Raw genomic sequence first — 56,429 nt, forward strand, 5'->3', positions numbered from 1 at the left:
CGGCCGGTGGGGACTCCTCGCGCCGTTCCCCGCGCCCCTGGAGGGGTTCTTCGTCCGCCGGCCGGTGGGGACTCCTCGCGCCGTTCCCCGCGCCCTGGAGGGGTTCTTCGTCCGCCGGCCGGTGGGGACTCCTCGCGCCGTTCCCCGCGCCCCTGGAGGGGCTTGCGGCTTCGCCGCTGCCCCCCAGGGGCGCGGGATGCGCGGCCGTGAGATGGCGCACGCAGTGCGCATTTCAGGGGCGCGGGGAACTGCGCGACCAGCCACGACGAGAGCCGCACCCGCGCACAACGGCAACCCCCGCGGCGCGGCATCGCACCCGCGCACAACGGCAACCCCCGCGGCGCGGCATCGCACCCGCGCACAACGGCAACCCCCGCGGCACGGCATCGCACCCGCGCACAACAGCCACCCCCGCGGCGCGGCATCGCACCCTCACACCGCCCCCGCCGGTCCGCTGAGCCCACCGTTCCCCCCGGGAAACGATCGGGACGCCCCCGAGAAACACCCACCCCGCACGCTGCACAGCATGAATCGCGTCGTCGTCATCGGCACCGGCCTGGCCGGCACCCGCCTCGCCCGCCGTCTGGGCGAGCGCGCGGTGCTGATCGGGGAGGAGCCGCACGCCCCGTACAACCGGGTGCTGCTCGCCGAGGTCCTGGCGGGCAGTTACGGCCCCGACGTCATCGAACTGCCCGGCACCCCCGGCCCCCGGTTGCACACCCGCGCCGTCCGTATCGACCGCGCCCGGCGCCTGGTGCAGTGCGAGAGCGGCGCCGATGTGGCGTACGACACGCTGGTCCTGGCCACTGGATCGAACCCGGTACTGCCGCCGCTGCGCGGGCTGTTCGAGCCCGGTGCCACCGAACTGCCGGGCGGCGTGCACGCGTTCCGCACCATGGACGACTGCATGGCACTGTCGGACGCGGTGGCGGAGGGCACACGCGCCGTCGTCATCGGTGGCGGCCTGCTCGGCGTCTCGGCGGCCCGCGCCCTGGCCAGGCGTGGCGCCCAGGTGGTGCTCGTCCAGCAGTCCGAGCGGCTCATGGAACGCCAACTCGATCCGGCGTCATCGGAGTTGGTACACCGGCACCTGACCGCACTCGGCGTCGAGATCCACACGGAGTGCCGGGTGCGGGCCGTCGGCGTCCTCGGCGGACGCGTGACCCGTGTCGAACTCCACGACGGATATGTGCTCGGCACCGACGTCACCGTCCTCGCCTGCGGCGCCCGGCCCAGGACCGGGCTCGCGAGCGCGGCGGGTCTCGACGTGCGCCAAGGCATCGTCGTGGACGACGAGTTGCGCACCAGCGACCCGCACATCCACGCCGTCGGCGACTGCGCCCAGCACGGCGGCACGGTGTACGGGCTCGCCGCACCGGCCATGGAACAGGCCGATGCCCTCGCCGACCTGCTGACCGGGGCCACCGGGACGTACACCGGCACCCGCGCCCTGACCCGGCTCACGCTGCCGCACGAGGCGGGCCCTCTGGACCTCGCCGCGTTCGGCGAGACGGAGCCGCTGCCCGGTGACGACGTCGTCCAGCTCGCGGACGCGACGCGCGGCACGTACCGCAGGGTCGTGGTGCGCGGCGACCGGCTCGTCGGCGGGGTCCTGGTCGGCGCGCTCGGCGGCGTCGGCGCGCTCGCGCACGCCTGGGAATCGAACGAACCGCTGCCCGCCGACGACGGCGCGCCGCTGCTGCACCTGCTCACCAACGACGGAGGCCTCTGACATGGCGACCTCAACACCCACCCTCGTCCTCGTCGGCCACGGCATGGTCGGCCAGCGCTTCCTCGAAGCGGCGGCCGAGCGCGGTCTCACCGGGACGCACCGCGTGGTCGTCCTGTGCGAGGAGCCGCGGCCCGCCTACGACCGCGTCCACCTCACCTCGTACTTCTCGGGCACGACGCCCGAGGAACTCTCCATGACCGACCCGGAGTTCATCGAGAAGCACGGCATCGAGCTGCACCTCGGCGACCCCGCGGTGGAGATCGACCGGGCCACCCGCACCGTGCGCGCCCGGTCCGGACTCACCGTCACCTACGACGCGCTGGTGCTGGCCACGGGCTCGTACCCGTTCGTGCCGCCGGTCCCCGGCAAGGACACGACGGGCTGCTTCGTGTACCGCACGATCGACGACCTGTACGCGATCGAGGAGTACGCGAAGAAGAACGCGACGGTCGGCGCGGTGGTGGGCGGCGGGCTGCTCGGCCTGGAGGCCGCGGGCGCGCTCCAGGGCCTCGGACTGACCACGCACATCGTGGAGTTCGCGCCCCGGCTGATGCCCGTCCAGGTCGACGAGGGCGGCGGCGCGGCACTGCTGCGGACCATCACCGGCATGGGCCTCTCCGTCCACACCGGCGTCGGCACGCAGGAGATCCTGGCCGATCCGGAGCGCGGCGACGCCGTGCGCGGCATGAGACTGTCGGACGGCTCGGAGCTCGCGACCGACCTCGTCGTCTTCTCGGCGGGTGTCCGGCCGCGGGACCAACTCGCCCGCGACATGGGCCTGTCGGTGGGTGAGCGCGGCGGCATCGCCGTCGACGAGCAGTGCCGCACCAGCGACCCGGCGGTGTTCGCGATCGGCGAGTGCGCGCTCGCCGCCGACGGCCGGGTGTACGGGCTCGTGGCGCCCGGGTACGAGATGGCGGTGACGGCCGCCGCGGCCATCGAAGGGGATGAGACCGACGGTTTCACCGGCGCCGACCTGTCCACCAAGCTGAAGCTGCTCGGCGTGGACGTGGCGTCCTTCGGTGACGCGCACGGCGCGGCCGACGGCTGCCTCGACGTCGTCTACTCCGACTCGCGTTCGGGCACGTACAAGAAGCTGGTCATCGGCGGTGAGGGCGAGCTGCTCGGCGGCATTCTCGTCGGCGACGCGGAGGCGTACGGGACGCTGCGCGCGCTGACCGGTACCGTGCCGCCGCTCGCTCCCGAACAACTGGTGCTGCCTGCGGGTGCGGGCGCCCCGGCGCAGCTCGGCCCGGAGGCGCTGCCCGACTCGGCCGTCATCTGCTCCTGCCACAACGTCACCAAGGGCGAGATCTGCACGCACTCCTCGCTGCCGGAGGTGAAGAAGTGCACCAAGGCCGGTACTGGTTGCGGGAGTTGCGTCAAGCTCATCGGGCAGCTGCTGCCGAAGTCCGGTGACGACGGGCTGTGCGGCTGCTTCCAGCACACGCGCCAGGAGCTGTACGAGATCGTGCGCGTCAAGCGGATCACCACGTACGCGCGACTCCTTGACGAGCACGGCCGCCAGGAGGCGCGCGGCGGTGAGGGCTGCGAGGTCTGCAAGCCGACGGTCGGGTCGATCATCGCCTCGCTCGCCCCGTCGATCGGCGCGGACGGCTACGTCCTCCAGGGCGAGCAGTCGGCGCTGCAGGACACCAACGACCACTTCCTCGCCAACCTGCAGAAGAACGGCTCGTACTCGGTCGTGCCCAGGATCCCCGGCGGTGAGATCACTCCGGAGAAGCTGATCGTGATCGGCGAGGTCGCCCGGGACTTCGATCTGTACACCAAGATCACTGGTGGCCAGCGGATCGACCTGTTCGGCGCGCGGGTCGATCAACTCCCGATGATCTGGGCCCGGTTGGTCGACGCGGGCTTCGAGTCCGGGCACGCGTACGGCAAGTCGCTGCGCACCGTGAAGTCGTGCGTCGGGCAGACCTGGTGCCGGTACGGCGTGCAGGACTCGGTCCGCATGGCGATCGATCTGGAGCTGCGCTACCGCGGCCTGCGGGCGCCCCACAAGCTGAAGTCGGCGGTCTCCGGGTGCGCCCGCGAGTGCGCGGAGGCCCAGTCGAAGGACTTCGGCATCATCGCCACGGCCAACGGCTGGAACCTGTACGTGGGCGGCAACGGTGGCATGACGCCCCGTCACGCCGACCTGCTGGCACAGGATTTGAGCGATGCCGAGCTGATCCGGCTGATCGACCGGTTCCTGATGTTCTACATCCGCACCGGCGACCGCCTCGAACGCACCGCGGCCTGGCTGGACCGCATCGACGGCGGCCTTGAGCACGTACGGGACGTCGTCGTGCACGACTCGCTCGGCATCTGCGACGAGCTGGAGGCCCTGATGGCCGCCCACGTGGCGCACTACCGCGACGAGTGGTCCGAGACCCTCGACGACCCGGAGCGCCTGGCCCGCTTCGTCTCCTTCGTGAACGCCCCCGACACCCCGGACCCGACGGTCCGCTTCGTCGCGGAGCGCGACCAGATCAAGCCCGAACTGCCCCTGATCCCCCTGGAAGGACTGGCCATCCGATGACGATGACGGCGACCATGACCGCGACCGTGACCGAGACGACGCTCACTCCCGAGGAGACGACGCTCCTGGTCGAACTCGACCTGGACGGTGCCTGGTTCACCGTCTGCGACCTCGCCCTCCTCACTCCGGGGCGCGGGGTCGCGGCCCTCCTGCCGGACGGCCGGCAGGCGGCGGTCTTCCTCGACCGCTCGGGCAGCGTGTACGCGGTGGACAACACGGACCCGTTCACCGGAGCGGCAGTGCTCTCGCGCGGGTTGCTGGGTTCGGCGCTCGGGCGCCCGTTCGTGGCGTCTCCCCTGCTGAAGCAGCGCTTCGACCTGGAGACGGGGCGCTGCCTGGACGACGAGACGGCCACCGTCCGGGCGTACCCGGTGCGGACCGTCCAGGCCGCCTAGAGGTCCGGGCCACGTAATACTTGACCGCTCGTTCTGGATTGACGTAGATTCCCCGATGTGGCCAGGACCAAGGAATTCGATCCGGACGCCGCGCTGCAGGCAGCCCTCGAGCTGTTCCATCGGCGCGGCTACGAGGCGACCTCGATGGCGGACCTCGTCGAGCACCTCGGCATCGGGCGCGCCAGCATCTACGCGACGTTCGGCAACAAGCACGCGCTGTACCTGAAGGCGCTGGACCGCTACACCGACTCCACCGACCTGCACGTGCTCGCCGAACTGTCCGGCGGCGGACCTGCGCTGCCTGCGGTACGCGCCCTGGTACGCCGGTTCGCCGCCGAGGCGACCACCGACGACGAGCGCCTGCTCGGCTGCCTCGTCACGAACACCGCGGCAGAGCTCGGCCCGCACGACCCGCAGGCCGCCCGCCGGGTGGAGCGCAGTTGGGAGCAGATCGAGACCGTGCTGCACGGCGCACTCCTGCGCGCCCGCGCCCAGGGCGAACTGCCGGCCGACCGCGACCCGCGCGCGCTCGCCCGCCTCCTGCTGGTCCTCATGCAGGGCATCCGCGTCGTGGGCAAGGCCTCGCCGGACACCCGGCGCATCCAGGACGCGGCGGAGCAGGCGCTGGCCCTCCTGGACTGACCCGCGCATCCGCCGCCGCCCGGCGGATCTTTCGCGTATCTCGATATTGAACCGATCGGTCAAGAACACTCACACCAGGAGCCGTCATGTCTTCCGTTCCGTCCACGCCCCGCACGCGCTTCTCCGGCACGACCGCCCTTGTCACCGGCGCGGGTTCGGGTCTGGGGCGGGCCGTCGCGCTCGCCCTCGCCGCGGAGGGCGCGCGGGTGGTCGTCACGGGCCGCTCCCCCGCGCCGCTCGCCGAGACCGTCGCGCTCATCGAAGCGGCGGGCGGCACGGCCCTCGCCCACGTGGCGGACGTGTCCCGCGCCGATGAGGCAACAGCCGCCGTCCGTACGGCTGTTGACCGGTTCGGCTCGCTCGACGTCGCCGTGAACGCGGCCGGGGTACTGCGCGGCGCGGGCACCCCCGGCGGCGACCTGGCCCACGGCGACTGGCGGGCCCTGCTCGACACGAACGTCACCGGCGTCCTGTACTCGCTGCAGGCCGAGATCGCCCAGATGCGCGGCCAGGCCGGCGGCGGCGCCATCGTCAACGTCTCCTCGAACCTGGGGCCCCACAAGTCCGCCCGTGGCATGACCGGTTACGCCGTGTCGAAGGCGGCCGTCTCTGCGCTGACCCGCGGCGCCGCCCTGGACCACATCGCGGAGGGCGTCCGCATCAACGCGGTCAGCCCCGGCCCCATGGCCACCACCATGTCGCTGCGCTCGGGCGAGACCCCGGCCGAGCAGGCCGTACGCATGAAGGCCGAGTCCCCGCTCGGCCGCGTATCGACGACCGAGGAGGCCGCCGCCGCCGTGCTGTACCTGGCCTCCGCCGACGCGGCCTCGGTGGTCGGCGCGGATCTGGTGATCGACGGCGGGGCGGCTGTCTGAGCCGCCCACCACCCCGATGCAGCCGCCGCCCACACATCAGCGGATCGTCAAGGTGCGGGCCACCCAAGTCAGTGGCGCGTCAAAGGGGGCTGACGCGGCGGGGAGTCCGGCCTACGGTGCGCTGCATGGCACTCAATGTGACGGGGTCGGCCGAGGCCGCGCGGCCGGGGACGACCGACCGGAACTGGCCGCGGGAGCTACGGGCCGCGCTGCTCTGCGCCGGGCTGCTGTTCGCGCTCGTGGTCACCATCGACACGGCCCACTCCACCCTGACGCCTGCCCGCACCGCTTTGTGGACGGGCGTGTCCCTCCTCCTCTACGCCGTGCTGCACCCGCCGCGCGTGACGGCGGGCCCCGGCTGGCTCGCGGTGCGCGGCCTGGGCGGGCGGCGGCACGTCTGCACCGACCTGCTGGTGTCGGTACGGCGCGGGGAGGGCATCACGCCCCGGCTCGTCCTGCGGGACGCGCTCGGCACCCGCGTGGAAGTCGACCCCAGGATCCTCGTGGCGAACCCGCTGCTGTGGCACGGCCTGGAGACGGGCGCGGCGCGGGCGCGAGCCGGCGGGCTGCTGGTGACCGGCTCGGACGTGCTGCGGGAAGTGGGGGAACGGGTGGACAGGGCCGGCGCGCGGGGGATCTTCGAGGCATCGGGCCTCGGCACGACACCCCGTCCCGGCCGCCCACCCCGGCGTTGACCCCTCGCCCGCCTAGCCCCTCGCCCCCCTAGCCCCTCGCCCGCCTCAGCCCTTCAGGCCGCTGTACCCGACGCCGGTCAACTGTTCCGACGCGGCCCAAAGCCGCTCCCCCGCCACGTCGTTGAGCGTCCACGACGCCCGCCACGACCTGGCGGGCGCCCCGCGCCACATCAGCACGCGCGGCCCGTAGAAGTCGTCGGGGCGTACGTCGGGCGCGGTCGCCGCGTACAGCGTGGGCAGCGCCCCGTCCTCGGCAGGCTGCGCGAAGACCCGGTTGCCCACTTCCACGATGCGCTCGGCGCCCTTGCGTCCCTCCATCCGGACACCGCGCGTCTGCAACGACGTGGCGGCGTACCCGGGGTGGGCGGCGGCGACCACGAGATCCGCGCCGGCGGCGCCGATGCGCCGCGCCAGCTCGTGCACGAACAGCAGGTTCGCGGTCTTGGACCGGCCGTATGCCACCCAACGCCGGTATTTACGCTCGCTGTTGAGGTCGACGATGTCGATGTTGGAGAGGGCGTGCAGCCCACTGGAGACGGAGACGATACGGGCGCCGGGCGTACCGAGCAGGTTCGGCAGCAGCAGCCCGGTCAGCGCGAAGTGGCCGAGGTGGTTGACCCCGAACTGGGTCTCGAACCCGTCGGCGGTGCGCGCGTACGGCAGCGCCATGACCCCGGCGTTGTTGACGAGCAGATCGAGCGGCCGGTCGCCCCAGCCGACGGTGAATTTCCGTACGGAGTCGAGGTCCCCGAGGTCCAGGGCGCCGAACTCGACTTCGGCGTCCGGCACTTCGGTGTGCAGCCGGTCCAGCGCGGCGGTGCCCCGCTCCACGCTGCGGCAGGCGAGTACGACGTGGGCGCCCGCGCGGGCCAGCTCGCGCGCGGTGACGTAGCCGATGCCACTGTTGGCGCCGGTGACCACGGCCGTACGGCCGTTCAGGTCGGGGATGTCGCTGGCGTTCCAGCCGCTCATGGTGGGGCTCCCTGGTCGCGCGGTCGGTCTTCCCTGGTGTGCGGACGGTTACCCGACAGTAAAGTGGTAGCCCCCGTTCCGCTCAACCCCGCCTTGCGCCCCGCCTTGTGCGCCACCTCACGCCCCGCCTCATGCCGAGAGGGCGGCACCCCCCGCACAGGGGTGCCGCCCTCTCGTCCCGCGGACCGGAGCCGCCGCCGATCGGTGAGGGTCGGGGACCGACACCGGCTCCGGAGTCCATGGCCCTACCGGTGGTCGCTGCCCATCGAGGACGAGGCGGCGCGGCCCGCTTCCAGGCGGGCGACCGGGATGCGGAACGGCGAGCAGGAGACGTAGTCGAGGCCCACCTCGTGGAAGAAGTGCACCGACTCCGGGTCGCCGCCGTGCTCACCGCAGACGCCGAGCTTGAGGTCGGGGCGGGTGGCCCGGCCGGCCTCTGCGGCGCTGCGCACCAGGGAGCCCACGCCGTCCCGGTCGATCGTCTCGAACGGCGATACCCCGAAGATGCCCTTCTCCAGGTACGCCGTGAAGAACGAGGCCTCGACGTCGTCGCGGCTGAAGCCCCAGACGGTCTGCGTCAGGTCGTTCGTGCCGAAGGAGAAGAACTGGGCGGCCTCGGCGATCTGCCCGGCCGTGAGGGCGGCGCGGGGCAGCTCGATCATGGTGCCGATGGCAAGCTTCAGCTGGACGCCGGTCTGCTCCTGGACCTCGGCGATGACCCGGTCGGCCTCCTCGCGGACGATCTCCAGTTCCTGGACGGTGCCGACGAGCGGGATCATGATCTCACCGCGCGGGTCGCCCTTGGCGTTCTTGCGGGCGGCGGCGGCCTCGGCGATGGCGCGTACCTGCATCGCGAACAGGCCGGGGATGACGAGCCCGAGGCGCACACCGCGCAGGCCGAGCATCGGGTTCTGCTCGTGCAGCCGGTGCACGGCCTGGAGCAGCCGCAGATCGTTCTCGTTGTTGTCCTGACGGGACTCGGCGAGCGCGACGCGCACCGACAGCTCGGTGATGTCGGGCAGGAACTCGTGCAGCGGCGGGTCGAGCAGCCGGATGGTGACCGGCAGTCCGTCCATCGCCTCGAACAGCTCGACGAAGTCCTGCTTCTGGAGCGGCAGGAGCTGCTTGAGCGAGTCCTCGCGCTCGGTGTCCGTGTCGGCGAGGATCAGCTTCTCGACCATTTCGCGGCGCTCGCCGAGGAACATGTGCTCGGTGCGGCACAGGCCGATGCCCTGGGCGCCGAACCGCCGGGCACGCAGGGCGTCCTCGGCGTTGTCGGCGTTGGCCCGTACGCGCAGGCGGCGTACTCGGTCCGCGTAGGCCATGATCCGGTGCACGGCGCCGACCAGCTCGTCGGCGTCGTCGGCGCCGGCGTGCATGCGGCCCTCGAAGTACTCGACGACCGGGGACGGTACGACGGGCACCTCACCGAGGTACACCTTGCCGGTGGAGCCGTCGATGGAGATGACGTCGCCCTCCTCGACCACCACGTCGCCGACGGTGAGCCGCCGCCGCTTGGTGTCGACCCCGAGCTCCTCCGCGCCGCAGACACAGGTCTTGCCCATGCCGCGCGCCACGACGGCCGCGTGCGAGGTCTTGCCGCCGCGCGAGGTCAGGATGCCCTCGGCCGCGATCATGCCGTCGAGGTCGTCGGGGTTGGTCTCCCGGCGGACCAGGATGACCTTCTCGCCGGAGCGCGACCACTTGATCGCGGTGTACGTGTCGAAGACCGCCTTGCCGACGGCGGCACCCGGCGACGCGGCGATGCCGCGCCCCAGCTGCTCTACCTTCGCCTCTTCGTCGAATTTGGGAAACATCAACTGCGCGAGCTGTGCGCCGCTGACGCGCTGCAGGGCCTCGGCCTCGTCGATCAGGCCCTGGTCGACGAGCTGGGTCGCGATGCGAAAGGCGGCGCCCGCGGTCCGCTTGCCGACGCGGGTCTGCAGCATCCACAACTGGCCGCGCTCGATGGTGAATTCGATGTCGCAGAGATCCTTGTAGTGGTTCTCCAGGGTCTCCATGATCTGCATGAGCTGGTCGTACGACTTCTTGTCGATCTGCTCCAGCTCGGCGAGCGCCACCGTGTTGCGGATACCGGCGACGACGTCCTCGCCCTGCGCGTTCTGCAGGTAGTCGCCGTAGACGCCCTGGTGGCCCGAGGCCGGGTCGCGAGTGAAGGCGACGCCCGTGCCCGAGTCGGGGCCGAGGTTGCCGAAGACCATCGAGCACACGTTGACCGCGGTGCCGAGGTCGCCCGGGATGCGCTCCTGGCGGCGGTACAGCTTGGCACGGTCGGTGTTCCACGAGTCGAAGACCGCGTGGATGGCGAGATCCATCTGTTCGCGCGGGTCCTGCGGGAAGTCGCGCCCGGCCTCGGTCTTGACGATCTTCTTGAAGCGCGTGACGAGCTTCTTCAGGTCGGCCGCGTCCAGGTCGGTGTCGACCGTGACCTTCTTGGCGTGCTTGGCCTTCTCCAGCGCGTCCTCGAAGAGTTCGCCGTCGACGTCGAGAACGGTCTTGCCGAACATCTGGATGAGGCGGCGGTACGAGTCCCAGGCGAAGCGCTCGTCGCCCGCTTGCTTCGCGAGGCCCTGCACCGACTTGTCGGAGAGACCGATGTTGAGGACCGTGTCCATCATGCCGGGCATGGAGAACTTGGCGCCCGAACGGACCGACACCAGAAGGGGGTTGTCGGCCTGGCCGAGCTTCTTCCCCATCTTCTTCTCGAGGGCGTCGAGGTGGGCGCCGACCTCGTCACGCAGTGCCACCGGCTCCTCGCCGCTGTCGAGGTAGACCTTGCAGGCCTCGGTGGTGATGGTGAAGCCCGGAGGAACGGGAAGCCCCAGGTTGGTCATCTCGGCGAGGTTGGCACCCTTGCCGCCGAGAAGGTCCTTGAGGTCCTTGTTCCCCTCGGTGAAGTCATAGACGAACTTCGCGCCCTGAACACCTTGATCGCCTTGATCGGCTACCTGAGGATCTTTGTTTTCCGACACGGGTCTCGACTCCTCGAGGCTCGGTGGCTGCCCTGACGGCGAGGAACATACCCAGATCCAAGGCCCCTGGGTACGTCCACTTTGCCGTCATGCGGCCGTAACCACCCGTCCGCCAGGAGATCGAAAGTGACCGCCGGGTACCGGCAGGCTCCGCACCGCGTTCACTTCCCGAAGGGTCAACCCTCGTAGACCCCGGATATCGCTCACATGAGCAGCGCACGCTCTCATGTGCGTTCAAGTCATAAATGATCGCGCAGTGGCACTCAGTGCCACGGCTTGGAGAAGTGCAGTCAGCGAATTTCCGCTCATCTGAGCGTGACGGTGATCAGAGGTGGCGAGAATCACGCCGTTTGAACCGGGGTTCGGACGGCGGGATGTCACTATGCGGACGCCCTGCGGGGCTTGGCGGGGTGTCGTGGGGGCGCGGAGTCCTGAGCGGAAGGCCTTTCCGGCCAGATCTTTGACGATCTTCGGGGCGAAGCGTTTGCCGACCGCGGGCCGGTGGGGGCATATCGCGCAGTTCCTCGCGCCCCTGGGGGGGTTGTTCTGTGCCTGCGGGCCGGTGGGGGCTGGTCGCGCCGTTCCCCGCGCCCCTGAGGGGGTTGTTCTGTGCCTGCGGGCCGGTGGGGGCTGGTCGCGCCGTTCCCCGCGCCCCTGAGGGGGTTGTTCTGTGTCTGCGGGCCGGTGGGGGCTGGTCGCGCCGTTCCCCGCGCCCCTGAAATGCGCACTGCGTGCGCTATTTCATCGGGCGCGCTTGACGCGCTCATGGGGCTGCGGCGAAGCCGCATGCTCCAGGGGCGCGGGGAACTGCGCGAGAAGCCCCCACCGGCCCGCGGACGAAACACTCCCAGGGGCGCGGGGAACGGCGCGATCAGCTACGCCGGACCCGCGGGCACACGACGACCCAGGGGGCGCGGGGAACTGCGCGAGGAGTCCCCGCCGGGCCGCAGGCGAAGAACAACCCAGGGGCGCGGGGAACGGCGCGACCAGCCCCCACCGGCCCGCGGGCGAAGAGCGGGCGCAGCCGGGGCAGACCGACGATCAACCGCCGGAGGTGTCCAGCTCCGCGTCCTCGGAGAGCCCCGCGCAGTCGTACGGGTCGCGGAGCCAGCCGTCCGGCAGCACGACCCTGTTGTTGCCGGACGTGCGGCCCCGAGGGCCGTCCGCGCCGACGGGCCAGTCCTGGTCGAGGTCCAACTCGTCCAGCCCGCCGCGGAGTTCGGCCAGGGACGAGGTGATCGCAAGACGCTTGCGCATCTCGGAGCCGACCGCGAAACCCTTCAGATACCAGGCCACGTGCTTGCGGAAGTCGATGACGCCGCGGGCCTCGTCGCCGATCCACTCACCGAGGAGCGTGGCGTGCCGCACCATCGCGTCAGCCACGACCCGCAGCGTGGGACGGACCCGCTCGGGCCGCCCCTCGAACGCCGCGACCAGGTCGGCGAAGAGCCACGGACGGCCGAGGCAGCCCCGGCCCACGACGACACCGTCCACACCGGTCTCGCGGACCATGCGCAGCGCGTCGTCGGCCGACCAGATGTCGCCGTTGCCGAGCACGGGGATCTCCGGGACGTGCTCCTTGAGGCGGGCGATCGCGTCCCAGTCGGCCGTGCCGCCGTAGTGCTGGGCCGCCGTGCGCCCGTGCAGCGCGATCGCCGTCACGCCCTCCTCGACCGCGATCCGGCCGGCGTCGAGGAACGTGATGTGGTCGTCGTCGATGCCCTTGCGCATCTTCATCGTGACCGGGAGGTCACCCGCCCCGGTCACGGCCTCGCGCAGGATCGCGCGGAGCAGAGGCCGCTTGTACGGGAGCGCTGAGCCGCCGCCCTTGCGCGTGACCTTCGGGACGGGGCAGCCGAAGTTCAGGTCGATGTGGTCGGCGAGGCCCTCCTCCGCGATCATGCGGACGGCCTTGCCGACGGTCGCCGGGTCGACCCCGTACAACTGGATGGACCGCGGCTTCTCACTCTCGTCGAAGTGGATGAGCTGCATGGTCTTCTCGTTGCGCTCGACCAGCGCCCGCGTCGTGATCATCTCGCTGACGAAGAGCCCCTTGCCGCCGGAGAATTCGCGGCACAGGGTGCGGAACGGCGCGTTCGTGATGCCCGCCATGGGTGCGAGGACCACGGGCGGGACGACGGTGTGCGGTCCGACGGTGAGGGGCGGGGTCGTAGCGGTCATGCCCCCATTGTCCCGTACGCCGAACGGGGGGTGCGCACGGACCGCGGCTCCGCGGAACACACAGGTCAGCGCGGTGCGGCCGCGAGCCGCTCCAGGCGCTCCTCGGTCTCGTCGTCCGCGGGGACGTACGTGACGACGCGGTACGCGCCGCTCTCCGGCGCCAGCCACATGTGGCGGTGCTCCAGACGCAGCAGGCCGATCTCCGGGTCCACGTGCTCGTACCGCTTGACGTGGGAGACCATCGGCGCGACCTCGCGCCGCTCCCACAGTTCGCGGAACTCCGACGACGCCGTGAGGAGTTCGTCGACGGTCGCCTTCCAGGCGGGCTCGGCGAGATGCTCGGCCATCGCCTTGCGGTACTTGGCGATCAGCTCGGGCAGCATCACGTCGCGGTCCAGGAGCCGCACGCGCCAGCGGTCGCTCATGAACATCATCCACAGGGCGTTGCGGTGCGCCGGTTCGAGTTCGGCGGGGTCGCCGAAGACATCGGCGTAGGCCTGGTTGTGCGCGAGAATGTCGTACCGGGCGTTCTTCACCTCGGCCGGGTAGGGCTCCAGGCGCCGCAGCATGCGCAGGACGGTGGGAGTGACGGCCGGGCACACGGTCTCGGCGCGCGGGTCGGTCGCCCCGGCGAGGGCGAAGGCGTGGGCGCGCTCGGTGGGGTCCATGAGCAGCGCGCGGGCGATGGCGTCCAGGACGCCGGCCGAGACGTTCATGGCGCGGCCCTGCTCCAGCCACGTGTACCAGGTGATACCGACCGAGGCGAGGTGCGCGACCTCCTCGCGACGCAGGCCCGGGGTGCGGCGGCGGGCGGTGCCGGGCAGGCCGACCTGGTCCGGGGTGATGCGCTCGCGGCGGCTGCGCAGGAACGCGGCCAGCTCGGCGCGGCGCAACTCGGCGCCGGAGGAACCGGTGGCGGCCCCGGTCCTCGTCGCGGTCGCCGCAGTCGTCGCAGTCGTCGCAGTGGCCATGCCACCAGGATGCCTCCGCGCTCATCCTGTTGCCAGGTAGTGCCTGTAACACGATAAGGAGACTCTGGTACCCGTCTGAGCGGTGGACGACGCTGGGGGCATGACCTCACGTGCCCGCCCCCTCACCGATACGGCTACCGTCGAAAACATGCCCGACGCACCACACACCCTGACCCACCGGCGCCGCATGCTCGTCCTGGCGATCTGCTGCATGAGCCTGCTGATCGTCAGCCTCGACAACACCGTCCTGAACGTCGCCCTGCCCTCCATGGCGAAGGACTTCGACGCCACGCTCTCGGGCATGCAGTGGACGATCGACGCGTACACGCTGGTCCTCGCCGCGCTGCTGATGCTGGCCGGCTCGACCGCCGACCGGATCGGGCGGCGCAAGGTCTTCACGATCGGGCTCATCGTGTTCACGGCCGCCTCGGTGGCCTGCTCGCTCGCGCCGAGCCTGGAAACCCTCGTGGCGTTCCGGATGGTGCAGGCCGTGGGCGGCTCGATGCTCAACCCGGTGGCGATGTCGATCATCACGAACACGTTCACCGACCCGCGTGAGCGGGCTCGCGCCATCGGTGTGTGGGGCGGTGTCGTCGGTATCTCGATGGCCGCGGGCCCCCTGGTGGGCGGCGTGCTCGTGGACTCGGTCGGCTGGCGCTCGATCTTCTGGATCAATCTCCCTGTCGGCCTCGCCGCGCTCCTGCTCACCATCCGCTACGTTCCCGAGTCCCGCGCCCCCAAGGCCCGCCGCCCCGATCCGGTCGGCCAGGCCCTGGTCATCGCGCTGCTCGGCGCACTGACGTACGCGATCATCGAGGCGCCCTCGGCGGGGTGGACGTCCGCGCGGATCATCGCCTGCACGGTGGTCGCCTTCGCCGCGCTCATCGGGCTCCTGCTGTACGAGCCGCGCCGCCGGGAGCCCCTGATCGACCTGCGCTTCTTCCGCTCGGCACCGTTCAGCGGGGCCACGCTCATCGCGGTCTGCGGGTTCGCCGCGCTCGGCGGCTTCCTGTTCCTGTCCACGCTCTACCTCCAGGACGTACGCGGCCTGGACGCCCTGCACGCGGGCCTGTGGATGCTGCCGATGGCGGCGATGACGCTGATCTGCGCGCCGCTGTCCGGGCGGCTCGTCGGCAACCGGGGACCGCGCCTGCCGCTGCTCGTCGCGGGCGTGATGATGACGGTGAGCGGCGTCCTGTTCGCGGCGTTCGACGCCGAGACGTCGAACGTCACGCTGTTCATCGGCTACGTCCTGTTCGGCATCGGCTTCGGCTTCGTCAACGCGCCCATCACGAACACCGCCGTCTCCGGGATGCCCCGCGCGCAGGCCGGTGTCGCGGCGGCCGTCGCCTCGACCAGCCGGCAGATCGGGCAGACCCTCGGCGTCGCCGTCATCGGCGCGGTCCTCGCGTCGGGCGTCGCCGGATCCTCGTACGCCCACGCCTTCGTCGGTGCCAGCAGGGCCTGCTGGTGGATCATCGCCGGGTGCGGTCTCGCGGTGCTGGTCCTCGGCGCGCTGACCAGCGGGCACTGGGCGCGGGAGACGGCGCGGCGGACGGCCGAGCGTCTGGAGGAGCCCGAGGACGCGGCGGCCGCACGGGCGGCCGCCGGGTCATGAGACCGGCAGGACCTCCTGGGTGACGAGCTCCTGGAGCCGGTCGAGCCGGTCGCGGCTCGCGTCGTCCGCCGCGGTGTACGTCAGCAGGCGCGCCCCGCTGTCCCGGCCCAGCCACAGGTCGGTGTGCACGACGCGGACCAGGCCCACGTACGGGTTGCGGAAGTGCTTGACGTTGCTGGACTGCGAGCGCACCACCTCATGGCGCTCCCAGACCTCCCGGAACTCGGCGGACTCGTCAAGGAGCCGCTTCAGGACCAGCTTCCAGGCGGGCTCGGCGAGATGGTCGGCCATGCCCGCGCGGAACTTGGCGGCCATGACGCGCAGCACCTCGTCGAGGTGGACGATCGCGGAGCGCCACTCCTCGTGCGTGAACGCGAGGAGCATCATGTTGCGGTCCTCGGGCGGGATCGCGTCCAGGTCGCAGAGCAGCCGCCCGTACGTGCGGTTGTAGGCGAGGATGTCGTAGCGGCTGTTCTGCACGCAGGCCGGCATCGGCTCCAACTGGGCCAGCATCTCCCGCAGTTCGGGGGTGAGCGTCGGGCAGCTCGCCGCCGGCGTCGGATCGATCGCGCCGGCCAGGCCGAACAGGTGGGCGCGTTCGCTCGCGTCGAGCCGCAGGGTGCGGGCCAGCGCGTCGAGGACCTGCGCCGAGACCTGGATGTCGCGGCCCTGCTCCAGCCACGTGTACCAGGTGACGCCGACCGCCGACAGCTGCGCGACCTCCTCGCGGCGCAGGCCCGGGGTGCGGCGGCGCCGGCCGCGCGGCAGGCCCACCTCCTCGGGCGCGATGCGCTCCCGGCGGCTGCGCAGGAACCCGGCCAGCTCGTGCCGCCGGATCTCGGTGGGTCGGGCATCCTGCGCCATGGTGGTCATTCCTCCAGCCTGCACCCGCCCCCGCAGCCGCGGCCATCCTGTTTACAGGTAGAGGTTCTACCAGGATAAGGAGACTCTGGTACCCGCCTGAGCGGCGGCGGACGCTCGATCCATGACCACCCACACGCAGTCCCCGCCGGTCGCGCCACCCACGGCGGCGCCCGGTATCTCGCTCAGCGGTCCGGGTCTGTTCACCGTGCTGCTCGGCGCGGCCCTGCCCCTCATCGACTTCTTCATCGTGAACGTCGCCCTGCCCACCATCGACCGCGACCTGTCCGCGAGCGAGCCGGTCCTGGAACTGATCATCGCCGGGTACGGCATCGCGTACGCCGTCCTGCTGGTCCTCGGCGGCCGGCTCGGCGATCTGCTCGGCCGCCGCCGCCTCTTCATCGGCGGCATGGCCGCGTTCGGCCTCACCTCGCTCGCCTGCGGTCTGGCCCCGACGGCCTGGACGCTGGTGGTGGCGCGGGTCGCCCAGGGGGCCGCGGCGGCCGCGATGCTGCCGCAGGTGCTCGCCACGATCCAGGCCACAACGAGCGGACCCCGCCGGGCCAAGGCCATGAGCATGTACGGGGCGACGGCGGGCCTGTCGATGGTGACGGGGCAGGTCCTGGGCGGCGTGCTCGTCTCGGCGGACCTGTTCGGCACGGGCTGGCGCTCGGTGTTCCTGGTGAACGTGCCGGTGGTCGTCCTGGCCCTCGTCCTCACGGTCCGGGCGGTCCCCGAGACCCGCTCGGCGCGCCCCGAACCGGTCGACGTGCCCGGCACGGTCCTGCTCACCCTCGCCCTGGTCACCCTGCTCGCACCGCTGACCGAGGGCCGGGCCGCGGGCTGGCCGCTGTGGACGTGGCTGTCACTGGCGGCGTCCCCGGTTCTCTCGTACGCCTTCTACGTGGTGGAGCGCCGGGCGGACCGGGCGGGCGGCTCGCCGCTGATCCCGCCGTCCCTCTTCCGACTTCTCTCCCTGCGCCGGGGGCTGGTGATGGTGCTGCCGTTCTCCATCGGCTTCAGCGGCTTCATGTTCGTGATCGCGGTCGCACTGCAGCAGGGCGAACGGCTCAGCGCGACCGCGGCGGGCCTGGCCCTCGCCCCGATGGCGGCGGTCTTCTTCGCGGCGTCGCTCGCCGGGCCGCGCCTGGTGGCCCGCTGGGGCACGCGCGTCGTCACCGCGGGTGGTCTGCTGCAGGGGGCCGGGGTGGCTCTGATCGCGCTGACCGCTTGGCGGACCTGGCCGGATCTCGGGGCGCTCCAGCTGCTGCCGGGCGCGGCTCTCGCGGGCGCGGGCCAGGCGCTCCAGCTCCCCATCCTTTTCCGGATCATCCTCTCCGAGGTGCCTGCGGCGCGGGCGGGAGTCGGCAGCGGCGTGATGACGACGATCCAGCAGGCGGCCCTGGCCCTGGGGGTGGCCACCCTCGGCACGCTCTTCCTCTCCCTGGCTCCCACTTGGGGCATGCGCGACGCCCTGGTGACGACCCTGCTGGTGCAGCTCGGGGCGGTGGCCCTGACGGTGGGGCTGAGTCTGCGACTGCCGCGGGCGGTGCTCTGACGGATGACAGGTGGCGGATGGATGACAGGCGACGCATGACAGGTGACGATGGCAGGTGACAAGTGACAGATATTGAAATCTGTCACCTGTCATGCCAAGGTGGAGGCACCGGCACCCCGAGCTCCAAGGAGTCCCCATGAGCACCACCCTCCCCACCCAGCCCCTCGGCACCACCGGCCCCCGCGTCTCCGCGCTCGGCCTCGGCTGCATGGGGATGTCCGCGCTGTACGGCGACGCCGACCGCGCGGAGGCGATCGCCACCATCCACGCCGCTCTCGACGCGGGCGTCACGCTCCTGGACACCGGCGACTTCTACGCGATGGGCCACAACGAGATGCTGATCGGCGAGGCCCTGCGCACGGCCCCGGGCGCGGCCCGCGAGAAGGCGCTGACCAGCGTGAAGTTCGGCGGGCTTCGCGACCCGGACGGCGGCTGGACCGGCTACGACGGGCGCCCGGCGGCCGTGAAGAACTTCGCGGCATACAGCCTCCAGCGCCTCGGCGTCGACCACATCGACGTGTACCGGATCGCCCGTCTCGACCCCGACGTGCCGATCGAGGAGACCGTCGGCGCGATCGCCGAACTGATCGAGAAGGGCCATGTCCGGCACATCGGCCTGTCCGAGGTCGGCGCGGAGACGATCCGCCGGGCGGCGGCCACCGCGCCCATCTCCGACCTGCAGATCGAGTACTCCCTCATCTCGCGCGGCATCGAGGAATCGATCCTGCCGACCACCCGCGAGCTCGGTATCGGCATCACCGCGTACGGGGTCCTGTCGCGCGGCCTGATCTCGGGGCACTTCACCCGCGACCGCACGCTCGCCGCGAACGACTTCCGCGGTATGAGCCCCCGCTTCCAGGGCGAGAACCTGCAGCACAACCTGGACCTCGTCGACCGGCTCCGCAAGATCGCCGAGCAGCAGGGCGTGAGCGTCGCGCAGATCGCGATCGCCTGGGTGCTGGCCCAGGGCGCGCGGCACGAGAACGACATCGTGCCGCTGGTCGGCGCCCGCACCCGCGACCGGCTGGCCGAGGCCCTCGGCGCGCTCGACGTCACCCTCACCGCCGCCGACCTCGCCGCGATCGAGGAGGCCGTGCCCGCGGACGCGGCGGCCGGCGAGCGCTACCCGGCGGCCCAGATGGCACACCTCGACAGCGAGCGCTGATCACGGCCCGGTACGGTCACTGACATGGCACCGCCCACCGAGCCCCTGACACCCGAGCGCATCCTCGAAGCGACCGAGGAAGTGCTGCGCCGACACGGCGCCGCCAAGGCGAACGTGGTCGACGTGGCCCGTGCGCTCGGGGTCAGCCACGGCTCGGTGTACCGGCACTTCCGTACGAAGGCGGAGCTGCGCGGCGCGGTCACCAAGCGGTGGCTGGACCGGACGACCGCCGTCCTGTCCGAGGTTGTCGCCGGCCCCGAGGAGCCGCCGGCCAAACTGCGGCACTGGTTCACGGCCCTGTTCGACGCCAAGCGGCACAAGGCGGGCGACGACCCGGAGCTGTTCGCCACCTACTCGGTCCTGACCACGGAGATCAGCGACGTGGTCGACGCACACATCGGCGAGCTGGCCGGTCAGTTGACGGCGATCGTCCAAGAGGGCGTCGGCCAGGGGCAGTTCGAAGCGCCGGACATCCCGGCCACGGCCCGCGCCCTGTTCGAGGCCACCGCCCACTTCCACGACCCGGTCTACGCGCCGCAGTGGTCACGGCCCGGCGCCCAGAAGTCGTTCGACGCGGTACTGGCCCTGCTCCTCCGCGGAATCGCCGCGCCCTAAGAGGTCTCGCTTCCGGGATCCACCGTCGCCTGGTGCTCCCGCTCCAGATGCTCCTGCGCCTTGAGCCACGGCAGGAACTGCGCGTTCCTGTGCCAGCCGCACGTCTCACAGGTCAAGTGGCGCTGAATACCAGCCTTTTCGACGCGTACGACATGAGCGCGCCCGTGCTGGTCCCAGCGACTGACCTTGCTGCTAGTCATCTCCGCCATCCCCGCAGTGTGCCGTACTTGAGCCTCTGCGGCGATTGAGCAGCGGGGTCCGGGGCGGAAGCCCCGTGACAGCACGAAGGCCCCGGTCGCAAAGAACAGCGGCCGGGGCCTTCAGCAACGTAAACCGACGTCAGCAGCCGATCAGGCGGCTGGCCAGGTAGCCCTCGATCTGGTCGAGAGAGACGCGCTCCTGCTTCATGGTGTCGCGCTCGCGCACCGTCACCGCGTTGTCGTCCAGGGTGTCGAAGTCGACCGTGACACAGAACGGCGTGCCGATCTCGTCCTGGCGGCGGTAGCGGCGGCCGATGGCGCCGGCGTCGTCGAAGTCGATGTTCCAGTGCTGGCGCAGCGCCTGGGCCAGACCCTTGGCCTTCGGGGAGAGGTCGGGGTTGCGGGACAGCGGGAGCACCGCGACCTTCACCGGGGCGATGCGCGGGTCGAAGCGCATGACCGTGCGCTTCTCCATCTTGCCCTTGGCGTTGGGCGCCTCGTCCTCGAAGTACGAGTCGAGCATGAAGGCGAGCATGGTGCGGCCGACACCGGCCGCGGGCTCGATGACGTACGGCGTGTAGCGCTCGCCCTTCTCCTGGTCGAAGTAGGAGAGGTCCTGGCCGGAGGCCTTGGAGTGCGCGGTCAGGTCGTAGTCCGTGCGGTTGGCGACGCCCTCGAGCTCGCCCCACTCGCTGCCGCCGAAGCGGAAGCGGTACTCGATGTCGGCGGTGCGCTTGGAGTAGTGGGAGAGCTTCTCCGCCGGGTGCTCGAACCAGCGCATGTTCTCTTCACGCAGGCCCAGGCCGGTGTACCAGTTCCAGCGCTGCTCCATCCAGTACTCCTGCCACGCCTCGTCCTCGCCCGGCTTGACGAAGAATTCCATCTCCATCTGCTCGAACTCGCGGGTGCGGAAGATGAAGTTGCCGGGCGTGATCTCGTTGCGGAAGCTCTTGCCCATCTGGGCGATGCCGAAGGGCGGCTTGCGACGAGAAGTCGTCTGGACCTGGCCGAAGTTGGTGAAGATGCCCTGCGCGGTCTCGGGACGCAGGTAGGCGACGGAGCCGCTGTCCTGGGTCGGGCCGAGGTGCGTGGAGAGCAGGCCGGAGAACTGCTTGGGCTCGGTGAACGTGCCCTTGTTGCCGCAGTTGGGGCAGTTGAGGTCGGCGAGGCCGTTCTCGGGAAGCTTGTTGTGCTTGGCCTCGTACGCCTCTTCCAAGTGGTCCGCGCGGAACCGCTTGTGACAGGAGGTGCACTCGGTCAGCGGGTCGGTGAACGTGGCGACGTGGCCCGACGCCTGCCAGACCTCCGTGGCCAGGATCACCGACGAGTCGATACCGACGACGTCCTCGCGCGAGGTGACCATGTAGCGCCACCACTGGCGCTTGAGGTTCTCCTTCAGTTCCACGCCCAGCGGACCGTAGTCCCAGGCGGCGCGCTGACCACCGTAGATCTCGCTGCAGGGGTAGACGAAGCCACGGCGCTTGCTGAGGCTGACGATGGTTTCGATCTTGTCGGCGGCCACGGTGCTCTCTTCATTACGACGACGTTGAAGCTCGCTGGATACGCGCTCCGGGAGCGAATGCTTCAGGTTACCGGCGGGCCCACCCCTGCGACCAAATCGGTTCCGGGGTACAGAGCGGGACCGAGCGTGACGAAGTCCTTGTTGACAATCGTTTCCAGTTTTGTTGAAAATGAGTGTCATGAACGTACGCCTCGCTCGTCGCCCCCGCCGCCGCCTCATATCCACCGCCGCCGTCGCCGCCACCACGGTGCTCGGATTGACGACCCTGTCCGCCTGCTCGTCGTCCGACGCGGCGGACGGCAAGAACGACGGCAAGCTGGATGTCGTGGCGTCGTTCTACCCGATGCAGTACCTCGCGCAGGAGATCGGCGGCGGCCACGTCGACGTCAGCAACCTCACCGAGCCCGGCCAGGAGCCGCACGACCTGGAGGTCAGCGCCAAGCAGCGCGCCCAGATCGAGGAGTCCGACGTCGCTCTGTACCTGAAGGGCCTGCAGCCCGCCGTGGACGAGGCCATCGACCAGTCCGGCACGAAGACGAAGATCGACGCGGCCTCCCTGACCAGCCTGGAGAAGCACGGCAACGAGGTGGGCGGGCACGCCGAGGGGCATTCCGACGAGGATGCCGACGGGCACGACCACGACAGCGAGGGCTCCGACCCGCACATCTGGCTCGACCCGGTGAAGTACGCCGAGGTCGCCGAGGGTGTCGGCAAGGCGCTGGAGAAGGCCGACCCCGACAACGCGGCCGACTACAAGAAGAACACCGCCGCGCTGCTCAAGAAGCTGGACGGGCTCGACACGAAGTTCAAGGACGGTCTGAAGGACACCGGCACCGACGGTTCGAAGGTCTTCATCACCACGCACGCCGCCTTCGGCTACCTCGCCGAGCGCTACGGACTCACCGAGGAGGCCATCAACAGCCTCGACCCGGAGAGCGAGCCCAGCGCCGCCCGCGTCAAGGACCTCCAGAAGATGGCGAAGGCCGACGGCGTCACGACCGTCTTCTACGAGACCCTCGTCAGCGACAAGACGGCCAAGACCCTGGCGAGCGACGCGAAGCTCAAGACTGCTGTACTCGACCCGATCGAGGGCATCACCGACAAGTCCAAGGGCGACGACTACCTCCAGGTCATGGAGTCGAACCTGGCCGCGCTGCGGAAGTCTCTCGGCGCCAAGTGACGTACCCATCCAGCGACTTGAAGGGCGGCAGCGAGATGAGCGCATCCGCGGAACCCGTCATCACCCTGCGCAGGGTGACGGCCGAACTGGGCTCGCGCCCGGTACTGCGCGGCATCGACCTGACCGTGGGCCGCGGCGAGGTCGTCGCCCTGCTCGGCGCGAACGGCTCGGGCAAGTCGACCGCCGTGCGCAGCATCATCGGCCAAGTGCCGCTCACCGGCGGCGAGATCGAGCTGTTCGGCACGGACCGGCGCCGCTTCAGGCAGTGGGCGCGCGTCGGCTACGTACCGCAGCGCACGACGGCCGCGGGCGGCGTGCCCGCGACGGTCACCGAGGTCGTCTCCTCAGGGCGGCTCTCCCGGGCCCGCTTCGGCATCCTGCGGGCGGCCGACCGGGACGCGGTGCGCCGCGCCCTGGAGCTGGTCGGCATGGCCGACCGCGCCAAGGACTCGGTCGACGCCCTCTCCGGCGGCCAGCACCAGCGCGTGCTCATCGCCCGCGCCCTGGCCGCCGAACCCGAGCTGCTGATCATGGACGAGCCGATGGCGGGCGTCGACCTGGCCAGCCAGGAGATCCTCGCCGCGACGCTGCGCGAGCAGGTCGCGGCGGGCGCCTCCGTCCTCCTCGTCCTGCACGAACTCGGGCCGCTCGAACCGCTGATCGACCGCGCGGTGGTGCTGCGTGACGGCTGCGTCCTGCACGACGGGCCGCCGCCGAAGGCGGTCGGGCAGCACGCCCTGCCGGGTCACGACCACGTCCACCCGCACGCCGCGGCGGACGCCGAACCCATCCGTACCGGACTGCTGAGCTGAGGGCCGCACGATCATGGAATTCCTCGACTACGCCTTCATGCAGCGGGCCCTGCTCGCCGCCGTCCTCATCGGCATCACGGCCCCGGCCATCGGCATCTACCTGGTGCAGCGCCGCCAGGCTCTGATGGGCGACGGCATCGGTCACGTGGCGATGACCGGTGTCGGCCTCGGCTTCCTGTTCTCCATGTCCCCGGTGTGGATGGCGATGCTCGTCTCCGTGCTCGGCGCGCTCCTCATGGAGCTCATCCGCTGGTACGGCAGGACCCGCGGCGACATCGCACTCGCCATGCTCTTCTACGGCGGCATGGCCGCGGGCGTCATGTTCATCAACCTGGCGCCGGACGGCTCGACCGCCAATCTCACCTCCTACCTCTTCGGCTCGCTCACCACGGTGTCGCAGCAGGACGTCGTCACGATCTGCCTGCTCGCGGCCTTCGTGGTCCTGGTCACGGTGGGCCTGCGCCGGCAGCTGTTCGCGGTGAGCCAGGACGAGGAGTTCGCGCGGGTCACGGGGCTTCCCGTGCGCGCCCTGAACCTGCTGGTCGCGGTCACCGCGGCGGTCACGGTGACGGTGGCGATGCGCGTGGTGGGCCTGCTCCTGGTGTCGGCGCTGATGGTCGTCCCGGTGGCGGCGGCCCAGCAACTGACCCGCAGTTTCAAGGCGACCTTCGCCGTCGCGGTCGCCATCGGCGTCGTCGTGACGCTCGGCGGCACCGTCACGTCGTACTACCAGGACGTGCCGCCCGGAGCGACGATCGTGCTCCTGACCATCGGCGTCTTCATCGCCCTGACGCTGCTGGCCGCACCACTGGCCCGGCGCCGGGCCCGAGAGGCGTCGGCGGTCACCGGCGACCCGGCGGAGTGCTCGATCCCGGAGCAGGCCGCTGCCAAGGTCTGACCCGGTCACAGCGCCGCCTGGCACAATGGCGGCGACACGTACGTGGCAGGGATGTGAGGAGGAACCCGTGGCAGCCCCGGTTCGAGGCAGGTCTACCCGCCAGCGCGCGGCAGTGGCGGCAGCACTCGACGCGGTGGACGAGTTCCGCAGCGCCCAGGAGCTGCACGACGTCCTCAAGCACAAGGGCGACTCCGTCGGTCTGACCACGGTCTACCGCACCCTGCAATCCCTCGCCGACGCGGGCGAGGTGGACGTCCTGCGCACCTCGGAGGGCGAGGCCGTGTACCGGCGGTGCTCCTCGGGCGACCATCACCATCACCTGGTCTGCCGGATGTGCGGCAAGGCCGTCGAGGTCGAGGGCCCCGCGGTGGAGAAGTGGGCCGAAGCGATCGCCTCCGAGCACGGGTATGTCAACGTGGCGCACACGGTGGAGATCTTCGGCACGTGTATGGATTGCGCCGCTTCTGTGTGACGCGGGGTTCGACGCGTCGCGTCTGCCGGGTGCGCATGGGTCGGCGGGTGCGGGTGCGTCGTGGCTGGTCGCGCAGTTCCCCGCGCCCCTGAGATGCGCACTGCGTGCGCCATTTCAGGGGCGCACGCGCGCGTGCGCCTCATGGGGCTGCGGCGGAGCCGCATGCTCCAGGGGCGCGGGGAACTGCGCGACCAGCCACGACGAGAGCTGCGGCGCGCGACGCGCGGAACCCCGCAGACGGGACCGGGACCCGGTCTAGCCCTCGGCCTCAAGCTGAAGCAGGACCTCGTTGGGGGTGGCCCCGCCGAACCTCCGGTCCCGGGACGCGTACTCCACGCACGCGCGCCACAGGTCACGTCGGTCGAAGTCCGGCCACAGCACGTCCTGGAAGACCATCTCGGCGTAAGCGCTCTGCCAGAGCAGGTAGTTGGAGGTGCGCTGCTCGCCGCTGGGCCGCAGGAACAGGTCGACGTCCGGCATGTCCGGGTAGTACAGGTACTTCTCGAAGGTCTTCTCGCTGACCTTCGACGGGTCGAGGCGGCCCGCCTTCACGTCCTCGGCGATGGCCTGCGCGGCGTCGGCGATCTCGGCCCGGCCGCCGTAGTTCATGCAGAAGTACAGGGTCAGCTTGTCGTTGTCCTTGGTCTGCTCCTGGGAGATCTCCAGCTCCTTGGCGACCGACTTCCACAGCTTGGGCATGCGCCCGACCCAGCGCACCCTGATGCCCAGTTCGTCGAGCTGGTCGCGGGTCTTGCGGATGAAGTCCCGGTTGAAGTTCATCAGGAAGCGGACCTCGTCGGGCGACCGCTTCCAGTTCTCCGTCGAGAACGCGTACAGCGAGATGGCGCCCACGCCCATCTCGACCGCGCCCTGAAGGACGTCGAGGACGCGCTCGGCGCCCACCTTGTGCCCCTCGGTCCTGGGCAGCCCGCGCTCCTTGGCCCACCGTCCGTTGCCGTCCATGACGATGGCGACGTGTCCCGGCACCAGCTCACCGGGGATCTTCGGCGGCCGCGCGCCCGAGGGGTGCGGTTCGGGCGTGCTGTACTCACGGCGGGACCGTCCGAGGATTCCGCGACGTGCCATGTTCCGGCCTCTCCCCTTAGCTCAGTTCAGTTCTCGGCCGCCGGCTCTCGCCGGCCGGCTAGCTCTTCTCTACGTAGCGCAGCGAGCGCAGTCCGCGCTCCAGGTGCCAGTGCAGGTAGGCCGACACGAGGCCGCTGCCCTCCCGTACGAAACGTGCCTCGCACGCGTCGGCCGTCGCCCAGTCGCCGGTCAGCAGCGCACCGAGCAGGACGAGGGCCTGCGGTGAGGGTACGACGCTGCCCGGTACCCGGCAGTCGACGCAAACCGAGCCGCCCGCGCCGACCGAGAAGAATCGGTTGGGACCGGGCATTCCGCACTTCGCGCAGTCGCCGAAGGTGGGCGCGTACCCGTTCACGGCGAGGGAGCGGAGCAGGAACGCGTCGAGGACGAGGTGCGCCTCGTGCTCGCCGCGGGCGAGGGTGCGCAGGGCGCCGACGAGCAGCAGGTACTGCTGAACGGCCGGCTCGCCCTCGTGGTCGGTGAACCGTTCCGCCGTCTCCAGCATCGCGGTGCCCGCGGTGTAGCGGGCGTAGTCGGTGACGATCCCGCTGCCGTACGCGGCGATGGTCTCGCTCTGCGTGCACAGCGGCAGGCCGCGCCCGATCAGTTCGCTGCCCCGCGCGAAGAACTGCACGTCGACGTGGGAGAACGGTTCGAGCCGCGCCCCGAACTTGGACTTGGTGCGCCGCACGCCACGGGCCACGGCGCGGACCCGGCCGTGGCCGCGCGTGAGGAGGGTGATGATGCGGTCGGCTTCGCCGAGTTTCTGGGTCCGCAGGACGACCCCGTCGTCCCGGAAGAGACTCATCGCACACACCCACGGGCGGCGTCGTCGTCTTCACGGGGCAGGTTCATGCCTCCATTCTGCCTCTACCCGAACGCGGGGAACGGCGCGGCCGGTTCTTCGGGCCGGGAGGGGGCGGCCCGCCCCATGCGAGCACCGCGCACGTGGCGTTCGCCACACAGGGTTTTCGCCCCCGCGCACATCAGGGGACTTCCCCGCGGCTCCTTCTGTTCTCGTACGCCGTCGCCGCTCGCAGCCGCTCCGTGGTCGTCGCCTCGCGCAGCGTCTCGGGCGGGCAGTCCCACTCGCGGCCGCCGCCGAAGGGGCGCAGTTGCACGTACGGGCCCTCGTGTCCCATCACCCGGCCCACCTGACCCGTGCTCGTGTCGACCGCGTACGAACCGATCGCTGGCTTCATCGGGTGGTGCTCCTGTCCGGTAGTGCGTCCTGCTGCGCGAGGAGTACGGCGGCCGGGCGGGGCGCCGAGTCAACCGGACAACGCCGCGATTCCGTCGATGGACACGGGGCGGTTCGCCCTCTCCTAGCCCGCCACGTGGCTCCCCTCCCCGATCCGGTTTCACTCTTTGTTCCTCCGCGCCGACGGTGCGTCCCTACAGTGGGAAGGGTCTACGCGCTCCAACTGCTCCCCGATACAGCGGCGTCGGGACGCGGCGACGAGGTGGAGCACGATCCCGGCGATCGTGAGCGAGCAGGCGGTGACGGCGACGAGCCCGCCGATGACGGCGACCGGCAGGCCCCGCCATTCGGGCGTCATGAGCCGTTGCGTGACCTCGTGGAAGTTCACCGGCCGGTGCGCCGCCTTCACCAGGTCGACGACGCGGCGCGTGAACACGACGGCCATCGCGATGGCCGCCAGGTGAAGGATCAGGGAGAGCGCGATCAGCCGGCGGGCCCCGGTGCGGGTGGACAGGCGGCCGCGGCCGCGCCGGTCGTACGCCGCGAAACCGGCGGAGGGCAGCGCGGTGACGGTCTGCAGGGAGGCGTTGTGCGCGGCCGCGCCCTGCTCGTAGCGCGCCTCCACGGTGCCGAACCGGATGACGTCGCCGTGGCTGAGCGGCCGCGCCGTGGTGACGGGCCCGTCGTTGACGCGGGTGCCGTTGCGGGAGTGCAGGTCTTCAACTACCACGCGGACCACGCGGTCCAAGGGGCCTTTGACGGGGTGGAGCACGGCGTGCGTACCGCTGACGCACGGGTCGTCGAGGCGCAGGTCGCACGCGGCCGCGCGGCCCACGAGGAACGGCCCGCGGGAGACGTCGACGGTCGTGCCGCGCAGTGTTCCGGGGCTGAGGACGGTCAGGCGGTGGGTGCTGGTCGGCGTGCTCATGTCGGCGCCCCCTCGAAGGCACGGCGGTTCATATCCGCCCAGGACGTGCTGGTGCGGTCCGCCGGTTCTGGGGTTGTACGCGAAGCCGCTGCTTGTCGGGCGCCGGTGCCAAGCGGTGACGAAAGCTCAGGCGCCTCGGCTCACCTGGGCCCGAGGTCCACGTCCACCCGGCCCTCGCGGGCCTGCGCATGTGTCGGCGGCACGTCGCCAACGCTCCCGAGCAGGTCGACCTGTTGGCACAGAACGAGTGCCACGTCGTCCAGGAGCGGCGCCCCGGTGTGCGCGGTCACCGCCTCGTACAGCGCGTCGAGCGCGTCGCTCGGCAGGACCGCGGAGAGCGGCTCCGCGCACTGTTCGAGCAGTGGGAACTCCGCGCCGTCGGCGTCCCGCGCCTCGGTCAGGCCGTCGGTGTAGAACAGGATCCTGTCGCCCGGCTGTAACCAGCACCGGCGGCTGCCGGGCCGGGTGCCGAGCCCCAACGGCAGCGCGGGCTCGATCGGCTGGAGCAGCTTGGGCCGATGTCCGGTGCGCAGCGGCGGCGGGTGCCCGCAGTTGACGATCCGGACCTCGCCCGGGGCGAACTCGGCGAACAGCGCGGTGACGAAGCCCTCGGGCCCGAGCTCCGGGGCGAGGAGCGCGTCCAGCCGTACGGCGACGTCGGTGAGGTCGGGGGTCACGTAAGCCAGGTCGCGGAAGCCCGCGAGCACCGATGCGGCGGTCTGTACCGCGTCCAGGTCGTGGCCGCGTACGTCGCCTATGAACACCCTTGTTCCGTAGGGGGTGTTGACGGCCTCGTACACGTCTCCGCCGACGGTCGCGGGCTCCAGTGGGCAGTGGTGCCGGGTGAAGACGTCGATCTCGCCGACCTTGGCGGCCAGCGGGCGCATGATCGCGCCCTGGGCCACTTGCGCCACCTCCGTGACGTGCTGGAGGGCGGCCGCGCGCGCCGTCTTCTCTCTGGCGATGCGGACGGCCACGGCGCCGCCCGCGAGCAGCACCAGATATTCCACGAGGAACGGTGACGTCCCCGTCAGATGCCGGACGAGGCCGGCCGACAGGGCGAGGACCGCGCTCCAGCCGGCGACGGTGAGCGTGCCGCGCACGCCGAGCCGGGAACAGGCCAGGACGGGTCCGATCAGCAGCGCCGCCACCGCAGGGCGCCACCCGTCGTGGAGCCCGCCGAGGACGGCCAGCAGGGCGCTGACGGTCACCGGCAGCGCCAGGTCCCTCGCCCTGCCCCAGCGCATCCGCCCACTTTCCCGCACCGTCATGCGGGATCCTCCCGCCTGCTCCGAACCGCCTGCCCCGCCCTGCCTGCGCCGTCTGCCTGCCCCGTCGCGTGAGCGGTCCACTCTGTCCGAATGCCCGGTTCCGCGCCGCACGTTGTCCACAGTGCGTGCATCCGCGACCGCAGTTGCCCCTCGCTGTCACCTTCTGCCCGTTTCGGCGGGGCGGGCCCAGGGCGCCTGCGCAACTTGTGACATTCACCGTCGTGGCCGCGGAGCCGGAGCAGACTGTCCGGCGACGCCGCGCGAGCGCGGGGCGGACGGGGCGGACAAGACACGACGGCGGTGCGCATGGAGAACTTCCCCGCTGAGACCACGAGCTTCATCGGTCGCGATCGCGAACTGGGCCTGATAGAAGAGGCGTTGACCCGGCACCGGCTCATCACCCTCACCGGGGTCGGCGGCGTCGGCAAGTCACGGCTCGCCGCGCGCGCCGCGCGTCGCGCGGCCCCGGGCTTCAGGGACGGCGCGCGACTGATCTCACTGTCCCCCCTGCGCGAACCCTCCCTGCTCGGCCACGTCGTCTTCGAGGAGCTCCGCCTGGTCGACCAGTCGGCCGGACCGCCCGAGGACCTCATCGCCGAGTGGCTCGTCACCCGCGACGTGCTGCTTGTCCTGGACACCTGTGAGCATCTGACCGGGGAGTGCGCACGCCTCGCGACCCGCCTGCTCGACGCGGCGCCAGGACTGCGGATCCTGGCGACGAGCAGGGAGCCGCTGGGCGCGGCGGGCGAGTGGCGTCTGGAGGTGGAGCCGCTGCCCGTGGCGGCCGATGCCAGAGGGGGGACCGTGGGCGGTGACGCCGTCGCCCTGTTCGCCGACCGGGCGGCCGCCGCGGTCGGCGCGGTCGGCGGGTTCCGGCTCGACGGTGCGGAACGGGACGCTGCCGTCACCGTGTGCCGCCGCCTCGACGGCATCCCACTGGCCATCGAACTCGCCGCGGCCCAGCTGCCGGATCTGACCATGAAGCAGCTCGACGAGCGGCTGCTGCACCGGTTCGACACTCTGGTCGCCCCGGATGCCCCGGGGGCCACGGCCGCGCCCCGGCACCGCACGCTGCGCACCACCATCGGCTGGAGCCACGAACTGTGCGCGCCCCTCGAGCGGTTGCTGTGGGCGCGGCTCTCGGTCTTCGCCGCCGGCTTCGACCTGGCCGACGCCCAGGCGGTGACCGCGGGCGGCCCGCTGTCCGCCGACGCCGTTCCCGACCTGCTCGACGGGCTGGTCTCGAAGTCTCTCGTCCGCCCGGTGCCGGGCACGAAGGCGCCGGCCCGGTACCGGCTGCTCGACACCGTGCGGGAGTACGGCGCACAGTGGCTGCGCGAGCTCAGCGAGGAGACGGCGGTGCTCCGGGCCCACCTGGAGCGCTACCGGGACCTGGCGGCGCGGGCCGACCGGGAGTGGCTGTCCGACCGGCAGACGGCGTGGAGCGCGCGCATCACGGCCGAGCACGCCAACATCCGGGCGGCCCTCGACTTCGCGCTCCGCGACGGCCTGCGCCGCATCGCACTGGAGATGACGGGCGCCCTGTGGGTCTTCTGGTTCGCGTGCGGGTTCGCCCGCGAAGGCCGCCACTACCTGGACCGGGCCCTGGCCGGTGGCCCGGAGCCCTGGCCCGAGTACGGCAAGGCCCTGTGGGCCGGCGGAGTCGTCTGCGTGGGGCAGGGCGCCCTTGATGTGGCGCTGCGGCACTCCGCCGAGCTGCGGGCCCTGGCCGCGACGTCCGCCGATCCGACCGTGCGCGTGGCGGCGGACTACCTCGAAGGCACGATCCTGACCCAGCAAGGTGAACCCGAGCGGGCGCTCATCACGCTGGACACGGCCCCGCCCGAAACCCTGTGGGGTTCCTACGAGGCCGCGTGCTTCATGAACCGGCTCTCCCTTGCGTTCGCCCGCATCGATCTCGGCGACCTGAACCTGGGAAAGGCCATCGCGAACGGGGTCTCCACCGAGCTGGCCGCGCGCGGTGAGTGCTGGGGGCGGGCGTTCGGGGACTACTTGCAGGCCCTGGCCGAGTTCGGGCTCGGCAACTGGGCCGAGGCCGCCGGGCATGCCCGCGCGAGCCTGCGGGGCAAGGCCGAACTCCACGACACTCTGGGGGTCGCCCTCGCCGCCGATCTGCTGGCCGCCGCGACCGTGGCCGACGGGCAGGGCGAGACGGGGGCCCGGCTGCTGGGTGCGGCGCAGCGTCTGTGGCTGGCCTTCGGCCGCCCTCAGATGGGCAATGCGCAGCTCGTCGCCGTCCGCGAGAGCGCGGAGAGACGGAGCCTCAAGGCCCTCGGCGAGGCCGCGTACACGACGGCGTACGAGGGCGGGCTGTACGACGACACGGTCGACGGGATCGTCTACAGCCTGGACGCCGGTACTGGTCCGTAGGGCCCCGCAAGGCTCAGGGGCCAGGGCTCGGCTCAGCCGACCCCGCGGGTCTCCTGCTCGGCGCGCTTCTCGATGCCGCGGAAGTGCGTGGCCATGGCCTGCTGGGCGCCGGCCGTGTCCTGGGCGCGGAGGGCCGTCACGATGGCGCGGTGCCGGTCGACGGTGACCTCGGGCGCCGGGTCGCCGGCCCACTGGCGCACTCCGGCGACCCTGTCGAAGACGTTCCAGAACGCGCCGAGCAGTTGCGGGATCAGCTCGTTGCCGAGCGAGCGGTAGAGCGTCTCGTGGAACTCGCGGTCCAGGTCGGCGAACGGCTCGTCGGCCTCTCCCGATTCCCCCATCTTCCTTACTATCGCGTCGAGTTGGTCAAGTAGGTCGGCGGCGGGCGGGGCCGCGGCGACCCGCCGGATCAGCCCCTCCTCCAGGATCTCGCGCACCTGGAGGATCTCGGCGAGGGCGTGCGCGTCGTCCGCGGGGCGCAGCAGGGTGCGGAAGGTGAGGCCGTCGGCGAGCGGGGTCAGCGAGGCCTGGCCGACGTAGGTGCCGTAGCCGTGCCGGATCTCCACGATGTCGAGTGCCTGGAGCGCCTTGAGCGCTTCCCGCACCGAGTTCCTGCTCACGCCGAGCGCCTCCATCAACTCGGCTTCGGTGGGCAGCAGTTCACCGGGCCGCAGCCCCGTGTCCAGGATCTGCTGCATCACCGCGCGCTGGACCTGGTGGCTCACACGGGGCTGGCGTACGGCCGTGTTCCGGGGCTCGTCTGGCATGCGCCGCATCGTAGGCGCTCCGGACATCCCACGTCCCACCTCGGGGCGGAAGATCTTCCGGGCGCGATGCCGGGCGATCCTGCGCGATCTCTTGACCGCCCCTCCGGGGCCTCTTATGGTCACGTCGCTACCAAGACGTAGGACGTTGGATCTCCACAATGGAGGCACCATGAGCGACCACGACGCCACCGGCCGCCGTTCCTTCCTCAAGTACACCGGCGCCCTGGGTGCGGCCGCCGCCATCTCCACGTCGCTGTCCGCCTGTTCGTCCGGGCCGAAGTCGACGAACGACACGGGTGACGACGACGGCGAGGGCGGCTCGACGAGCCTGACCGCCGTCATCGGCTACGGCAACGACGGCAGCTGGGACCCGACGCAGACGGCGTCCGCCTTCGCGATGGCGGGCAACCAGCACATCTACGAGGGGCTCGTCGACACCGATCCGACCACCCGGGCCCCGTACGCGGCGCTCGCGACCGAAGTGCCGGACGCGGCCCAACTCAGAGGTACTTCCTGGAAGTTCACCCTTCGGCCGGGTGCCAAATGGCACGACGGGAAGCCGGTGACCGCCGACGACGTGGTGTTCGTCTTCGCCCGGATCCTCGACCCGAAGACGCAGACGCTCGCCAAGGGCTTCTTCGAGAGCTGGCTGAAGGAGGTCAGGAAGACCGGCGACTCCTCGGTCGAGCTGGTCCTCAAGTTCCCCTTCCCGGACGGGGTCGCCCGGCTGACCCTCGCGAAGATCATGCCGAAGCACGTGTTCTCGGCGGCCGGCGCGTGGGACGAGGCGATGAAGGGCAAGGCCGTCGGCTCGGGCCCGTACAAGCAGACCTCGCACCAGCCGAAGACGAACACCACCTTCGAGGCGTTCGGCGGCTACAACGGCCCCCGCAAGCCCGCCTTCAAGAAGATGAACTGGCTGACCATCGTCGACGCGGCGCCGCGCGTAGCGAAGATCTCCGGGGGCAGCGCCGACGCGCAGATCGCCGACAACATCCCGTACGCCAACATCCAGCAGCTGGAGAAGGGCGGGATGACCGTCGAGGGCGGCGCCGGGATGAACAACCTGTTCCTGATGTTCAACACCGCGCACAAACCGTTCGACGACGTACGCGTGCGGCAGGCCCTGCACTACGCGATCGACAAGAAGAAGATGATCGAGGTCGCTCTCAAGGGCCATGGCAAGGCGGCGAGTTCGTTCCTCAACGAGGAGAACCCGAGCCACCGGCGGGCGAAGCCGGTCTACGACTACGACCCGGAGAAGGCCAAGAAGCTGCTGAAGGAGGCGGGGGTCAGCGGCCTCGGCATCAATCTCATGGCCGTGAACGTGTCATGGATCGCCGACTGCCTGCCGACCATCAAGGCCTCCTGGGACGCGATCGGCGTGCGGACCACCCTCGACCCGCAGGAGACCACCGCCGTCTTCACGAAGATGGACCAGAAGAAGGACTACCAGGTGGTGGCCGCGGCCTCGAACCCGAACCAGTTCGGCCTCGACGCGGACCTGATCATGCACTACAACTACGGCCCCACCAACTTGTGGATGGGGTACGCCCGTTGGGCCGACAACTCCACCGCCGAGCAGCTCTTCAAGCAGATGGACCAGGCCACCCGGGAGCCGGACGCCGCCAAGAAGAAGACGATGATCCAGGAGTACCTCGACATCGTCGCCGAGCAGGCCGTCATCTATCCCGTCGTGCACAACGAGCTGATGACCGCCTGGGACGCGAAGAAGATCAGCGGGGTGCGGGCGCAGCCGTACCCCGGCATCAACGTCCTCAAGGCCAAGCCCGCGTAAGCCCCGCAACCCGGTCTTCACGTAAGGGAGTTCGTGGCCGTGGCCGTGATCGCCAGAATCCTCGCCCGGCGGCTCGTGCTGCTCGTACCGCTGCTGCTCGGCATCGTCCTCTTCGTGTTCCTCGTGATGCGCTTCGCCGACATCGATCCGGCGTCCGCGTACTTCCAGGGCGCCAATCCGACACCGCAGCAGCTGCACGACTTCCGCGAACGCAACGGGCTGCTCGACCCGATGCCGCTGCGCTACCTCCACTTCGTCGGCGACCTGCTCCACGGCGACATGGGCATCAGCGTGCTGACCCGGCAGCCGGTCGTCGAGCAGGTCACCACCGCGCTGCCGCTCACCCTGCAGCTGACGTTCCTCGGGCTCGGCATCGCCGTCGTCGTGTCGCTGATCCTCGGCATCAGCGCGGCCATCCACCGCGACCGGGCCTGGGACCAGATCGTCCGGGTCATCTCGCTGACCGGGGTCGCGGCGCCCGGCTTCTGGCTGGCGCTGCTGATGATCCAGTACCTGGCGGTCGACCAGGGCTGGTTCCCGACCGGCGGATACATCAACCCGGCCGACTCGCTCACCGGCTGGCTCAAGTGCATGACGCTGCCCGCGCTCGCCCTGTCGCTGCCGGTCGCCGCGCAGCTCACCCGGATCGTCCGCACGGCCGTGGTGGAGGAGCTCGACAAGGACTACGTGCGCACGGCCGTCGGCAGCGGGCTCCCGCCGGTCGTCGTGGTCGGCCGCAACGTCCTGCGCAACGCCCTGATCAACCCGCTCACGGTGCTCGGCCTTCGCGTGGGCTATCTGCTGGGCGGGGCGGTGGTCGTGGAGACGATCTTCTCGCTGCCCGGGATGGGGAAGCTGATGATCGACGCGGTCAAGAACGGGGATCCTGCCGTGGTCCAGGGGGTGGTGCTCACCACTGCCGTGGGGTTCGTTGTGGTGAACCTGGTGATCGATGTGCTGTATCTGCTGGTCAATCCGCGGCTGCGGGGGCTGTCGTGAAGGCCTCGGGGCTCCGCCCCGGACCCCGCTCCTCAAACGCCGGAGGGGCTGGATCGGGCAAGCTGCGCAGATTGCCCATGCTGTCCCGCGTCGCCCTCTGCGTGGTCGCCGTCGTCGTCCTCATGGCCGTGTTCGCCCCGCTGTTCGCGCCGCACGATCCCCTCGACCAGCAGCCACAGGTGGACAGCACCGGGCACCCGTCCGGGGCGCACTGGATGGGGCAGGACAGTCTCGGCCGCGACATCCTCAGCCGGCTGATGTACGGGGCGCGCTGGTCCCTCGCCATCGGACTCGGGGCGACCCTGCTCGCGCTCGCCGTGGGCGCGCTCCTCGGCGCGGTCGCGGCGACGTCCCGCAAGGCCGTCGACGAGACGCTCATGCGCTGCCTCGACATCGTCATGGCGTTCCCCGGCATCGCCCTCGCGGCCGTGCTCGTCGCCGTGTTCGGCGGTGGCATCCCGGTACTGATCTGTGCGATCGCGTTCCTGTTCACCCCGCCGATCGCCCGCGTCGTCCGCGCCAACATCCTGGACCAGTACGGCGAGGACTACGTCACGGCCGAGCGCGTCATCGGAGCCCGCACCCCGCACATCGTGCTCAAGCACGTCGCCATCAACTGCGCGGCCCCCATCCTCGTCTTCTGCACCGTGCAGGTCGCGGAGGCCATCGTCTTCGAGGCGTCGCTGTCCTTCATCGGAGCAGGCGTGCGGCCCCCCGAACCGTCGTGGGGCAGCGTCATCGCCGACGGGAAGAACATGGTGCTGATCGGCGGCTGGTGGGCGACCGTCTTCCCCGGGCTGCTGATGCTGCTCACGGTCCTGTCCCTGAACGTCCTTAGCGAAGGCGTCTCCGACGCGTGGGCGGCGCCCGTCGCGCGGGACGTGCCGGCCAGAGAGCCGGACCGGCTGGAGGCCCCCGCGCCCGGCACCGGGCAGGTCCTCGAACTGCCCGGCCTCCCCGAGGCCGCGACCCGCCTGCGCGCACGCGCCAGACCCCTGCCCACCGGGCCACCGGTCCTCTCCGTACGGGACCTGGCCATCGGCTTCGACGGACGGCACGGCGGGGTCGACATCGTCGACGGGATCGGCTTCGACGTGCGCCCCGGCGAAGTCCTCGGCCTGGTCGGCGAGTCCGGCTGCGGCAAGTCGCTGACCGCGCTGACCGTGATGGGGCTGCAGCCCAAGGGCGCCCGGGTCCGCGGCCACGTCACCTTCGGCGACCGCGAACTGGTCGGCCTGCCGATGGGCGCCAGGCGCCGCCTCCTCGGCCACGACATGGCGATGATCTACCAGGACGCGCTGTCGTCCCTCAACCCGGCGATGACCGTACGGGCGCAGCTCAAACAGGTCGTCCGGCGCGGTGGCCGCCGCTCCCCCGCCGCCCTCCTCGAACTCGTCGGGCTCGACCCGGACCGCACCCTGCGCAGCTACCCGCACGAACTCTCCGGTGGCCAGCGTCAGCGCGTCCTCATCGCCATGGCGCTCTCCCGCGACCCGAAGCTGATCATCGCCGACGAGCCGACGACGGCGCTCGACGTGACGGTGCAGGCACAGGTCATCGAGTTGCTGCTGGGCCTGCGCGCCGAACTGGGCTTCGCACTCGTCCTCGTCTCGCACGACCTGGCGCTGGTCGCCGATGTCACGGACCGCGTCGTCGTCATGTACGGAGGCCAGATCGTGGAGACGGGCGTGACGGCCGACCTGGTGGAGATACCTCAACATCACTACACACGCGGCCTGTTGGGTTCGGTGCTCTCCCTCGAATCGGCGGCGGACCGGCTCACCCAGATCAGGGGCGTGGTCCCGTCCCCGGCCGACTTCCCGGCAGGCTGCAGATTCGCGGACCGGTGCCCGCTGGCGTCGCAGGTGTGCCAGGAGACGGCCCCCGAGCTGACGGGCGGTCCCGGACACGCGACGGCGTGCCATCGCCCGGCAGCGCCCCGAAGGGGCGCGGGGAACGGCGCGAGCAACCGCGACGCAACCGCAACCGCACACACGACCACCGTACCTACGGCCCGAAGTGCGACCACCACGGAGCGGGAGCCGAAATGATCACCCCCATCGTGGAGTTGGCCGACGTGCACGTAGTGCACAAGGCCCGCTCGGCCGGCCTCTTCCGCCGCGACCACGTCTACGCCCTCACCGCGGCGGACCTCACGATCGCCCCCGGCGAAACCGTCGGCATCGTAGGCGAATCCGGCTGCGGCAAATCAACCCTCGCCAAGGTGCTGGTGGGCGTTCAGCACCCCACATCCGGAACCGTGACGTACGACGGCGCCGACCTGTGGACCATGCCTCCCGCGGAGCGCCGAGCAGCGCTCGGCACCGGCGTCGGTATGATCTTCCAGGACCCGTCGACGGCCCTGAACCGGCGGCTGACCGTGGCGCAGATCGTGCGCGACCCGATGGACGTGCACCGCCGCGGCACCGCCGCCGAACGAGCCGCGCGCGTAACGGAGTTGCTGGGCCTGGTCGGCCTGCCGAAGGCGCTCGCCGATGTCCTCCCCGGTCAGCTCTCGGGCGGGCAGCGGCAGCGCGTCGCCATCGCGCGGGCGCTGGCCCTGGAGCCGGACCTGGTGGTGGCCGACGAGCCGACCAGCGCCCTCGACGTGTCGGTGCGCGCCCAGATCCTCAACCTCCTCCTCGACCTCAAGGAACGTCTCGGTCTCGCCCTGGTCTTCGTCTCGCACGACATCCAGACGGTGCGCCGGATGAGCGACCGGGTCATCACCATGTACCTGGGCCGCATCGTGGAGGAGACCCCGGCGGCCGACGTCCTCGACCGGTCCCGGCACCCGTACACGCGCGCCCTGTTCTCGGCGACGCCCGGCCTGCTCGACCCCATCGACCCGATTCCGCTGATCGGCCCGGTGCCGTCGGCCACGCGTCCGCCCTCGGGCTGCCCGTTCCGTACCCGGTGCTGGCGGGCGGACCACTCGTGCGCGGCGACGATGCCGGAGCCCGCGGGGTCCGGCGGCCATGTCTTCCGCTGTCACCACCCGGTGGACGAGGACCAGACCACGCACGACCTCGTCCGAGAGGTGACCTGACCGCTGTCGCGGCGCCGGGGCGGAGCCCTCAGCTGGGCGTCCGCGCGGCGACGGCCAGCAGCCGGCTCACCTCGTCGGTGGACAGGGTGAGGGCGGCCCCCACCGTCCCGAGCACGTCCCGCTCCGCGGAGGAGTACGGGCCGTCCGCCAGAGCGATCCGCGCGCCCTGCAGCAGGATCGACTCCCGGCCCGCCGGGGCCAGGTGCTGGGTGAGCGGGTCGAGCGCCTCGTGCAGCTCTATCGCGAGCCCGGCGCCGGCCCCGCAGTGCTCCGGAAGGCGCCCGGTGTCCATCACCAACGCCTCGACCAGCGCGGCGAGTTGCACCTCGGAGCAATCGTCGAACCCGGCTCCGCGCAGAATGCCGACGGCGCTCTCCAGCGACGTACGGGAGGAGGAGGCGCCCGTCGCGAGCACCGCGAGCACCACCGTGTGCACGGCGTCCCGCAGCATCCCGGAGAAGCGGTGCGTGGTGGGGTGGTCGAGCGCGTCCAGGCCGAACCGGTCCTCGCACGCGGCGCACTGGACGACGGGCCCGGTCTCGCCGCGCGGCACCACCGGCACGCCGAGCACGGTGAAGCGGCGCCGGCCCGTGCGCCGCTGGTAGTTGCGGTCGCCACCGCAGCCGGGGCAGAAGAACTCCCCGTCGCCCACGGTGGCCCAGGTGGTGTGCACGCCAAGGACCCGTGAGGTCCCGGTCCGTCGGATACGTCCCCAGATCGGCAGCACGTCGCACACCTCCGTAACGGCGCCGCAACATCGCGGCGTTGGCGTGATGTTAGCCACATTGTCGATGCGGCGTCAGCACCTTGGTCACGCCGAGGTCACGAGGGGCCTGTCCGGGTGGCCGATATCCGACGCGGCCCCGCACACCCACAAAAGGTGTACGGGGCCGTGAACATGCAGGCCAGTAAGGTCAGCGGGCCGCGCGGTTGACCGCGGAGACGACCGCCTTCAGCGACGCACGTGTCGTATTCACGTCGGTGCCGATGCCCCACAGAACCTTGTCGTCGATCGCGACCTCGATGTACGAGGCGGCGACCGCGGACGCGCCCTCGCTCATCGTGTGCTCCTGGTAGTCCAGCAGGCGGGCGTCGATGCCGACGCCCTGCAGCGCGTGGAAGAACGCGGAGATCGGGCCGTTGCCCGAACCGACCAGGACCTGCTCGACGCCGTCGACCTCGGCCTCGACCGTCAAGGTGTCGACGCCGTCGGTGTCCGTGGTCGTCTGGCCGTTCTTGACCTGGATGCGGCCCCACGGGTTCTGCGGGTTGGGCAGGTACTCGTCCTGGAAGACGGCCCAGATGTCCTTGGGCGTGACCTCGCCGCCCTCGGCGTCCGTCTTCGTCTGGATGACCTTGGAGAACTCGACCTGCATACGGCGCGGCAGGTCCAGGCTGTGGTCGTTCTTCAGGACGTACGCGATACCGCCCTTGCCGGACTGCGAGTTGACGCGGATGACGGCCTCGTAGGAGCGGCCGACGTCCTTCGGGTCGATCGGCAGGTACGGGACGGCCCACTCGATGTCGTCGATGGTCCTGCCCGCCTTGGCGGCGCGGCCCTCCATCGCCTCGAAGCCCTTCTTGATGGCGTCCTGGTGGGAGCCGGAGAAGGCGGTGTAGACCAGGTCGCCCGCGTAGGGGTGGCGCGGGTGGACCTCCATCTGGGTGCAGTACTCGGCGGTGCGACGGATCTCGTCGATGTCCGAGAAGTCGATCTGCGGGTCGACGCCCTGCGAGAAGAGGTTCATGCCCAGGGTGACCAGGTCGACGTTGCCGGTGCGCTCGCCCTGGCCGAACAGGCAGCCCTCGATGCGGTCGGCGCCTGCCATGACCGCCAGTTCGGCGGCGGCGACGGCCGTGCCCCGGTCGTTGTGCGGGTGGACCGAGATGCACACGTACTCGCGGCGCGTCAGGTTCCGGGACATCCACTCGAAGCGGTCCGCGTGCGTGGACGGCGTCGAACGCTCCACCGTGGCGGGCAGGTTGAGGATGATCTCGCGGTCGGGACCGGGCTGCCACTCGTCACAGACGGCCTCGCAGACCTCCAGGGCGAAGTCCAGCTCGGTGTCCGTGAAGATCTCGGGGCTGTACTGGTAGCCGAAGACCGTCTCGGGGCCCAGCAGCTTCTCCGCGTACTCCATGACCAGGCGGGTGCCGTCCACGGCGATCTGCTTGACCGCGTCCTTGGAGCCGCGGAAGACGACCTCGCGCCAGACCGGCGCCGTCGCGTTGTACAGGTGGACCGTGGCGCGCTTGGCGCCGACCAGGGACTCCACGGTCCGCGCGATCAGCTCCTCGCGGGCCTGCGTCAGCACGGAGATCGTCACGTCGTCCGGGATCGCGTCCGGGTCCTCGATGATCGAGCGTACGAAGTCGAAGTCCGTCTGCCCCGACGAGGGGAAGCCGACCTCGATCTCCTTGTAGCCCATGCGGACCAGCAGGTCGAACATCTCGCGCTTGCGAGCGGGCGACATCGGGTCGATCAGCGCCTGGTTGCCGTCGCGCAGGTCGGTGGAGAGCCAGCGGGGCGCGACCGTGATCCGGTTGTTCGGCCACGTGCGGTCGGGGATGTCCACCTGGTCGTACTGGCCGTACTTGTGAATCGGCATCGACGTGGGGCGCTGGAAGTTCGACATGATGCGTGGGGCTCCTCAGAGGTGGCCGGTAAGGCGGCCGACAGCGCAACGCCAAACTCCGCGGAGAGGGGGCCGGCCTTTACTACAGGCCCTCGCCGCGGCAGCTAAGGAGAAGCAACCCGAAACGCATGATGCATCGCACTGTAACCGAGACACGCCGGGCGCGAGAGCCCGTATCAGTATGCGGGATCTGCTTCAGGTAACGGGTATGAGGTGATCAATACCTCTATTTCATCAATCCTGGTCGCAGCTAGTGACAGCGTCATGACTCAGTGCCACATTGCCTGACATGACCGACAACACAGCGGGGAACCCGACGGGGTTCGAGCCCGTGTTTTGTACCATCGTGCCGCCCCACATCCTTGACCAGGTCGCCCAGGCCCAGGACCCCACGGTCGCCGCTTCCGCCCGCAGGAGCCTGGAGCGCGACGCCTTCGAGCGCACCCGGCGGCGGCTGACGACCGTCATCGGCGCCCCCTCCGTGGCACCGCGGGCCGGCGCCGCGCCCGAGAAGCCGCAGCGCACCGTCTATGACGCCCGGCACCGGACGGAGCTGCCGGGGCGCAAGGTCCGCGGCGAGGGGGACAACCCCGGCTCGGACGCGACCGTCAACCGCGCGTACGCCGGCCTGGGCGCGACCTTCGAGGTCTACCTCGAGAAGTTCACCCGCCACTCGATCGACGGCGAGGGCCTGCCGCTGAACGCGACGGTGCACTACTCCGAGGGCTACAACAACGCCTTCTGGAACGGCGAGCAGATGGTGTTCGGCGACGGTGACGGCGAGATCTTCCTCGACTTCACCCTCCCCGTCGACGTCATCGGCCACGAGCTGACCCACGGCGTCACGCAGTACACGGCGAACCTGACGTACTTCGGGCAGCCCGGCGCCCTGAACGAGTCGGTCTCGGACGTCTTCGGCTCGCTGATCAAGCAGTACACGCTCGGCCAGACCGCGTCGGAGGCCGACTGGCTGATCGGCGCGGGCCTGCTCGCGCCGCGCGTCACGGGCGTCGCCCTGCGCTCCATGAAGGCTCCGGGCACGGCCTACGACGACGACGTGCTCGGCAAGGACCCGCAGCCCGCCGACATGGACCACTACGTGCGGACCGGCCGGGACAACGGCGGCGTGCACATCAACTCCGGCATCCCCAACCACGCCTTCTACATCCTCGCCACCGCGCTCGGCGGGCACGCGTGGGAGCGGGCCGGACAGATCTGGTACGACACCCTCACCGGTGGCGGGCTGAAGCAGGACTGCAGTTTCGCCGACTTCGCCAAGGCGACGGTGAAGGCCTCGCAGGCCCGCTACGGCGCGGGCGAGGAGTACCAGTCGGTGCTCAAGGCATGGGAACAGGTCGGCGTCCCCGCCCAGTGACCGACGACTCGTCCGGGGCTTCCGGAAATGGACCTTTCGGGGGCCGGCCTTCCGGGAGTAGACAGGGAGCCATGCGTATTCACGTCACGCGCACGGGCGGCTTCGCCGGCATCGACCGGCACGCGGAGGTCGACACGGCGGGCCTCGCCGATGCCCATGAGTGGCAGGCCCTGGCCGAGAAGGCGATGGCCGCGGGCCGGGACACGCCACCCATAGGGGTGCCCGACGGCTTCAGTTACACCATCAGCGTGGACGGGCGGACCGTGTACTGCGCGGACCCCCGGCTCACCGAGGAACAGCGCAAGCTGATCACCCGGGTCCTCAAGGAAGGGGCCTGACGCACAACTGGAGTCTGTCGCACGGGCGTTGACTTCGTACTGGCCGGTACGGATGATCGCGCCCATGGCAGCTACCTCAGGCGCACTCCCTTCCTTCCCGCCCGGCTTCCTGTGGGGCGTCGCCACGTCGGCGCACCAGATCGAGGGCGCCGTCGACCGGCGCGCGCCCTCGGTGTGGGACGCGTTCGGCGCCGAGCCGGGCCGGATCAAGGACGGCTCGACGGCGGCAGTGGCCTGCGACCACGTGGCCCGCTACCAGGAGGACGTGGCGCTCGTCCGCGAGCTGGGCGCGGACGCGTACCGCTTCTCCGTCTCCTGGCCCCGGGTCCTGGCCCCCGGCGGCCTCGACTTCTACGACCGGCTCGTCGACGAGCTGTGCGCCCAGGGTGTCCGCCCCGTCCCCACGCTCTTCCACTGGGACCTGCCGGCGAGCCTGGAGGCGGCGGGCGGCTGGCTGGAGCGGGACACCGCGGCCCGCTTCGCCGAGTACGCGGCGACGGTCGCGGCCCGGCTCGGCGACCGGGTCCAGAAGTGGATCACGCTCAACGAGCCCGCGGAGCACACTCTGCTCGGCCATGCGCTGGGTGAGCACGCGCCCGGCAAGAAGCTGCTCTTCGACGCGCTGCCGGTGGCCCACCACCAGCTCCTCGCGCACGGCCTCGCGGCACGGGCACTGCGGGCGGCCGGTGCGTGCGACATCGGCATCGCCAACTCGCACGGCCCGACCTGGCCCGCCTCCGACGACCCGGCCGACACCGCAGCGGCGGACCTGTACGACGTGATCCTGAACCGGCTCTTCGCCGACCCGCTGCTGCTCGGCGAATACCCGGACGGATTCGCCGAGTTGATGCCGGGCGCCGACGTGGCGGCCGACCTGAGAGTGATCTCCGACTCCACCCTCGACTGGTACGGGATCAACTTCTACCAGCCTACGAAGGTGGGCGCGCCGGGCACGACGGACACCGAGTTCTCCGGGCTCACGCTCCCCGCCGAACTCCCCTTCTCCGTACGGGAGATAGCCGGATACCCGACGACCGACTTCGGCTGGCCGGTGGTTCCGGACGCCCTCACGTCACTCCTCACCGGCTTCCGCGACCGCTACGGGGACCGGCTGCCGCCCCTGGTCGTCACCGAGAACGGCTGCGCGTACGAGGGCCTCGACGACCGGGAGCGGATCGCCTATCTCGACGGTCATCTCCGGGCGCTGCACCGGGCGTTGGAGGCCGGGGTGGACGTACGCGGCTATTTCGTGTGGTCGCTGCTCGACAACTTCGAGTGGGCGGAGGGGTACACGAAGCGCTTCGGGCTCGTGCACGTCGACTTCGACACTCAAGTGCGCACCCCGAAGGCGTCGTACGGCTGGCTGCGGGACGCGCTGCGGGCACAGCGGGCATGACGGCCCGCGCGCTCCAGGAACCGGTCGACCGGGTCGGCCGTGGCTGGACGACCGCCCTGTCGCTGGCCAACGGGGCGATCTGGGTGGGCTGGTACGGGCCGCTGCAGATCCTGCTCGCCCAGCAGTCCGAACACTTCGCGCCGGGCACGGGAGTGTCGAAGGAGGCGCTGCTCGCCTGGGTGACGGGCGTCGGCGCGGTGGTGTCCCTGGCCGCCAACCCGCTGTTCGGCGCCCTCTCCGACCGCACGGTGTCCCGGTACGGGCGGCGCACCCCGTGGATCGTCGCGGGCACGGCGGGCGGCGCCCTTGCGCTGCTGCTGCTCGGCGGCGCGGGCGCCGTGTGGGTGCTCTTCCTGGGCTGGTGCCTGGTGCAGCTGACCCTGAACGCGGCGTTCGCCGCGGTCACGGCGGCCGTCCCCGACCGGGTGCCGCGGCTGCAGCGGGGCACGGTGGGCGGCTGGCTGGGGGCCGCGCAGATCCTGGGCGTGGTCGTCGGCACGGGGCTCGCGACGGTCGCGGGCGGGGTCGGCGCCGGGTACGCGGCGTGCGCCGTCTTCACGATGGTGGGCGTGGCCCCGTACGTGCTGCGCCACCCGGACCTGCGTCTCGACCCGGCCGACCGTCCCGCGTGGTCGTGGCGCGCTTTCGCGGCGGGCTTCCGGCTCAGCCCGCGGCGCCACCCCGACCTCGGCTGGGCGTGGCTGACCCGCTTCCTGATCAACCTGGGCAACGCGCTCGTCCTGCTCTACCTCTTCTACTACCTGCGCGACCAACTCGACTACGACGACCCGGAGTTCGGCGTGCTGATCCTGACGGCCGTGAACGGGGTGACGCTGCTCGCCACGGTCGTCGTCGGCGGCGCCTGGTCGGACCGGGTGGGGCGCCGCAAGCCGTTCGTCCTGTGGTCGGGCGTGCTGATGGCCGTCGCGACGGGCGTGCTGGCCTGGTGGCAGACGTGGCCCGGCGCGCTCGTCGCGGCAGCGGTCCTGGGGGTCGGGTTCGGGGTGTTCACCTCGGTCGACTTCGCGCTGATGACGGACGTCCTGCCGGCGGCGCTCGACCGCGGCAAGGATCTCGGCGTCATCAACATCGCCAACTCCCTCCCCCAGGTGGCCGCCCCGGCGCTTGCGGCGCCGCTGGTGAACCAGCTGGGCGGCTACCGGACGCTGTATCTGGTGGCGGCGGCCGTGGGCCTCGTCGGGGCGCTGCTCGTGCGGAACATAAAGGCGGTGGACTGACGGCGGAACCGGTCGTAGCCTGCGCCCATATGACCGCCGCCGACGCCCTCCCTCCCCTCCCCCGCCCCCTCCTCGACCGCCTTGAGCGGTACTACGACACCGTGCCGCGGGCCGCCGCCCGCGTGGAGGAGTTCGGTTCGCTCACTCTCTTCGTCCGTGAGGGGCCGGGCTGGCCGTACTACGCGCGGCCCGCGCTGCGCCCGGACGCGCCGCCGCCGAGCGTCCACGACGTACAGGAAGTGTGCGCGCGGCAGCGGGAGTTGGGGGTGCCCGAGGCGTTCGAGTGGGTGGCGGAGACGACGCCGGGGCTGCGGGCGGCCGTGGAGGCGGCCGGGCTGCGGGTCGGCGAGTACCCGCTGATGGCGCGGGACGCGTCGGCGCCCACGCCCGCCCCGCACCCTCTGGTCCAGGTCCTCGACGCCCAGGACCCTTTCCTGGCGGGGGCGTTGGCGCTGCCGCACGTGGCGTTCGCGTACCCCGGGACCGCGGTGGGCCCGGCAGGCGCCGCCGAACTCACCGCGGAACTCACGGCACGGGCCGCCGACAGCAGCCTGCCGGAGGTCCAGGAACGGATCCGGGCGGGCCGCACGGTCCTCGCGGCAGCCGTCGAGAACGGGGTGGTCCTCAGCTCCGGCATGCACCTGCCCGTCGAGGACGTCACGGAGATCGCGGGCGTCGGCACGTTGCCCGCGGCGCGGCGGCGCGGGCTCGGTCTTGCGGTGACAGGGGCCCTGGTCGCCGATGCGGTGGCCTCCGGCGTCTCCACGGTGTTCTTGTCGGCCGGGGATGATGATGTGGCCCGCATTTACGCGCGGCTGGGTTTTCGCCCGGTGGGCACGGCGATGATCGCCACCCACTCAAGCCCCAATTAAGCCCCTTGGGGGTCCCCCCGGACGGAGTCTGGGGGAGATTGAGGAGCGGGGTCCGGGGCGGAGCCCCGGGGCTCGGCGCCATCGCCGAGTGCACGACCGTCGTGGCCGGCCGCGCAGTCCCCCGCGCCCCTGGCGGGGTCGCCTACAGCGCGCCCATGTCACGGGCCACCCAGACCGACGGGAAGAACGGCCGATAACCCAGCTCGCGACGGATCCGCTCCGTCGACATGACCGCCCGCCACGGATCCGGATCCACCTTCTCGTACAGCTCGGCCGGGACCGGCAACCCGTTGAGCGCGTAGAGATCGACGGTCGTGACGGGAGCGTCGTCGGCGATGTTGTAGACGCCCTGTGCCCCCGGCGCGTACAGCAACCGCTGCAGCCCCTGGGCCACGTCCGCGTGATGCCCCATGTGCAGCCACTGCGTGGCGGGCCAGTTCGGCGCCCACTGCATCGCGTTCGCGATATGCGGGTCGCCGTCGCCGTACACGAACGGCAGCCGTCCGATCCGCAGGTCGTCGAGGCCGTCCAGCGCGCCGAGCGCCCGCTCCGCCTCCCCCTTGGACTCGGGGTAGGCGCCCCACATGGCGCCGCCCGGCACCGTCCCGTCGGTCTCCACCAGCGGCCTGCCCCGCCCAGCGCCGTACACGAGACCTGTGCTGACCTGCACGAACCGCCGCACGCCTGAGGCCACTGCGGCGCGGCCCAGCTCGATCGCCGCATCCCGGTTGACCGCGCGCGCCTCCTTGTCCGGCACGCCGCGGAACGCCGCGGCGACGTTCACCACCGCGTCCGCCCCGGCCGTCGCCTTGCCCAGCACGTCGGTGTCCCGCAGATCGCCGGTCACCACCTGCGCTCCCAGCTCGGCGAAGCGTTCGCCGCGGGCCGCGTCCCGCACCAGGACCCGGACCTCGTCGCCGGGTGCCGCGCTCTGCAGCAGCCTGGGCACGAACCGTCGCCCGACCTGCCCTGTCGCGCCTGTCACCAATGTCAGCATGGCCGCCTCCTCGTTGTCGTAGCCATGCACACCACCGTCGGCGAAAGAGCGCCGCGCCGGGAGAGACGCCCTTATCCAGGGACCGGCGCGCCCTGGATAAGGCGGGCGTACCGCGCGACCCTGGAGAGGTGAACCGAGCCGAACTCGCCGACTTCCTGCGCCGCGCCCGCACCCGCCTGGCCCCCTCCGACGTGGGCCTCACCGCGGGTGCCAGGCGCCGTACGCCGGGGCTGCGCCGCGAGGAGGTGGCGCAGCTCGCCGGGATGTCCGTGGACTACTACACGCGTCTGGAGCAGCGGCGCGGCTCCCATCCCTCACGCCAGATGCTCACCGCGCTGGCCCGTGCGCTGCGCCTGACGGCCGACGAGCGTGACCACCTGTTCCATCTGGCGGGCGAGGAGCCGCCGCGCGCGGGCGGCTCCTCCGGCCATGTCCGGCCGGGTCTGCTGCTGATCCTGGACCGGCTGTACGACTCCCCGGCTCAGGTGCTGAGCGACTGGGGCGAGGTGCTCGCGCAGAACACGATGGCGGTGGCCCTGTCGGGCGAGCACACGGGGGAGAACATGATCCGCCGCTACTTCACGGACCCGGCCGCCCGCGCCCTGATCCCGCCCGAGGACTACCGGACGCACGCCCGCGCGCACGTGGCGAATCTGCGGGCGGTCGCCGGGGCGCGTCCCGACGACCCGGGCCCTGCCGCCCTGGTGGCCGAATTGCGGGGCGCCAGCGAGGAGTTCGAGGAACTCTGGGCGTCGCACGAGGTGGCCGTGCGACGGGCGGCGACGAAGCGCTTCCTGCACCCGGTGGTCGGTGTCCTGGACCTGGACTGCGAGGTGCTGCTCAGCGGCGGGCACGACCAGATGCTGGTCGTGCACTCGGCGCGGCCGGGCACGGACACGTACGAGCGGCTCGAACTGCTGCGGGTGATAGGCCTCCAGGACCTCACCCCCGACAGGACGTAGAACCCGACAGGAGCTAGAAGCCGGCAGGAGTCAGAAGCCGAGCTTGCGCAGCTGGCGCGGGTCGCGCTGCCAGTCCTTGGCCACCTTCACGTGCAGGTCGAGATAGACCGGCGTGCCGAGCAGCGCCTCGATCTGCTTGCGGGACTTGATGCCGACGTCCTTGAGGCGCTTGCCCTTCGGGCCGATGATGATGCCCTTCTGGCTGGGGCGCTCGATGTAGACGAAGGCGTGGATGTCGAGGAGCGGCTTGTCGGCGGGCCGGTCCTCGCGCGGCAGCATCTCCTCCACGACGACGGCGATGGAGTGCGGCAGCTCGTCCCGTACGCCTTCGAGCGCGGCCTCGCGGATCAGCTCCGCGACCATGACCTGCTCGGGCTCGTCGGTGAGGTCGCCCTCCGGGTAGAGGGCGGGGCCCTCGGGCATGAGGGGAACGATCAGGTCGGCGAGGAGGTCGACCTGCTCGTTGCCGACCGCCGAGACCGGGATGATCTCGGCCCACTCGAAGCCGAGTTCCACGGAGAGCTGGTCGATCGCGATGAGCTGCTCGGCGAGGGTCTTGCTGTCGACGAGGTCGGTCTTGGTGACGATCGCGATCTTCGGCGTCTTCTTGATGGACGCGAGTTCCTTGGCGATGAACCGGTCACCGGGGCCGAGCTTCTCGTTCGCGGGCAGGCAGAAGCCGATGACGTCGACCTCGGCCCAGGTGGTGCGCACGACATCGTTCAGCCGCTCGCCCAGCAACGTACGCGGCTTGTGGAGCCCCGGCGTGTCCACCAGGATCAGCTGCGCGTCCTCGCGGTGCACGATGCCGCGCACGGTGTGCCGCGTGGTCTGCGGCTGGTCGGCGGTGATCGCCACCTTCTTGCCGACCAGAGCGTTCGTGAGGGTGGACTTGCCCGCGTTGGGGCGACCGACGAAGCAGGCGAAGCCGGCGCGGTGGCCGGGGTCCGACGAATCCGACGGCTGGGAGGACTGGGTACGAACGCTCATGGCGCCCATTGTCCCTGATCCGGGAAGCCCCGCAGTACCGTGAGGTTGCGGTAACCCCTCGGCAATACGAAACACGACGGAAACGCCTGGGTGCGGATTCGGAAACCCGGGCCGGTGACGCTCTACGGCAGTCCCCACCCGGAGGAAAACCCGTGACCGTCCCCCCAGCCCACGCAGTCCCCCTGGCTGCCGCGAAAGTCCCCGCACTGGACACCGGCGACACCGCGTGGCTGCTCGCCGCCACCGCCCTCGTTCTTCTGATGACGCCCGGCCTCGCGCTGTTCTACGGCGGCATGGTCCGTTCGAAGAGCGTCCTGAACATGTTGATGATGAGCTTCGTCTCGATCGCGCTCGTGACGGTGGTCTGGCTGGTGGCGGGGTACTCCCTCGCCTTCGGCGACGACTCCTTCGCCGGTCTTATCGGCGGCCTGGACCACGCGGGCATGGCCGGCGTCGGCCCCGGCTCGGTCACCGGTACCGTCCCCACGTTCCTGTTCACGACCTTCCAGCTGACCTTCGCGATCATCACCGCGGCGCTGATCAGCGGAGCCGTCGCGGACCGCACGAAATTCGCGGCGTGGCTCGTCTTCGTCCCCGTGTGGGCGCTGCTCGTATACGTTCCCGTGGCGCACTGGGTCTGGGGTCCGGGCGGCTGGATCGCGAACCAGCTGGGCGCCCTGGACTTCGCGGGCGGCCTCGTCGTCGAGATCGCCTCCGGCGCGTCCGGTCTGGCGCTGTGCCTGGTCCTCGGCCCGCGCATCGGCTTCAAGAAGGAGGCGATGCGCCCGCACAACCTGCCGATGGTGGTCATGGGCGCGGGCCTGCTCTGGTTCGGCTGGCTCGGCTTCAACGGCGGCTCGGCCTTGGGCGCGAACGGTCTCGCCGCGGCGTCCCTGTTCAACACGCTGATCGCGGGCTGCACAGGACTGCTCGGCTGGCTCTTCGTGGAGCACCGGCGGGACGGGCACCCGACGACGTTCGGCGCGGCCTCGGGCGCCGTGGCGGGCCTGGTCGCGATCACCCCGGCGTGCGGGGTCGTGGGGGTGCTCGGCGCGGCCGTCGTCGGAGTCGTGGCCGGTGTCGTCTGCTCGTACGCCGTCGCCTGGAAGTTCAGGTTCGACTACGACGACTCGCTGGACGTCGTCGGCGTGCACTTCATCGGCGGGGTCGTCGGCACGGTCCTCATCGGTCTGTTCGCCACGTCGGCGATGACCGGATCCGCCGACCGGCAGGGCCTGTTCTACGGGGGCGGGTTCGGGCAGCTCGGCAAGCAGCTGCTCGCCGTGGTGGTCGTGGCCGCGTACACGTTCCTCGTGACGTTCGGGATCGGGAAGGCCCTCGACAAGCTGATGGGCTTCCGGGCGTCGGCCGAGGAGGAGCTGACGGGCCTGGACCAGACGGCGCACGCGGAGAGTGCGTACGATCACGGCGTCCTGGGCGTCTCGGTCCACCCCGCCCCCGCCGCCCGAAAGGTCGCGCCATGAAGTTGATCACCGCGGTCGTCAAGCCGTACCGCCTCGACGAGGTCAAGACGGCGCTGCAGGAGCTGGGCGTGCTCGGTCTGACGGTGACGGAGGCCAGCGGCTACGGGCGGCAGCGCGGGCACACCGAGGTGTACCGGGGCGCCGAGTACCAGGTCGACCTGGTGCCCAAGGTGCGGATCGAGGTCGTCGTCAGGGACGAGGACGCCGAACCGGCGATGGACGCGATCGTGCGGGCCGCGCGCACCGGGAAGATCGGCGACGGCAAGGTGTGGGCGGTGCCGGTGGACAGCGTGGTGCGGGTCCGCACGGGCGAGCGGGGCCCGGACGCCGTGTAGGCCGCGCTTGCTTCGAGCGCGGCCCGGGGCGTCACTCGGAGACAGGCTCTCAGAGCTTGGTGCCGCAGTTCGGCCAGGCGCCCTTGCCCTGGTCGGCGAGGACCTTCTTGGCGACGTTGATCTGCTCGCCCTTGCTGGCCTGGTGGGCGTTGGCCGCGTACTGGGTGCCGCCGTAGGCGGACCAGGTGGACGAGGTGAACTGCAGGCCGCCGGAGAAGCCGTTGCCCGTGTTGGCGGACCAGTTGCCGCCGGACTCGCACTGGGCGACGGCGTCCCAGCTCTGCGCGGCCGGAGCGGCGGACGCGCCGCCGGCCGTGGTCAGGGCCAGGGCGACGCCGCCTCCGGCGACGGCCGTGGTGACGGCGATGCGGCGGGCACGGATGGAGCGGCGAGCGGTGGAGAACACGTAGGAAGCCTTTGTTCGGGGACGGCGGCTGCGCCCTGGCCGGGGTCCGGCGCATCGGGCGACTGCTCCACCGTGCCGGTCGACGGCCGCCGCCCGCATCCACCGTTCGGTCCGCCGCGCGGGACCTTGGTCCCGGCGCCCGGCGGACCCCTTGCGGGACCTTCGACCCGGGCCGAAGGTCCCGGCGGCGCGCGTCACAGCGCCGCCGCCGGTGCGCTCCGCACGCGCCGGGCCGGGGCCTACGACCCCGTTATGGGCGGATGTGACCGTATTCACCCATAACGCCGCAGGCCGCCGATCCAGTGACCCGGGCCACGTCAGCCGGCCTACAGAGTGACCTTCACCGCACCGTCGGCGCCGGCCAGGAACACCGGCGTGCCCGCCCCGCCCAGATCGCGTACGGCGGCCACGTCCTCGTCCGGCAGGACATCCGCGCCGGAGACGACGGCCGCCGCCTCCAGGGACTCCGCGCCGGACGCCACCGCCATGGCGACGGCCGTGCGCAGCGCGCTCAGCTGAAGGGAGTCGAGGGCGACGGTGCCCGCGACATACGTACGCCCCGTCTCGTCGCGCACGGCCGCCCCCTCGGGCACACCGTTGCGCGCCCGCGCGGAACGGGCCAGGGTGACGATCTTGCGGTCCTCGGGGTCGAGGTCGGTGCTCTCAGTCATGGGGTGAGCATAAGGAGGGCGCTCCGGCTCATCCGCCGACGGGGGCTCGCGCCGCCTACGGCTCCGCGCGGCGAGTGTGCGACGGGTCGACGTAGCGCAGGAACGAGTCCCATGCGGCAGGGGCGACAGCGATGACGTGGGCGCGTCGGCGCTTCGAGTCCCGGACGCGGATCTCGTCGCCCGTGCAGGCGACCTCGACGCAATCGTCACTGGCTGCGGACGCACCGCTCTTGCGCCATGCCCATGCCTCGATCACCCTCGGCCTCCACCCCGGTTGCGGACCGCCCAGCCGGGACGTCCCCCGAAAAGCCGCCGTGGGTCACACGGCAGAACCCCCATGGTACGTGCAGAACCCAAGCACGCGGGCATGACAATTCTCGCCAACTTACCGGCGATCACGACAAGTTGGCGATGGCGTCCGCTCAGGCGGGGTCCTGCTGCAGCAGCCCCTCCAGCTCGTCCCCTCCCTCCGCGACGCGCTCCGCGAGACGTCGCAGCACCACATCGACGCCTTCCTTCAGCGCCAGATCCTCCAGTTCCCAGAACCGCTCCAGGTACTGCCTGGTCTCCTCCGGGGAGGTCGAGGCGATGGTCACGCCCCGGGAGTCCTCGAGGAACAGAGAGTCCTCCATCCCCTCGGCCAGGAACTCGAACAGCGTGAACGGCCCCTGGATACCGGGATGAGCACCGACACTGAACGGCAGGATCTGCATCGTGATGTGCGGACGACCGGACAGCTCGGCCAGGCGCTCCAGCTGCGTCCGCATCACCCCGCGGCCGCCCGTCACCCGGCGCACCAGGGATTCGTCCAGGACGAAGCTGAACTCGCGCGCGTCCTCCTCCAGCACGTCCTGCCGGGCGAGCCGCGATTCGACGATGCGGTCGACGTTGTCCTCAGGGAGTTCCTTGCCGTAGGCACTGATCACGGCTCGCATGTACTCCTCGGTCTGCAGCAGCCCAGGGAGGAGCAGTGGCGCGAACTGGCGGTGGACGGACGCCGCCGACTCCAGAGCGAGACGCTGCATGAAGTCCTTGCTGTACAGATCCCGGTACTCGGTGAACGGCATACGCCGGCTCCCGCGGGCCATGTCCAGCAGTCCCTCCAGCTTGCGCCGGTCCGAGATGCCGTAGGCGGCGGCGAGTGGACGCAGGTCGTTGACGGAGATGCCGACCTCGCCCGCCTCGATCCGGATGAGCTTGGACGGACTCCACTCCATCCGGTCGGCGACCTGCCGCTGAGTCAGGCCCGCCGCGATCCGCGCCTTACGGAGTTCGGTGCGCAGCTGCAGTCGCAGCAGCGCCGCACTGGTCACAGCCATCAGTGCTCCACCCCCGACCGCATCCGGCTTTGTGCAACATAGCAGCTATACACATGACTCATCGAGACCTCTTAGTTGCGACACATCAGCCATCGTCCCGTACGGGGCGCGCACGCCGCACACGGGGTGCGATGCGCACACTCTAACCTTACTCCGCACTCTGCTATGTAGCAGATTGAGACGCGCCATAAAGGAGGAACCGTTGAGCACTGTGCTTTTCGCGAGCTCGGGGATACGCTGATGACTCGTGGTCCGATCAACAACCTTGATCTACAACGGAGTTGATCATCAATCAACGTCAACTTCCGTCAGCCAGGCGGTACTTGGCTGACGTGACGACGAGCAGTACCGGAAAGGGGTCGAGCGACCGTGGACGAACTTCAAGGCGAGGAAGGAGGGCTCCGTCCGCAGAGGACCAAGCGCACCCTGGGTGAGCGGGTGGCTCTGATCATCCCGCTGGTCAATCTCCTCATCGCGATGCACAAGATCGCCGAAGAGTGGATTCTGCCCTTCGTGTGACAGCAATCAGCCCCGACCGAAGGGCCGGGGCCGATAGCGACGGACGCCCGAGACTGACGCTGCCGTTCCGAGTTCCCTGGCAGGCTGCCCGGAGCGGTGGCGTCGTAGGTCACCGCCATCCCATTCTGCCGCCGCGTCCTCCCTTTGGGGAGGGGCAGTCGGGCCATTTCGAGGCGCGCCGACAGTGCGCCGCGGCCTGCCGCCCGAGCTCAGGGCCGGTCGAGCCGCAGCCGCTCCGCGCGGGGCAGCCCCGCCACCACCAGGTCGTACGAGTCCTCGACGAGCTCCCTCACGAAGCCGGCCGGGAGTTCGGCCACGGTCACGGTGTTCCAGTGCCGCTTGTTCATGTGCCAGCCGGGCACGATGACGCCCTCGTACTCACCGCGCAGCCGTACCGCGTCCTCGGGATCGCACTTGAGGTTGACGGTCAGCGGCCGCGCGTCCAGGGAGCTGAGCGCGAAGACCTTCCCCAGCACCTTGAAGACGGAGATCTCCGGGTTGAAGGGGAACTCCTCCGCCGTCGCGTTGAACGACAGGCACAGTGCGCGCAGCTCCTGCGGTGTCACCCGGCCGTCTCCTCCTCCATCGGACCGACCGGCTCCACGAGCACCGTCACGATCTTGTTGCGGCGCCCGGCGGCGGCCTCCGCGGTGAGCCGCAGCTGCCGCGTGTCGGGCAGGGTCACGACGGACGAGGCCCCGGCGATGGGAACCCGGCCGAGCGCCTTCGCGAGCAGTCCGCCGACGGTCTCCACGTCCTCGTCGTCGTACTCCTCGATGCCGTACAGCTCACCGAGGTCGCCGATGTCGAGCCGCGCGGTGACCCGGAAGCGGTCGTCGCCCAGCTCCTCGACGGGCGGCAGCTCCCGGTCGTACTCGTCGGTGATCTCGCCGACGATCTCCTCCAGGATGTCCTCGATGGTGACGATGCCCGCCGTGCCGCCGTACTCGTCGATGACGACGGCCACGTGATTGCGCAGCTGCTGCATCTCGCGGAGCAGGTCCCCGGCGTTCTTGGTGTCCGGCACGAAGGTGGCGGGACGCATGGCCGACGAGACGAGCTCGGCCTCGGAGTCCCGGTTGATATGGGTCTTCCGGACAAGATCCTTCAGGTAGACGATCCCCACGACGTCGTCCTCGCTCTCCCCCACCACCGGGATCCGGGAGAACCCGGACCGCAGCGCGAGGGTGAGGGCCTGCCGAATGGTCTTGTACCGCTCGATGACCACAAGATCCGTGCGCGGCACCATGACCTCCCGCACGAGGGTGTCGCCGAGCTCGAAGACGGAGTGCACCATGCGGCGCTCCTCGTCCTCGATGAGGGACTCCTTCTCGGCGAGGTCGACCATGGCGCGCAGCTCGGCCTCGGAGGCGAACGGCCCGCGCCGGAAGCCCTTGCCGGGCGTCAGCGCGTTACCGATCAGAATCAGCAGCGGCGGGATCGGCCCCATCACACGCGCCAACGGCAGCAGTACGTACGAAGCAGCCGTGGCGGTGTTCAACGGATGCTGCCGCCCGATGGTCCGCGGCGAAACCCCCACCGCCACATACGAAACGAGCACCATCACACCGATGGCGACGAGCAACGCCTGCCAGGTCGCGTCGAACTCCTCGAGGCACGCGTACGTGACGAGAGCTGCGGCGGCCATCTCGCAGGCCACCCGCACCAGCAGCGCGACGTTCAGATACCGCGTCGGGTCGGCGGCGACCTGGGCGAGCTTGGCGCTGCCACGCCGCCCCGACCTGACGGCCCCCTCGGCGCGGAAACTGGACGTCCGGGCGATGCCCGCCTCGGCGCACGCGGCGAGCCAGGCGACGACGACCAGCGCGACGGCGCCCGCGATCAACGAGGGACTCATGACACGGTCGGCGCCGGGGACGGCCCGCTCATGCCCTTCTCCGCACGCCACCCGTCCACGATGGCCGCCTGAAGGCCGAACATCTCGGCCTTCTCGTCGGCCTCCTCGTGGTCGTACCCCAGCAGGTGCAGCACGCCATGGACGGTGAGCAGCTGCAGCTCCTCGTTCATGGAGTGCTGCGTGGGCGCATCCTCGCCCTGCTGCTTGGCGACCTCGGGACAGAGCACGATGTCGCCGAGCAGCCCCTGCGGGGGCTCCTCGTCGTCCTTCATCGGCGGCCGCAGCTCATCCATCGGGAAGGACATCACGTCCGTCGGCCCCGGCAGATCCATCCACTGGACGTGCAGCTGCTCCATGGCGTCGGCGTCCACGACGATCACCGACAGCTCGGAGAGCGCGTGGATACGCATCCGCGCGAGCGCGTAGCGGGCGATGTCGAGGATCGCCTGCTCGTCGACCTCGGTTCCGGACTCGTTGTTGACGTCGATCGACATGGCGCTCTCGTACTACTTTCCTTGGGTCCCTCTGGGACGGCCCTTGCGGGTGCCGTTCTCCGTACCGTTCTCGCTGTCGTACTTCTCGTACGCGTCGACGATACGGCCGACCAGCTTGTGCCTGACGACATCCTGGGACGACAGACGCGA

The 56,429-nt window shown here is 70.8% G+C and carries 52 protein-coding genes and 1 pseudogene (1 of these 53 running past the window's edge); 28 read left to right on the forward strand and 25 right to left on the reverse strand.

Annotated elements, in window-relative coordinates:
• The first annotated feature begins 517 nt into the window (after positions 1-517).
• The 6 genes from ACIREE_RS35470 to ACIREE_RS35495 all read left to right on the forward strand — a co-directional run bounded on the left by ACIREE_RS35470 (position 518) and on the right by ACIREE_RS35495 (position 6,881).
• Positions 518-1,732 (forward strand): NAD(P)/FAD-dependent oxidoreductase, encoded by a 1,215-nt coding sequence (locus ACIREE_RS35470; RefSeq protein ID WP_404162188.1) that lies wholly within the window; start codon positions 518-520, stop codon positions 1,730-1,732.
• Position 1,733: 1 nt separating this feature from the next.
• The gene (gene nirB / locus ACIREE_RS35475; RefSeq protein ID WP_404161822.1) at positions 1,734-4,274 is read left to right on the forward strand and encodes a nitrite reductase large subunit NirB; all 2,541 of its coding nucleotides are present in this window, start codon (positions 1,734-1,736) and stop codon (positions 4,272-4,274) included.
• Entirely contained in the window at positions 4,271-4,669 is a 399-nt protein-coding gene (nirD, locus tag ACIREE_RS35480; RefSeq protein WP_404161825.1) for a nitrite reductase small subunit NirD, read from the forward strand. The genes nirB and nirD overlap by 4 nt, the downstream gene beginning before the upstream one ends.
• A gap of 57 nt (positions 4,670-4,726) precedes the next feature.
• Entirely contained in the window at positions 4,727-5,311 is a 585-nt protein-coding gene (locus ACIREE_RS35485) for a TetR/AcrR family transcriptional regulator (RefSeq protein WP_404161828.1), read from the forward strand.
• A gap of 86 nt (positions 5,312-5,397) precedes the next feature.
• Positions 5,398-6,186, forward strand: coding sequence for an SDR family NAD(P)-dependent oxidoreductase (locus tag ACIREE_RS35490; protein ID WP_404161831.1), 789 nt, complete (start codon positions 5,398-5,400; stop codon positions 6,184-6,186).
• Positions 6,187-6,311: 125 nt separating this feature from the next.
• Positions 6,312-6,881, forward strand: coding sequence for a hypothetical protein (locus ACIREE_RS35495; RefSeq protein WP_404161834.1), 570 nt, complete (start codon positions 6,312-6,314; stop codon positions 6,879-6,881).
• A 45-nt stretch (positions 6,882-6,926) separates the two neighbouring features.
• On the opposite strand, the gene ACIREE_RS35500 is transcribed toward ACIREE_RS35495, so the two are convergent.
• From ACIREE_RS35500 to ACIREE_RS35515, 4 genes are all read right to left on the reverse strand, one after another.
• Positions 6,927-7,853 (reverse strand): oxidoreductase, encoded by a 927-nt coding sequence (locus ACIREE_RS35500; protein ID WP_404161837.1) that lies wholly within the window; start codon positions 7,851-7,853, stop codon positions 6,927-6,929.
• Positions 7,854-8,098: 245 nt separating this feature from the next.
• The gene (gene ppdK, locus ACIREE_RS35505) at positions 8,099-10,846 is read right to left on the reverse strand and encodes a pyruvate, phosphate dikinase (RefSeq protein ID WP_404161840.1); all 2,748 of its coding nucleotides are present in this window, start codon (positions 10,844-10,846) and stop codon (positions 8,099-8,101) included.
• Between the two features lie 1,041 nt (positions 10,847-11,887).
• A complete protein-coding gene (dusB, locus tag ACIREE_RS35510) occupies positions 11,888-13,027 on the reverse strand; it encodes a tRNA dihydrouridine synthase DusB (RefSeq protein ID WP_404161843.1) in 1,140 nt (379 codons plus the stop codon).
• Between the two features lie 65 nt (positions 13,028-13,092).
• Positions 13,093-13,998 (reverse strand): helix-turn-helix transcriptional regulator, encoded by a 906-nt coding sequence (locus ACIREE_RS35515; protein WP_404161846.1) that lies wholly within the window; start codon positions 13,996-13,998, stop codon positions 13,093-13,095.
• A 148-nt stretch (positions 13,999-14,146) separates the two neighbouring features.
• On the opposite strand from ACIREE_RS35515, the gene ACIREE_RS35520 reads away from it, so the two are divergent.
• A complete protein-coding gene (locus tag ACIREE_RS35520) occupies positions 14,147-15,616 on the forward strand; it encodes an MFS transporter (protein ID WP_404161849.1) in 1,470 nt (489 codons plus the stop codon).
• Here the strand turns inward: ACIREE_RS35520 and ACIREE_RS35525 are convergent.
• Positions 15,611-16,489 (reverse strand): helix-turn-helix transcriptional regulator, encoded by an 879-nt coding sequence (locus ACIREE_RS35525; RefSeq protein WP_404161851.1) that lies wholly within the window; start codon positions 16,487-16,489, stop codon positions 15,611-15,613. The genes ACIREE_RS35520 and ACIREE_RS35525 overlap by 6 nt on opposite strands.
• Before the next feature lie 112 nt (positions 16,490-16,601).
• Between ACIREE_RS35525 and ACIREE_RS35530 the strand changes: the two genes are divergently transcribed.
• From ACIREE_RS35530 to ACIREE_RS35540, 3 genes are all read left to right on the forward strand, one after another.
• Positions 16,602-18,035: an MFS transporter gene (locus tag ACIREE_RS35530; RefSeq protein ID WP_404161854.1), complete on the forward strand. Its 1,434-nt coding sequence runs from the start codon at positions 16,602-16,604 to the stop codon at positions 18,033-18,035.
• A gap of 136 nt (positions 18,036-18,171) precedes the next feature.
• The gene (locus tag ACIREE_RS35535; RefSeq protein WP_404161857.1) at positions 18,172-19,200 is read left to right on the forward strand and encodes an aldo/keto reductase; all 1,029 of its coding nucleotides are present in this window, start codon (positions 18,172-18,174) and stop codon (positions 19,198-19,200) included.
• Between the two features lie 24 nt (positions 19,201-19,224).
• Complete coding sequence (locus tag ACIREE_RS35540; RefSeq protein ID WP_404161860.1) at positions 19,225-19,815, forward strand: TetR family transcriptional regulator; 591 nt, start codon at positions 19,225-19,227, stop codon at positions 19,813-19,815.
• Here ACIREE_RS35540 and ACIREE_RS35545 read toward each other — a convergent pair.
• Entirely contained in the window at positions 19,812-20,024 is a 213-nt protein-coding gene (locus ACIREE_RS35545; RefSeq protein ID WP_404161863.1) for a hypothetical protein, read from the reverse strand. The genes ACIREE_RS35540 and ACIREE_RS35545 overlap by 4 nt on opposite strands.
• A 130-nt stretch (positions 20,025-20,154) precedes the next feature.
• Positions 20,155-21,537, reverse strand: coding sequence for a glycine--tRNA ligase (locus ACIREE_RS35550; RefSeq protein ID WP_404161866.1), 1,383 nt, complete (start codon positions 21,535-21,537; stop codon positions 20,155-20,157).
• A gap of 169 nt (positions 21,538-21,706) precedes the next feature.
• Here ACIREE_RS35550 and ACIREE_RS35555 point away from each other — a divergent pair, with 169 nt between their 5' ends.
• From ACIREE_RS35555 to ACIREE_RS35570, 4 genes are read left to right on the forward strand one after another with little or no spacing between them, the layout of a single operon-like run.
• Positions 21,707-22,717 (forward strand): metal ABC transporter substrate-binding protein, encoded by a 1,011-nt coding sequence (locus ACIREE_RS35555; protein WP_404161869.1) that lies wholly within the window; start codon positions 21,707-21,709, stop codon positions 22,715-22,717.
• A gap of 35 nt (positions 22,718-22,752) precedes the next feature.
• Positions 22,753-23,529: a metal ABC transporter ATP-binding protein gene (locus ACIREE_RS35560; RefSeq protein ID WP_404161872.1), complete on the forward strand. Its 777-nt coding sequence runs from the start codon at positions 22,753-22,755 to the stop codon at positions 23,527-23,529.
• 13 nt (positions 23,530-23,542) lie between these two features.
• On the forward strand, positions 23,543-24,427 hold the full coding sequence (locus ACIREE_RS35565) for a metal ABC transporter permease (RefSeq protein ID WP_404161875.1): 885 nt from the start codon (positions 23,543-23,545) through the stop codon (positions 24,425-24,427).
• A gap of 25 nt (positions 24,428-24,452) precedes the next feature.
• Positions 24,453-24,899, forward strand: coding sequence for a Fur family transcriptional regulator (locus tag ACIREE_RS35570; protein WP_404161878.1), 447 nt, complete (start codon positions 24,453-24,455; stop codon positions 24,897-24,899).
• A 255-nt stretch (positions 24,900-25,154) separates the two neighbouring features.
• Here the strand turns inward: ACIREE_RS35570 and ACIREE_RS35575 are convergent, their stop codons facing one another.
• From ACIREE_RS35575 to ACIREE_RS35595, 5 genes are all read right to left on the reverse strand, one after another.
• Positions 25,155-25,985, reverse strand: a complete 831-nt coding sequence (locus tag ACIREE_RS35575) for an isoprenyl transferase (protein WP_404161881.1) — start codon at positions 25,983-25,985, stop codon at positions 25,155-25,157.
• Positions 25,986-26,043: 58 nt separating this feature from the next.
• Positions 26,044-26,793 (reverse strand): DNA repair protein RecO, encoded by a 750-nt coding sequence (gene recO, locus ACIREE_RS35580; RefSeq protein ID WP_404161884.1) that lies wholly within the window; start codon positions 26,791-26,793, stop codon positions 26,044-26,046.
• Positions 26,794-26,971: 178 nt separating this feature from the next.
• Complete coding sequence (locus tag ACIREE_RS35585; protein WP_363191553.1) at positions 26,972-27,187, reverse strand: hypothetical protein; 216 nt, start codon at positions 27,185-27,187, stop codon at positions 26,972-26,974.
• 159 nt (positions 27,188-27,346) lie between these two features.
• Complete coding sequence (locus ACIREE_RS35590) at positions 27,347-28,114, reverse strand: FHA domain-containing protein (protein ID WP_404161887.1); 768 nt, start codon at positions 28,112-28,114, stop codon at positions 27,347-27,349.
• 140 nt (positions 28,115-28,254) lie between these two features.
• Positions 28,255-29,385: a PP2C family protein-serine/threonine phosphatase gene (locus ACIREE_RS35595; protein WP_404161890.1), complete on the reverse strand. Its 1,131-nt coding sequence runs from the start codon at positions 29,383-29,385 to the stop codon at positions 28,255-28,257.
• A 306-nt stretch (positions 29,386-29,691) separates the two neighbouring features.
• On the opposite strand from ACIREE_RS35595, the gene ACIREE_RS35600 reads away from it, so the two are divergent.
• Positions 29,692-31,776 (forward strand): ATP-binding protein, encoded by a 2,085-nt coding sequence (locus ACIREE_RS35600; RefSeq protein WP_404161892.1) that lies wholly within the window; start codon positions 29,692-29,694, stop codon positions 31,774-31,776.
• A gap of 32 nt (positions 31,777-31,808) precedes the next feature.
• On the opposite strand, the gene ACIREE_RS35605 is transcribed toward ACIREE_RS35600, so the two are convergent.
• The gene (locus ACIREE_RS35605) at positions 31,809-32,552 is read right to left on the reverse strand and encodes a FadR/GntR family transcriptional regulator (protein ID WP_404161895.1); all 744 of its coding nucleotides are present in this window, start codon (positions 32,550-32,552) and stop codon (positions 31,809-31,811) included.
• 160 nt (positions 32,553-32,712) lie between these two features.
• Between ACIREE_RS35605 and ACIREE_RS35610 the strand changes: the two genes are divergently transcribed.
• The 4 genes from ACIREE_RS35610 (at position 32,713) to ACIREE_RS35625 (ending at position 38,389) form a co-directional block, all read left to right on the forward strand.
• Positions 32,713-34,341, forward strand: a complete 1,629-nt coding sequence (locus tag ACIREE_RS35610) for an ABC transporter substrate-binding protein (protein WP_404161898.1) — start codon at positions 32,713-32,715, stop codon at positions 34,339-34,341.
• A 39-nt stretch (positions 34,342-34,380) separates the two neighbouring features.
• Entirely contained in the window at positions 34,381-35,340 is a 960-nt protein-coding gene (locus ACIREE_RS35615) for an ABC transporter permease (protein ID WP_404161901.1), read from the forward strand.
• A 62-nt stretch (positions 35,341-35,402) separates the two neighbouring features.
• On the forward strand, positions 35,403-37,391 hold the full coding sequence (locus ACIREE_RS35620) for a dipeptide/oligopeptide/nickel ABC transporter permease/ATP-binding protein (RefSeq protein ID WP_404162191.1): 1,989 nt from the start codon (positions 35,403-35,405) through the stop codon (positions 37,389-37,391).
• Positions 37,388-38,389, forward strand: coding sequence for an oligopeptide/dipeptide ABC transporter ATP-binding protein (locus ACIREE_RS35625; protein ID WP_404161904.1), 1,002 nt, complete (start codon positions 37,388-37,390; stop codon positions 38,387-38,389). The genes ACIREE_RS35620 and ACIREE_RS35625 overlap by 4 nt, the downstream gene beginning before the upstream one ends.
• Before the next feature lie 28 nt (positions 38,390-38,417).
• Here the strand turns inward: ACIREE_RS35625 and ACIREE_RS35630 are convergent, their stop codons facing one another.
• Together ACIREE_RS35630 and leuA are read right to left on the reverse strand one after the other, a co-directional pair.
• Complete coding sequence (locus ACIREE_RS35630) at positions 38,418-39,116, reverse strand: TerB family tellurite resistance protein (protein WP_404161907.1); 699 nt, start codon at positions 39,114-39,116, stop codon at positions 38,418-38,420.
• A gap of 187 nt (positions 39,117-39,303) precedes the next feature.
• The gene (gene leuA / locus ACIREE_RS35635; RefSeq protein ID WP_404161910.1) at positions 39,304-41,025 is read right to left on the reverse strand and encodes a 2-isopropylmalate synthase; all 1,722 of its coding nucleotides are present in this window, start codon (positions 41,023-41,025) and stop codon (positions 39,304-39,306) included.
• 289 nt (positions 41,026-41,314) lie between these two features.
• Between leuA and ACIREE_RS35640 the strand changes: the two genes are divergently transcribed.
• The 5 genes from ACIREE_RS35640 (at position 41,315) to ACIREE_RS35660 (ending at position 46,244) form a co-directional block, all read left to right on the forward strand.
• The gene (locus ACIREE_RS35640) at positions 41,315-42,400 is read left to right on the forward strand and encodes a M4 family metallopeptidase (RefSeq protein WP_404161913.1); all 1,086 of its coding nucleotides are present in this window, start codon (positions 41,315-41,317) and stop codon (positions 42,398-42,400) included.
• A 71-nt stretch (positions 42,401-42,471) separates the two neighbouring features.
• Positions 42,472-42,738, forward strand: coding sequence for a protealysin inhibitor emfourin (locus ACIREE_RS35645; RefSeq protein WP_404161916.1), 267 nt, complete (start codon positions 42,472-42,474; stop codon positions 42,736-42,738).
• Positions 42,739-42,802: 64 nt separating this feature from the next.
• On the forward strand, positions 42,803-44,134 hold the full coding sequence (locus ACIREE_RS35650; RefSeq protein ID WP_404161919.1) for a GH1 family beta-glucosidase: 1,332 nt from the start codon (positions 42,803-42,805) through the stop codon (positions 44,132-44,134).
• Positions 44,131-45,372, forward strand: a complete 1,242-nt coding sequence (locus ACIREE_RS35655; protein WP_404161922.1) for an MFS transporter — start codon at positions 44,131-44,133, stop codon at positions 45,370-45,372. Before ACIREE_RS35650 ends, ACIREE_RS35655 begins: the two co-directional genes overlap by 4 nt.
• A 29-nt stretch (positions 45,373-45,401) precedes the next feature.
• The gene (locus ACIREE_RS35660) at positions 45,402-46,244 is read left to right on the forward strand and encodes a GNAT family N-acetyltransferase (RefSeq protein WP_404161925.1); all 843 of its coding nucleotides are present in this window, start codon (positions 45,402-45,404) and stop codon (positions 46,242-46,244) included.
• A 142-nt stretch (positions 46,245-46,386) separates the two neighbouring features.
• Here the strand turns inward: ACIREE_RS35660 and ACIREE_RS35665 are convergent, their stop codons facing one another.
• Positions 46,387-47,241, reverse strand: a complete 855-nt coding sequence (locus ACIREE_RS35665) for an NAD-dependent epimerase/dehydratase family protein (RefSeq protein ID WP_404161928.1) — start codon at positions 47,239-47,241, stop codon at positions 46,387-46,389.
• Positions 47,242-47,369: 128 nt separating this feature from the next.
• Here ACIREE_RS35665 and ACIREE_RS35670 point away from each other — a divergent pair, with 128 nt between their 5' ends.
• Positions 47,370-48,203: a helix-turn-helix transcriptional regulator gene (locus ACIREE_RS35670; protein WP_404161931.1), complete on the forward strand. Its 834-nt coding sequence runs from the start codon at positions 47,370-47,372 to the stop codon at positions 48,201-48,203.
• Between the two features lie 30 nt (positions 48,204-48,233).
• Here the strand turns inward: ACIREE_RS35670 and era are convergent, their stop codons facing one another.
• Complete coding sequence (gene era, locus ACIREE_RS35675) at positions 48,234-49,202, reverse strand: GTPase Era (RefSeq protein WP_404161934.1); 969 nt, start codon at positions 49,200-49,202, stop codon at positions 48,234-48,236.
• 143 nt (positions 49,203-49,345) lie between these two features.
• Between era and ACIREE_RS35680 the strand changes: the two genes are divergently transcribed.
• Positions 49,346-50,677, forward strand: coding sequence for an ammonium transporter (locus tag ACIREE_RS35680; protein WP_404161937.1), 1,332 nt, complete (start codon positions 49,346-49,348; stop codon positions 50,675-50,677).
• A complete protein-coding gene (locus ACIREE_RS35685; protein WP_404161940.1) occupies positions 50,674-51,012 on the forward strand; it encodes a P-II family nitrogen regulator in 339 nt (112 codons plus the stop codon). The genes ACIREE_RS35680 and ACIREE_RS35685 overlap by 4 nt, the downstream gene beginning before the upstream one ends.
• Positions 51,013-51,064: 52 nt before the next feature.
• Here ACIREE_RS35685 and ACIREE_RS35690 read toward each other — a convergent pair.
• From ACIREE_RS35690 to ACIREE_RS35705, 4 genes and pseudogenes are all read right to left on the reverse strand, one after another.
• A pseudogene (locus tag ACIREE_RS35690) lies at positions 51,065-51,394 on the reverse strand (transglycosylase family protein); the annotation flags it as partial.
• Positions 51,395-51,744: 350 nt separating this feature from the next.
• Complete coding sequence (locus tag ACIREE_RS35695) at positions 51,745-52,089, reverse strand: cytidine deaminase (protein ID WP_404161943.1); 345 nt, start codon at positions 52,087-52,089, stop codon at positions 51,745-51,747.
• Between the two features lie 55 nt (positions 52,090-52,144).
• Positions 52,145-52,345, reverse strand: coding sequence for a DUF397 domain-containing protein (locus ACIREE_RS35700; protein ID WP_404161946.1), 201 nt, complete (start codon positions 52,343-52,345; stop codon positions 52,145-52,147).
• 166 nt (positions 52,346-52,511) lie between these two features.
• Positions 52,512-53,408, reverse strand: a complete 897-nt coding sequence (locus ACIREE_RS35705) for a helix-turn-helix domain-containing protein (protein WP_404161949.1) — start codon at positions 53,406-53,408, stop codon at positions 52,512-52,514.
• 369 nt (positions 53,409-53,777) lie between these two features.
• On the opposite strand from ACIREE_RS35705, the gene ACIREE_RS35710 reads away from it, so the two are divergent.
• Positions 53,778-53,927 carry a hypothetical protein gene (locus tag ACIREE_RS35710; protein WP_404161952.1) on the forward strand — a complete coding sequence of 50 codons (150 nt, stop codon included), beginning with the start codon at positions 53,778-53,780 and terminating at the stop codon, positions 53,925-53,927.
• 209 nt (positions 53,928-54,136) lie between these two features.
• Here the strand turns inward: ACIREE_RS35710 and ACIREE_RS35715 are convergent, their stop codons facing one another.
• The 4 genes in view from ACIREE_RS35715 to ACIREE_RS35730 are tightly spaced (at most 12 nt apart) and all read right to left on the reverse strand, a layout consistent with a single transcriptional unit that may run on beyond the window.
• Positions 54,137-54,493, reverse strand: coding sequence for an MmcQ/YjbR family DNA-binding protein (locus ACIREE_RS35715; protein ID WP_404161955.1), 357 nt, complete (start codon positions 54,491-54,493; stop codon positions 54,137-54,139).
• Positions 54,490-55,785 (reverse strand): hemolysin family protein, encoded by a 1,296-nt coding sequence (locus ACIREE_RS35720; protein WP_404161958.1) that lies wholly within the window; start codon positions 55,783-55,785, stop codon positions 54,490-54,492. The genes ACIREE_RS35715 and ACIREE_RS35720 overlap by 4 nt, the downstream gene beginning before the upstream one ends.
• Positions 55,782-56,279 carry an rRNA maturation RNase YbeY gene (gene ybeY, locus ACIREE_RS35725; RefSeq protein WP_404161960.1) on the reverse strand — a complete coding sequence of 166 codons (498 nt, stop codon included), beginning with the start codon at positions 56,277-56,279 and terminating at the stop codon, positions 55,782-55,784. Before ybeY ends, ACIREE_RS35720 begins: the two co-directional genes overlap by 4 nt.
• Positions 56,280-56,291: 12 nt before the next feature.
• On the reverse strand, positions 56,292-56,429 hold the 3' portion of the coding sequence (locus tag ACIREE_RS35730; protein WP_404161963.1) for a PhoH family protein. Its footprint extends 930 nt past the window's final position; the window shows 138 of its 1,068 coding nt (coding positions 931-1,068); its start codon lies beyond the right edge, outside the window; it ends in the stop codon at positions 56,292-56,294.

This window comes from Streptomyces sp. NPDC102467, assembly GCF_044765445.1.
In the GTDB taxonomy this organism is placed as follows: Bacteria; Actinomycetota; Actinomycetes; order Streptomycetales; family Streptomycetaceae; genus Streptomyces.

Bases quoted from the DNA above. Each gene is read 5' to 3' on its own strand.
- nirB (WP_404161822.1), top strand. From the start codon at position 1,734: ATGGCGACCTCAACACCCACCCTCGTCCTCGTCGGCCACGGCATGGTC.
- nirD (WP_404161825.1), top strand. From the start codon at position 4,271: ATGACGATGACGGCGACCATGACCGCGACCGTGACCGAGACGACGCTC.
- ACIREE_RS35490 (WP_404161831.1), top strand. From the start codon at position 5,398: ATGTCTTCCGTTCCGTCCACGCCCCGCACGCGCTTCTCCGGCACGACC.
- ACIREE_RS35495 (WP_404161834.1), top strand. From the start codon at position 6,312: ATGGCACTCAATGTGACGGGGTCGGCCGAGGCCGCGCGGCCGGGGACG.
- ACIREE_RS35500 (WP_404161837.1), bottom strand. From the start codon at position 7,853: ATGAGCGGCTGGAACGCCAGCGACATCCCCGACCTGAACGGCCGTACG.
- dusB (WP_404161843.1), bottom strand. From the start codon at position 13,027: ATGACCGCTACGACCCCGCCCCTCACCGTCGGACCGCACACCGTCGTC.
- ACIREE_RS35515 (WP_404161846.1), bottom strand. From the start codon at position 13,998: ATGGCCACTGCGACGACTGCGACGACTGCGGCGACCGCGACGAGGACC.
- ACIREE_RS35520 (WP_404161849.1), top strand. From the start codon at position 14,147: ATGCCCGACGCACCACACACCCTGACCCACCGGCGCCGCATGCTCGTC.
- ACIREE_RS35525 (WP_404161851.1), bottom strand. From the start codon at position 16,489: ATGACCACCATGGCGCAGGATGCCCGACCCACCGAGATCCGGCGGCAC.
- ACIREE_RS35530 (WP_404161854.1), top strand. From the start codon at position 16,602: ATGACCACCCACACGCAGTCCCCGCCGGTCGCGCCACCCACGGCGGCG.
- ACIREE_RS35535 (WP_404161857.1), top strand. From the start codon at position 18,172: ATGAGCACCACCCTCCCCACCCAGCCCCTCGGCACCACCGGCCCCCGC.
- ACIREE_RS35540 (WP_404161860.1), top strand. From the start codon at position 19,225: ATGGCACCGCCCACCGAGCCCCTGACACCCGAGCGCATCCTCGAAGCG.
- ACIREE_RS35545 (WP_404161863.1), bottom strand. From the start codon at position 20,024: ATGGCGGAGATGACTAGCAGCAAGGTCAGTCGCTGGGACCAGCACGGG.
- ACIREE_RS35555 (WP_404161869.1), top strand. From the start codon at position 21,707: ATGAGTGTCATGAACGTACGCCTCGCTCGTCGCCCCCGCCGCCGCCTC.
- ACIREE_RS35560 (WP_404161872.1), top strand. From the start codon at position 22,753: ATGAGCGCATCCGCGGAACCCGTCATCACCCTGCGCAGGGTGACGGCC.
- ACIREE_RS35565 (WP_404161875.1), top strand. From the start codon at position 23,543: ATGGAATTCCTCGACTACGCCTTCATGCAGCGGGCCCTGCTCGCCGCC.
- ACIREE_RS35570 (WP_404161878.1), top strand. From the start codon at position 24,453: ATGGCGGCGACACGTACGTGGCAGGGATGTGAGGAGGAACCCGTGGCA.
- ACIREE_RS35575 (WP_404161881.1), bottom strand. From the start codon at position 25,985: ATGGCACGTCGCGGAATCCTCGGACGGTCCCGCCGTGAGTACAGCACG.
- recO (WP_404161884.1), bottom strand. From the start codon at position 26,793: ATGAGTCTCTTCCGGGACGACGGGGTCGTCCTGCGGACCCAGAAACTC.
- ACIREE_RS35585 (WP_363191553.1), bottom strand. From the start codon at position 27,187: ATGAAGCCAGCGATCGGTTCGTACGCGGTCGACACGAGCACGGGTCAG.
- ACIREE_RS35590 (WP_404161887.1), bottom strand. From the start codon at position 28,114: ATGAGCACGCCGACCAGCACCCACCGCCTGACCGTCCTCAGCCCCGGA.
- ACIREE_RS35595 (WP_404161890.1), bottom strand. From the start codon at position 29,385: ATGACGGTGCGGGAAAGTGGGCGGATGCGCTGGGGCAGGGCGAGGGAC.
- ACIREE_RS35600 (WP_404161892.1), top strand. From the start codon at position 29,692: ATGGAGAACTTCCCCGCTGAGACCACGAGCTTCATCGGTCGCGATCGC.
- ACIREE_RS35605 (WP_404161895.1), bottom strand. From the start codon at position 32,552: ATGCGGCGCATGCCAGACGAGCCCCGGAACACGGCCGTACGCCAGCCC.
- ACIREE_RS35610 (WP_404161898.1), top strand. From the start codon at position 32,713: ATGAGCGACCACGACGCCACCGGCCGCCGTTCCTTCCTCAAGTACACC.
- ACIREE_RS35625 (WP_404161904.1), top strand. From the start codon at position 37,388: ATGATCACCCCCATCGTGGAGTTGGCCGACGTGCACGTAGTGCACAAG.
- leuA (WP_404161910.1), bottom strand. From the start codon at position 41,025: ATGTCGAACTTCCAGCGCCCCACGTCGATGCCGATTCACAAGTACGGC.
- ACIREE_RS35640 (WP_404161913.1), top strand. From the start codon at position 41,315: ATGACCGACAACACAGCGGGGAACCCGACGGGGTTCGAGCCCGTGTTT.
- ACIREE_RS35645 (WP_404161916.1), top strand. From the start codon at position 42,472: ATGCGTATTCACGTCACGCGCACGGGCGGCTTCGCCGGCATCGACCGG.
- ACIREE_RS35650 (WP_404161919.1), top strand. From the start codon at position 42,803: ATGGCAGCTACCTCAGGCGCACTCCCTTCCTTCCCGCCCGGCTTCCTG.
- ACIREE_RS35655 (WP_404161922.1), top strand. From the start codon at position 44,131: ATGACGGCCCGCGCGCTCCAGGAACCGGTCGACCGGGTCGGCCGTGGC.
- ACIREE_RS35660 (WP_404161925.1), top strand. From the start codon at position 45,402: ATGACCGCCGCCGACGCCCTCCCTCCCCTCCCCCGCCCCCTCCTCGAC.
- ACIREE_RS35665 (WP_404161928.1), bottom strand. From the start codon at position 47,241: ATGCTGACATTGGTGACAGGCGCGACAGGGCAGGTCGGGCGACGGTTC.
- era (WP_404161934.1), bottom strand. From the start codon at position 49,202: ATGGGCGCCATGAGCGTTCGTACCCAGTCCTCCCAGCCGTCGGATTCG.
- ACIREE_RS35685 (WP_404161940.1), top strand. From the start codon at position 50,674: ATGAAGTTGATCACCGCGGTCGTCAAGCCGTACCGCCTCGACGAGGTC.
- ACIREE_RS35695 (WP_404161943.1), bottom strand. From the start codon at position 52,089: ATGACTGAGAGCACCGACCTCGACCCCGAGGACCGCAAGATCGTCACC.
- ACIREE_RS35705 (WP_404161949.1), bottom strand. From the start codon at position 53,408: ATGGCTGTGACCAGTGCGGCGCTGCTGCGACTGCAGCTGCGCACCGAA.
- ACIREE_RS35720 (WP_404161958.1), bottom strand. From the start codon at position 55,785: ATGAGTCCCTCGTTGATCGCGGGCGCCGTCGCGCTGGTCGTCGTCGCC.
- ybeY (WP_404161960.1), bottom strand. From the start codon at position 56,279: ATGTCGATCGACGTCAACAACGAGTCCGGAACCGAGGTCGACGAGCAG.